The sequence below is a fragment of the Atopobiaceae bacterium genome, assembly GCA_022483015.1.
In the GTDB taxonomy this organism is placed as follows: Bacteria; Actinomycetota; Coriobacteriia; order Coriobacteriales; family Atopobiaceae; genus JALCUE01.
On sequence record JAKVOB010000001.1, the window covers coordinates 1,609,659 to 1,667,329 of the forward strand.

A 57,671-nucleotide genomic window follows, 5' to 3' on the forward strand; every position below is an offset into this window, starting at 1 on the left:
CGTCAAGGGCACCTCCTTCGACTCGTCCCTGCCCTGGCTCTCCGTCGCTGCCTGACCGACCCGCCCACGACAACCAGGAAGGTCCCCATGGACTACGACTTCACCACGGTCCCACGACGAGAGGGGTTGGGCTCCGAGAAGTGGGAGTCCATGCTGGAGGACCAGCCTGGACTCGACCCCGACGTCGTCCCCCTTTCGGTCGCCGACATGGAGTTCGTCGAGGCGCCTGAGATCCGCGATGCGCTCGTGCGCTACGCACAGGAGGCGGTGCTCGGGTACACGGTCCCCACCGACGGGTACTTCGAAGCCGTGCTCGGCTGGCAGGCGCGTCGGCATGGGTGGACGCCCGACCGAGATTGGGTCGTGACCTCACCGGGCGTGGTCCCCGCGCTGTTCGCTGCGGTCCATGCCCTCACGTCACCTGGCGACGGCATCATCATCCAGCCGCCGGTCTACTATCCGTTCAGGCTGGCCATCGAGGAGAACGACCGGGCCGTGGTGGAGAATCCCCTCAGGCTCGTCGACGGCATACGCTATGAGTTCGACCTCGACGACCTTGCAGCGAAGGCAGCCCTGCCATCGACCAGGATGCTGATCCTCTGCAGCCCCCATAACCCCGTGGGCCGTGTGTGGGGCGCAGACGAGCTGAGGGCAGTGTGTGACATCTGCCTGGAGAACGACGTCTTCATCGTCTGTGACGAGATCCATGACGACCTCATCATGCCTGGGCATGCCCATACGACCCTCATGAACGTCCTCGACGCGTCCGAGCGGAACCGCTGCATGGTCGCGACGGCCCCTTCCAAGACGTTCAACCTCGCGGGGCCTCCAATGCTCCAACACCTTCGTCCCAGACCCAGAGGTGCGCAAGGCCCTCGTCAGCGACTTCGAACGATCCGCCAGCATCGAGCTCAACACCTTCGCCTATCCTGGGGCCATCGCCGCCTACACGAGCTGCGAGGCCTGGCTCGACCAGCTCATCGGGGTCATCGAGGCCAACCATGCCCTCTGCGAGAGGTTCTTCTCGCGGAGGCTGCCCCAGTCCCATGCCTTCGAGCTCGAGGGGACCTACCTCCAGTGGGTGGACCTCAGGTGCCTCGGGATGGACCAGGCCGCGCTCGAGAGATTCATGAGGAACGAGGCGAGGCTCTACCTCGATGAGGGGTATGTTTTTGGTAGCCAGGGCGCCGGCTTCGAGCGCATCAACCTGGCGGCTCCGTCTTCGGTCATCCAGGCCTCGCTCGAGCGCCTCGCCGTGGCCTTGGACGGCGCCGGTCTGTAAGCGCCCTTTGAACGTGGAGGCGGTTCAAGATGAAGTATCCCATCACGGCAGATGATGCCCCCAAGGCACAGGGGCCCTTCTCGCAGGGGACCACGGCGGCACGCTATGCCTTCGTGAGCGGACAGTCGGGGGTCGACCCGGCAACCGGTAGCCTCGTCTCGGGAGGCATCGGTGCGCAGACCGCCCGTGCGCTCGCGAACGTCAGCATCATCCTCGAGGACGCCGACCTCACGCTCGAGGACGTCACCAAGGTCACGGTCTACCTCGCTGACATCACCTCATACGACGAGATGAACGAGGTCTATGCCGAGCGGTTCCCAGCACCATACCCTGCGCGCACCGTGGTCGGGGTGGCCGGGCTCGTCGGCGGGGGACTGGTCGAGATCGAATGCGTCGCATGCAGGTAAGACCATGCGCGCTTGGTGGCAGTGGGGTACAATCTGCGTAGTAATCGACGTATTTCAGCTGCAGAGCAATCTGGCAGGAGAGGGAACATGGCAAACGATTCAAAGAAGACCAGCGTGGACGAGGCGACGACCATCTTCAGGATGCCTCCGACCGACGCTACGACCCCTGACCTCCTCGGCCGGGAGTCCTTGGCTCACCCCACGCTCTCCGTCATCAAGGGCCCCCAGACCGGCGTGACCTTCACGCTCGAGACACCCCAGATCACCATCGGTCGCGACCCGCGCAACGACGTCTTCCTGAACGACATGACCGTCTCGCGCCATCACGCGCGCATCGACTTCGTCGACGGCACTGCCGAGGTCTCCGACCTAGGAAGCCTCAACGGTACCTGGGTGGACGGGGCCATCATCAATCGTGCTCCCCTCGCGGACGGCTCCACGCTCCAGGTCGGTTCGTTCCGCATGGTGTTCCACACCACCCGGGGCACCGAGAAGATCACGGTCGGCTAGCGACCATGGCCGAGGCAGGGTATCTCACCATCGGGAAGGTCGTTCGTAGGCTGCAGGCGCAGTACCCTGACCTCTCCGTGTCGAAGGTCCGCTACCTCGAGGACGAGGGCCTTCTCGACCCCTCGCGCACCTCGGGCGGCTACCGGCTCTACTCGCCAAAGGACATCAAGCGGCTCGAGACGATCCTCTATCTGCAGAAGCAGCGCTTCCTCCCTCTCTCGGTCATCAAGGACGAGCTCAAGGCCTCAGACGAGGGACGGGGTTCCTCCTCGTTCACGCCCGCGACACCCGATGCCCAGGTCGAGCAGGACGACGAGGAGACCTCCTCCAAGTTGCATGCCATCGAGCACATGCCCGAGATCGCGGGCGTCTCCGTGGCCTTCGTACGACAGCTCTCCGAGGTCGGCCTCATCACGCTCCAACGCTCCCCGCACGGTCGCGACCTCGTGGACGGACATGACCTCTCGCTGATTCGTGCCGCCGACGCACTGCGCCGGTTCGGCATCGAGCCTCGTAACCTCAGACAGTACGTGAGTGCGGCCAACCGTGAGTCTGCCATGTTCGAGCAGGCCCTCGTCCCGTACGTGAGAAGGGCAGGGGAGGACTTCTCCGAGGTACAGCGGGCCGAGCTCTCCCAGGCCTTCGACCAGATACTCTCGCTCACCGACTACGTCCGGGGGGCGCTCATCAAGCGCACCATCAAGGACTCCCTCAAGGGGCTCTCAGACTGACCCTAAGCCCAGCGGCATATCCAACGAAAGGAACCACCTGTGTCGAACTTCGAGTACGAGAACCTCATCGTGGACATCCCCGACTACCCCGAGCCTGGCGTCATCTTCAAGGACATCACGCCGCTCCTCTCTGACGAGCGCGGCCTCGCTGCCGCCGTCGACCAGATGAGCGACCACTTCCTCGCCAAGGGGATCACGAAGGTCGTCGGTGCCGAGGCACGTGGGTTCCTCATCGGCGCCCCTGTGGCCTATCGTCTCGGCGCCGGCTTCGTGCCGGCCCGCAAGCCCGGCAAGCTCCCCCGGGAGGTCTTCTCGCAGACCTATGCCCTCGAGTACGGTACCGACGAGCTGCAGATCCACAAGGACGCACTCACGCCTGACGACCATGTGCTCGTGGTCGACGACCTCGTGGCCACCGGAGGTACCTCCGTCGCGACGGCCAAGCTCGTCGAGCAGTCGGGGGCTACGGTCGAGGGATTCGCCTTCATCCTGGAGCTCTCGTACCTCAAGCCACGCGAGTGCGTCTCGGCCGAGTATCCTGGGCTCGACTTCTTCTCGCTCATCGACGTCAAGTAGCAGACGTCAAGCTCTTTCATAGTGTTCCATCGCAGTAGCATATGGGATGCCCATTCTGTGAAATGGGCATCCCTGATCTTCTGACTTCCTAAAATGGGAGGGCAACCAACGAAGGGATTCTCTCTATGAAGGTACGCCAGAAAGCAGTCGTAGCCGGACTGGCGTTCGCGTTGAGCATGGGCGTGGGTGCGCCAGCGGCCTTGGCCGAGCCCTCGACGGATGACCTGGCCTCGGCACAGTCCCAGCTCGAGAGCCTCGGCTCCGAGCTCTCGAGCCTCCAGGACCAGCTCTCGACTGCCACCGATGACGTGGAGCAGACCGACTACGAGATCAGCCAGGCGAACTCCCAGATCTCCGACACCCAGACGCAGCTCGACGCGGCCCGCTCGAAGCTCGGCGATCGCATCTCGTCCTCCTACAAGTCCGGCAGCACCAACATGCTCGACATCCTCCTCGGCTCCGATAGCATCTCTGACCTCATCTCGCGCGTGTATTACATGGACAAGGTCTCCGAGCAGGATGCCGACACGATAAGCCAGGTAGAGGACCTCCAGACCCAGCTCTCCCAGCAGAAGGCGTCGCTCGAGCAGAAGCAGGCCGACCAGCAGCAGGCCGTCTCGGACATGCAGTCGCAGGTCGACGACTACCAGTCGAAGGTCTCCTCGGCGCAGAGCTACTATGACTCCCTCGACTCGGACGTCCAGGCCCAGGTGACCGCAGAGGAGGGCACGAACGCCAACGTCGCCGCTGCCGTGAATGCCGTGACTGGTGGCACGACCGATGCCGACACCACCGCTGACCAAGGCGGGGATGCCACCGAGTCCGCGGGCGGCACGACCACCACGGGCGGCGGCACGTCATCGAGCTCCAACTCCGGCTCGTCCAGCTCGGGGTCTTCAAGCTCAGGCTCATCCAGCTCGGGGTCGAGCTCCTCCAGCTCAGGCTCGTCTAGCTCAGGCTCGAGCTCGTCTGGGTCGACCTACTCAGGCGGCGGTGTCTCGTCTGCCTACGGCTGCATCGGGAAGCCGTATGTCTATGGTGCGACGGGACCCAACAGCTTCGACTGCTCCGGGCTCGTCTGCTATTGCTTCGGCTATGGACGAGGCAGGACAACCTATGACATGATTGCGAGCCTCCAGGCCTCTGGTGACTGGAAGACGAGTAAGAGTGAGCTCTCGGTAGGTGATCTTGTCTTCCCGAGTTCGGGACATGTCGGCATATATATCGGCAATAACCAGATGATTCATGCTCCTTATCCGGGAAGAACGGTGTGTATTACCTCCGTCTACAGCTTCATCGGTGGCGGTACGTACTAGGGACCTTCGTGCGCTCGTACCAACGTATCAAGAGGGGAGTCGGGCCCGGTGCCTGGCTCCCTTTCTTCGTGCCGGCAATGCCTCTGCCGTGCGTGCGGTAGTACCCTAGAGCCAGACATAGGGAGGGCATATGGAGCAGGATCCGGTGAAGCGCCGCCTCTCGGGGCGCTTCCAGGTCAACATGGTATGGGAGGGAGCACTCGTCGGGCTCGTGGGCGGGGCTGCGGTGACCCTCTACCGCCTGAGCCTCTCGGGAGCCGAGTCGCTGCTCAGGCAGATCCTCTCGTTCTGCTCTGCCAACCCGCTCCTCATCGCAGGCTGGTTCGCCGTGCTCGCCCTCGTCCTCATGGGGGTCTCGCGCCTCATGGTCTGGGAGCCCTACACGCAGGGCTCAGGCATCCCACAGGTGGACGTCGAGGTCATGGGGCGTATCGACATGCCTTGGCATAGGGTCCTGGCGGCCAAGTTCGCCGAGGGGACGCTCTGCACCTTCGCCGGGCTCTCGCTCGGTAGGGAGGGCCCCGCCGTGCAGATCGGCGGCATGGCGGGCAAGGCGGTCTCGCGCGGGCTCCACCTCGGGAGGGGAGAGGAGCGCATCCTCGTGACCTGCGGGGCCTCGGCCGGCATGGCGACGGCGTTCCATGCCCCGCTCACCGGCGTCATGTTCGCGCTCGAGGAGATCCACAAGTCCTTCTCGGCTCCGTTGGTCGTGTCGGTGATGAGCTCATGCGTCGTCGCGGACTTCTTCGTGAGCCAGGTGCTGGGCATCAAGCCCGTGCTCACGTTCCACTTCGCGAGCGACCTCCCGCACGCCTCCTACTGGCTGGTCCTCCTCATGGGAATCATGATGGGTGCCTTGGGGGCGCTTCACAACGTCGGCATGTTCTGGACGAGCGACCGGTTCTCGCGCATCTCCAAGGGAGCACCCTATACGCGTCTTGTCCTCCCGTTCGCACTCGCCGGCCTCATCGGCTTTATGGCCCCTGACCTGCTCTGCGGTGGGGACGCGATTGTCGCCCAGCTCGAGAGCGGCACGATGATCCCGCTCGTCGGCCTCGTGGCGCTCCTGGTGGGGAAGTACCTCTACACCACTATATGCTTCGGGTCTGGGGCACCAGGAGGTACGCTCTTCCCTCTGGTAGTGATGGGCGCCCTCGCTGGGGCCATCTTTGGCACGGTCTGCGTCGACTCCCTAGGCATGAGCGTGGGATACATCACGAACTTCATGATGCTCGGGGTCGCGGCGCTCTTCGCTGGCGTCGTCAGGAGCCCTGTGACCGCCATCGTCCTGGTGTTCGAGCTCACGGGAAGCTTCGATGCGCTGTTGTCGCTCTCGATGGTCTCCATCGTTTCCTACGTGACGGCGAACCTGCTCAAGGTCGACCCGTTCTATGAGCATCTCGTCGCGCGACTCATGGGGATGAGCTCGGAGGAGGCCGAAAGCGTCCCAGGGCGAGGTGCCTATGGCAAGGTCCTCAGGACCTATGTCATCGAGGTCGGGAGCTTCCTTGTCGGCAAGCAGATACGCGAGGTCCCATGGCCGGCACGCGTCCTTGTCGTGGAAGTACAGCGCAGCGGAGAGACCATGTTGGCCACCGGAGGGGTCCGGCTCCAGGCCCTCGACAGGATTCTCGTGCTCATGGATGGCACCACCGAGGATGATTCGGACATCATCGTACGCGGACTTGCCAGGGGATTCCTCAAGTCGCAAGAGGCCGATTCCGGGGAGAGGGACGGATAGGCCATCCCTGGTCGTCCTTGTCGCCACTTAACATAACATATATTATCACGGTTATGACTATGCTTTGGACGAGCTAGCCGTGTGCAGTCGATTCATCAATGCCATAGCGTAGGACTATGAGGCACCAAGTACTTCTACTTGGAGAGACCCTCATGACACGCAACCTGGTGCTTGGCTGACGCCTTCGGGTCCAGTCTCAAGCTCACGGTGAGCGTCCGAGGCCGGGACTCCTTGAAGCCATATACGCGTGTTTGACACGTGAGCTGCCACGGCACGGTAACGCTCCGTTGATGGCCCTCTCAGAGGCGTTCTAAGCCCTTGGAATGAGAGGCCTGGAGCGTCGGCCCACGTAGTCTCTTGGCCCCTGCGGTCGATGGGTATCTGAATGCCACGTAGGACCCAGAGTCAGCTGGTTGCCCTGAGATACCCGAATACCTTCGATGAAGATCGCCGCTGACAGAGTTGATGTTCGGTGGTGGGACCGAGGAACCCTCAGCATGGGAACTCCTCTCACGCATTGCTCGCATCGCTCGGTTCGTATCTTAGCGAGGCGGCTACAATCGTGATGCCACGGCACCAGGTCGCTCGACCCGTCCCTGCCTGGTCTGATCTTTCAGGTTTACATAATCCATCTCAACAGACAACTCGTGAGTAAAGGCACCTCAGGACCTTCATCACGATATGGAATACTCTGTCGGACACATCGAGCCATGAGGGTCAGGACTCAGGAATGCCCGTCGTACGCCTCGGCGTCCTGGGGGAGGTGCCTCTCCCCTACTCGGCAGTCTGACCGAGGAACTGTGCCGCGCTCGTGGCAGCGATGACTCCGTCCGAGGCCGCGGTTATCACCTGGCGCAAGGGCTTCTCGCGGGCATCTCCTGCGCAGAAGAGACCCGGGAGCGATGTTTCCATGCGCTCGTCGGTGGTCACGGTTCCTGCGGGAGTGAGATGGACCAGGTCAGAGATGAGCTCCGTCGAAGGCACATGCCCCACGAAGACGAAGACGCCGAAGCCACCCTCCGAGAAGTCCTCGTTCGTGTCACGTCCGGAGGCGTTGTCATGCAAGGTGATAGAGCAGAGCCCGTCATTGCCATGCACAGCCGCAACGCTCGTGAGATAGCGAACGGTGATCTTGTCGTTTCCCCCGAGCTGCTCGGCGATGGCTGGCGTGGCTCGCACATGGTCCTTGCGTACGATCAGCGTCACATGGCTCGCGAAGCGCGTGAGGAAGAGTGCCTCCTCGCATGCCGTGTTGCCGCCTCCGATGACATAGACGGGCTTCCCGCGGTAGAACATGCCATCGCAGGTGGCGCAGTAGGACACGCCGTGACCTGCGTACTCCTCCTCGCCTGTGAACCCTGCATGACGAGGAGTACCGCCGGTCGCGAGGATGACCGACCTGGAGACGAGCTTCGGTTCGCTCTCGCAAGAGCATGTGAACAGGGACGAACCCTCGTCGTAGTCGATGCCCGTGACGGCATCATAGACGAACTCACCTCCGAGCGACTCGGCCTGGGCCTGCATGCGCATGCCGAGCTCCGCCCCATTGATGGTCTCGACTCCAGGGTAGTTCTCGATCTGGTCGGTGATGGCTGCCTGCCCGCCAAAGGCACCCTGCTCCACGGTCACGGCATCAAGCAGGGCACGACTGGCATAGATGGAGGCGGAGAGCCCCGCGGGTCCTCCGCCAACTATCACGAGGTCATGAACGGTCAGGTCCTCAGACATGTGAGCTGCCCTTCTCGAGAGTGACGGAAATCGTGTCTCACCATGTACGGTAGCATAAGCATCTGACGTCATAGGATATGCCCACATCACACGACGGGCCCCCACGTGGTGATGGTGGGGGCCCGTCGTGTGATGCATATGTCAGGGTGAGGCTATTCCTGAGTCTCCGCAGCCTCCTTGGCAAGGCGCTCGTCACGCTCTGCTGGGGTCTCGGAGTGGGTCTCCTGGGGAATCAGGAGGTTCATGATGACGCCCAGCAGCGCCGAGGTGGCCATGCCAGGAAGCGTGTAGTCGCCGATCGGGAGCGAGATGCCAGAGCACTCCATGCCGACGCCGACGATGATGACGACCGCCGCGATCATGAGGTTGCGGTTGATCGAGAAGTCTACCTTGTTGCTCACGAACATACGCAGGCCATTGACGGCGATGAGTCCGAAGAGCAGCAGGCTCACGCCACCCATGACCGGCGTGGGGATGCTCATGATGAGGGCCTCGAGCTTGGGGCAGAAGCCGCCTACGAGGAGGGCGAAACCGGCAGCATACCAGAAGACCTGGGTCGAATAGACGCGCGTCACGCTCATGACGCCGATGTTCTCGGCATACGTCGTTGTCGGGGCACCACCCAGGAAGCCGGCGATGACCGTCGCGATACCGTCACCGGCCAGCGACTGCGGCAGCATCGGCTTGTAGTCCCTGCCGACGATCTCGCCCACGACGAGCAGGTGACCGATGTGCTCGATGATCACCACGAAGGCCACCGGGGCTATGAGCAGGATGGCGCCCATGTCGAAGCGCGGGAACGTGAACGTGGGAAGGCCGACCCGCGCGGCATCGATGACCGGTTGGAAGTCGACGAGTCCCGCGAAGCAGGCGCTGAGATAGCCCACGACGATGGCCAGGAGCACTGGCACCGTACCGATGAGTCCGCTCATGCTCGAGAAGACAACCGCTGAGAGCAGTGTGATGCCAGCGACGATGGCACCAGTTGCCACGAAGGAGTCCGTGCTCGAGTTGAGTGCCATCTTCACGGCCGTGGCAGACAGGCCGACACCGATGACCACGATGACGGAACCGACCAGTACGGGAGGAAGGATCCTGTCCATCCATCCCGTGCCGACCAGCTTGATGACCCCTGCGACGATGAGGTAGACGAATCCGGCCACCACGATTCCCGAGAGCGCCGCATCAAGGCCCTTGGTTGCGCCGACGGCCACGATCGGGCTGATGAATGCGAACGAGCTACCGAGGTAGCTCGGGATCTTGTTGCGGGTCACGAGTAGGTAACAGATCGTACCGATGCCCGAGCACATGATCGCGATGGACGGATGAAGGCCCGTGAGCATCGGTACGAGGACGGTCGAGCCGAACATGCTCATCATGTGTTGGATTCCGAGCGGAATGGCGTGGCTAACCGGTACCCGGTCGTCGACTCCGATGATGTCTCGCTGCTTCTTCATTGCTTGCTCCTCAAGTGAATCTTCAAGTCATCGACATGCAGGGAGGACCCTGCTTCACGAAGCAGGGTCCTCCCTGGAACACGAATCGTCATTAGGCAAACAGGAACGAGACCAGGAAGGCCGCGGCAGCCACCCACATGAGCGGCTTGATCTGCTTGGCCTTGCCGCAGGCAAGCGCGATGATGCAGTAGCTGATGAAGCCAAGGCCGATGCCCGTCGCGATGGAATAGGTGAACGGAATCGCAACGACGGTGATGAAGGCCGGGAAGCCGTCGAGGACGTCGGACCAATCGATGGCCTTGACCTCGCCCATCATGAGGAAGCCGACCTCTACGAGGGCTCCGCAGGTTGCGGCGGAGGCGACGATGGAGATGAGCGGCGAGAAGAACGCCGCAAGGATGAAGAGGACGCCGGTCGTGACGGATGCGAGGCCAGTGCGGGCGCCGGAGGCCGCGCCGGCAGATGATTCGACGAAGGTCGTGATCGACGAGGCACCGGTAAGGCCACCGACTGCGGCGGCAGCAGAGTCGACGAGCAGGATCTCCTTGATGTTCTCGACCTTGCCGTCCTCGTCGAGGAAGTCGCCTTGCTTGGCCACGGCGACTGCCGTGCCCATGGTGTCGAAGAAGTCACTCATCATGAGCGAGAAGACGAACATGAGGAGCGCTGGCGTGGTGACGACCTTCGCGATGCCCATGATGCCGTTGGCGTCGGTCTGGAAGGGAGCACCGAAGGAGGAGAAGTCAAGCGCCGAGACGATGCCGGTGGGCATCTCCGTGATGCCCAGGGGAATGCCGACGATGACCGCGATGATGATGCCCCAGAGGACGTTGCCCTTCACCTTGAGGCAATACAGGACCATCGTGGCGACGATGGAGACGGCGGCGACGATGAACGTCGGGCTGGTGATGGACCCCATGGTGATGAAGGTCGACTCGTTCGAGACGATGATGCCACCATCCTTGAGGCCGATGAAGGCGATGAACAGGCCAAGACCAGCAGCGATGGCATGCCTCAGCGACTCGGGTATGGCGTCCATGACGGCCTCGCGGAGGCCGCAGATAACGAGGACCAGGATCACGAGGCCCTCGAGCAGGATGACGGCCATGGCGGCATGCCAGTCTCCGCCTGCGGCGGCCGTGAGCGAGAAGGCAACGACAGCGTTGATACCCATGCCCGACGCACAGGCCAGCGGCCGGTTGGCGATGAGGCCCATGAGGATGGTCATGACACCAGCACCGATGCAGGTGGACGTCACTGCGGCGTTCATGGGAACGCCAGCCTCGACGAGCAGCGACGGGTTGACGGCGATGATATAGGCCATCGCGAGGAACGTCACGAGGCCGGCGCGTAGCTCCTGATGCGTCGACGAGCCGCGCTCCTCGATCTTGAAGAACTTCTCCATGTACGAACCCTCTCCCTAGTACGAAACGACGTTACCTGGCCCGTGGTGCCACCCCTGGCTGTACAGGCCTTATCGGCGCCTGCGATCAGGCACCGCTAGAACCGAAACCGCCCGAGCCGCGTTTCGTGCCCTCGAGATGGTCCACCTCAACGAGCTCGACGACCGGAACCTTCTGGATGACGAGCTGGGCGATGCGCTCGCCACGCTCGATGATGATGTCACGGTGCGGGTCGAGGTTGATGGCGACCACCTTGAGCTCGCCCCGATACGCAGAGTCGATGAGGCCGGGTGTGTTGGCCATGGAAAGGCCCTGCTTGAGAGCCAGACCGCTCCTTGGTTGCACGAAGCCCGCATATCCCTTGGGAATGGCGACGGCAAGGCCGGTCGAGATGAGCCTTCGCTCGAAGGGAGCGAGGGTCACCTCCTCGCTCGACCTGAGGTCGAGGCCCGCATCCCCCTTGTAGGCATATGAGGGAAGCTCGACATCAGGGACCAGACGCTGAATCTGTACCTCAATCTTCTTGCTCATTGCTCAATCCTCCGAAGTTCCTCGGTGAACTCGTCAAGGTCATGGAAATCTCGATAGACGGAGGCGAAGCGCACATAGGCGACCTTGTCCAGCGTGAGGAGACGATGAAGCACCATCTCACCGAGCTTCTCCGAATGAACCTCGGTGACCGAACGGTCCCTGAGCTCGGAGACGATGTCGTCGATGAGCGAATCGAGGGAGCTCACGGGAATGTCACGCTTCACGGTGGCCGTCATGAGCCCACGCATGAGCTTCTGCCGGTCGAAGGTCTCATGAGAGCCATCGCGCTTCACGACGATAAGGGGCATCTCCTCGCGACGCTCATAGGTAGTGAACCTAAAGCCGCAGCTGATGCACTCTCGACGACGCCGGATGGCATCATTGTTCTCGGAGGGACGCGAATCCACGACCTTGGACTCTTCGCACCCGCATCTGGGACAGCGCATAATCTCCCCTCGGCATACCTATACTCCATAAGGAAGATAGCACACACGGACTCCACAATCACCCCTCACGGGCAATTCAGCGGGCCGCCACGGACAGCTCCTGACCGACCGTCAGGGAGCCAGAGGAAAGGCTGTTCTCGGACTCGAGCCAATGCACCGTCTCTTGGTCAGAGAGCCCGTCAATGGGATGCGACCGGGCAAGGGACCAGAGCGAATCTCCTTGTGAAACGACAATCTGGGTGGTCGAGAGTGAGCTGGTAGCCGTGGCCACGCCTTGCGACCGGAACGCATCGACGCCAAGGGTCACGGAAAGGCAGATTACCAGGGATGCGATAAGGAAACCAGCAGCAAGGCGATGGCTCAGGACCAACGCGGGACGCGCCGTCGGGGAAGCTGCGGCCGTAGCCAGCCGAACACGCATGCGAGGCGCAGCTGCGGAGGCAACGGCAGACGAGGCGGCACGGGTGCGGGTGCGGGCCATCGGGACATCCGGTGCCGAAGGGCGCGCGTGCGTTGGATGGGCGGTGACGGCCACGGACCTAGCGGGGCTGCTGGAGGCACCGCCTTCAAGGAGTGTCAGACGAGGACGTGAGACATCAAGAGCCGAGCTCCCCTCGTACACGTACTCACTGCTGCATGCCTGCTGAACCATGAGAGCTCCCCTCGCGTAGTTGACACACAAGGTATATCCGACGCTTAGGACACCAATGGGATGGAACGGATGTTCGCATCTATTGTGGAGCGTACGTATGTTCGTGTCAAGCGAGAATCGAACATCTGTTTGCATGGTGATCTGACAAGGCGTAAGATGCGGGTAACGAAGAAGGAGGGGCCATGTCTGAGAAGCGGTCCATGAGCAAGCGCCAGCGCCAGATCTATGACTTCATCTGCTCCTATACCAACGAGCACGCATACCCGCCGTCAGTGCGAGAGATTGGCGCCGCGGTAGGTCTCGCGTCTCCCTCAACGGTGCATGCGCACCTCAAGTTCCTCGAGGAGAACGGCTACATCCATAGGGACCCCAACAAACCGCGTACGATCGAGGTCACCGAAGGGTCGACGCCCTCCGATTCCAAGCCCGGCCTTGCCAGCGTCACGCAGGACCTCGATGCGAACACGGTGACGCTTCCCCTGGTCGGCCGTGTCGCCGCAGGCGTCCCCATCCTCGCAGAGCAGAACGTTGAGGAGACGCTCACCTTCCCGACCTCCATCGTGGGTGACTCGAGTTCGTTCATCCTCAAGGTCCACGGCGAGTCCATGATCAACGCGGGGATACTCGACGGCGACTACATCGTCGTCCGCGAGCAGTCCACGGCCCGAAACGGCGAGATCGTGGTGGCCCTCATCGGTGAGGAGGCCACCGTGAAGACCTTCTACCGTGAGAAGGACCGCATCCGACTTCAGCCCGAGAACGACCACATGGAGCCCATCTATGCCGACAACCCAACCATCCTCGGCCATGTCACGGCGCTCATCAGGTCGATGTCCTGAGACGGGTCATCCGGCTCGTCTTCGCGGGTTTGACGTCCTTAGAGGCATTGCCTGCCTCTCGATGGTGGGTTTTCACCTCTGCTATGACCTCACGGCACTCAAGGGCATGGTGCTCTGGTTCTTCGTGCCACCGTTCGAGGACATCTGGAGGGCCTCGATATCATGGACGTTCCTGCTCCTGGCCGGGTGCATGTGCGCGCTCTCGCGTAGCAACCTGAGGCGCTCGGTGGTCTACCTGGCCGTTGCCGCGCTCATCACGTTGGTCACGACCTTGGCCGGAGTCGACCTTCCCATCACCTTCGGCATAATATTCTGCATGGGGGCCTCGACGCTCGTCGCATGGGCCCTCGAGCGATTCGGAGTCGCTCCCCATGGCCCCGTGGCTGCGATGGTACTCGCCTCCCTCTTCGTGCTGTGTCTCGAGGTCCCTTCTGGCCGTGTGGGTCTGGGACCTCTCTCGATCGCACTCCCGCATTCGATGTACGGTACCGACTGGCTCAGTTGGCTCGGCCTTCCAGGTCCGACGTTCTCCTCGGGTGACTACTACCCACTTCTCCCCTACTGCCTGCTCTATCTCTGCGGTAGCGCCCTCGGCTCGTGGTGGTCCGCAAGAGGGTGGCCTCGCTTCTGCAGCAGCCTCCATGCGAGGCCGCTCGAGTTCGTGGGTCGTCACTCGCTTGCGCTCTATGTCCTGCACCAACCGCTGCTTCTGGTCCTTCTCGGCCTTCTCTAGAGGGTCATTCCTCCACGAGGTAGGCTTCCAGAGTCGAGGCCATTCGCTTCGAGACCTTCGCCGTCACGAGCAGGCCAAAACCCTCATAGCTCTCGTGTACCACCTGGCATCGCTCGTGCACCAGCTTCATGAGCATCCCCTTCTCATAGGGGATGAGGGCGGTCACCGTGACGTCCCCTGCAGAGGCCTCTCTGGCAATGGCATGGAGCAACGACGAGAGGCCATATCCCGTCGTTGCGGAGACCAGTTGCGCCTCAGGATGATGGGCGCCCAACACGGTGAGGCCCTCATCCTCGAGGCAGTCGCACTTGTTGAAGACGGTTATGGAGCGGATGGCAGAGGCGCCGACGAGCGCGAGCGTCTCATCGACCGCCTGGACCTGCTTGTCGAGGTTCACGTCGCTCGCGTCCACGACCTTCAGGATGAGGTCGGCACCAGAGACCTCAGCGAGGGTCGATTTGAATGCCTCGATGATGTCAGTCGGGAGCTTCTGGATGAACCCGACCGTATCGGTGATGGTGATTCGACGTCCCTCATCGAGGTCCAAGGCCCTTGTCGTGGGGTCAAGCGTGGCAAAGAGCTCGTCCTTGGCATAGACGCTGGAATCGGTGAGCGCGTTAAGCAGGGTCGACTTGCCGGCGTTGGTATACCCGGCAAGCGCCACACGGTAGATGCCGGACTCCCATCGCGCCTTGCTCTGGACACCGCGCTGGGTCTCGACCTTGGCGAGGTCGGCCTTGATGGAGACGATCCTGTCACGCACGAGCCTTCGGTCCACCTCCAGCTGGCTCTCTCCCTGGCCGAACCGGCTCCCGATGCCACCTCGAGTCTGCTGGCCCATGAGGTGACTCCACATGCCTCTCAGGCGAGGATAGAGGTACTGCAGCTGTGCGAGCTGGACCTGAAGGCGACCGGCTCGGGTGCTCGCATGCTGCCCGAAGATGTCGAGCACCAAGGCCGTTCGGTCGATGACCTTGACGGGCTCATGAAGGACCTTCTCGAGGTTGGCCTGTTGCGAGGGCGTCAGCTCGTCGTCGAATATGACGACATCGGCCTCGCACCTCTGCACGAGCGAGACGAGCTCTTCGACTTTGCCGCTTCCGATGAAGGTCTTGGGGATGGGTGCGTCGAGACGTTGCGTGAGGGTCGCGATGACATCGGCCCCGTCCGTCTCGGCAAGACGTGCAAGCTCTGCCATCGAGTCATCAAGCGGCCAGTCATGGCTCCCGATGTCTACACCCACGAGCACCGCGCGCTCGCGCGCCTGCTGGGTCACATAAGGCTTGAACCTACCCATCAACCGACCTTCCAGTCCGAGACGATCGTCTCCACCGCATGTCCGACATCGGTGACATCCATATCGATCCATCTGACACGGTCATCATGGCGAAGCCAGGTGAGCTGCCGCTTCGCATATCGCCTTGATCGCCGCTTCACCCTCGTGACCGCCTCGTCGAGCGTGCAGGCGCCCGCGAGATACTCCAGGAGCTCCTTGTAGCCTATGGCTTGGGAAGCGGTTGGTGCCCGATCGAGGCCATGCGCTCCTAGGGTGCGCACCTCGTCGAGAAGCCCCGAGGCCATCATCCCGTCGACCCGAGCGTCGATACGGTCGTAGAGGCGTTGGCGGTCTGTCGCCAGGCCCCAGATCCTCGCATCGTAATGCGGCTCATGGCTGCGAGAGGAGCCATAGGAAGCGGCATAGGACGTGCCATCGTCTAAGAGCTCGATCGCACGAATGGTCCTCCGAACGTTGTGAGGATGGATGAGGGCCGCGCTCCTGGGGTCTCGGGCCTCAAGCTCGTCATGGAGGACCTGGCCCCCTTCTACCTCTGCGCGTCTCTCGAGGGCCTTACGACGAGCGTCGCCGCCCGACCCCTCCGGCAACGAGAGCTCGTCGATGGTCGCATCGAGGTAGAGCCCCGTGCCTCCGCAGAGCACCGGTACGATGCCCCTGCACGTAAGGTCGTCTATGACCTGACGTGCATCATGCTGGAAGCGCTGGGCAGAGTACCCCTCTCCCGGGTCGCAGACATCGACCATGAGTAGAGGGGCTCGACGCGACGAGGGAGGCGTCTTGGCTGTTCCGATATCCATCCCCCGATAGACCTGCATCGCGTCGACCGAGATGACAGCCCCTCCGAGCCGTTCGGCGACGCGGTCGGCGACCTCGCTCTTCCCAGACCCGGTCGGCCCCACGACGCAGATCGTCCTGCCATGGGAAGCCTGCGCGTCCTGGCTCACCGAGGGTCACCGGCCGGTGTCCCCTTGAGGTACCACGGATGGGCTTCGTCTATGGTCATCGGCAGTATCGAGCCGACGAGGGCAGCAGAATCGAGGTCCTTGCCCGGAGAGAAGAGCACCGTCTGGTTCTTCTCGGAATGTCCTACCAGGACGTCCGTGTTGCGCTTCGAGGGACCTTCGACGAGCACCTGGTCGACCCCTCCTACGTCATTGCGGTTCGATGCGAGGGATTGGGCCTCGACCAGGCGCGCGAGCCTATCGAAACGGTCCTGTATCACCTCTTGCGGGGTGTCGTCCTCGATGCGTGCGGCCGGGGTACCGTCACGGCGCGAATAGATGAAGGTGAAGGCAGCGTCGAAGTCGGCCTCGCTCACAAGGCTCATCGTGTCATCGAAGTCGGTCTCGGTCTCACCGGGGAACCCGACGATGAGGTCGGTCGTGAGTGCTATGCCGGGCATGGCAGCACGGATCCTCCTGGCGAGGGCAAGGTAGTCCTCACGGGTGTAGTGGCGGTTCATGGCCTTGAGGACGCGGGTCGAACCGCTCTGCACGGCAAGGTGGAGCTGGGGCATCACGGACGGGGTCTCGGCCATGGCAGCGATCGTATCGTCCGTGAGGTCCTTGGGGTGAGACGAGGTGAACCTGATGCGCTCGATGCCCGTTGCACCCACGGCGCGGAGCAGCTCGGCGAAGCGAGGGTCACCATATCGGTCGCGGCCGTAGGAGTTCACGTTCTGTCCGAGCAGGCAGACCTCCCGGACGCCATCGGCCACGAGATGGTCGACCTCCTGCACGACCTCGTCGAAGTCGCGGCTGCGCTCACGACCACGGACATAGGGAACTATGCAGTAGCTGCAGAAGTTATTGCATCCGTACATGATGGGGACCCAAGCGTGGAAGGCGGTCGCACGCGAGGACGGCAGGTCAGTCGAGAAGGACGACGACTCGCTGACGTCGACCTCGAGCTCGTCGCCGACGTCACCACGAGACTCGGCAAGGAGATGCGGGAGGTTCTGGATGGCACCCGTGCCGAAGACCACGTCCACGTTAGGAAGATGTTCGCGGAGGTTCTCGCCGTCACGCTGGGCGATGCAGCCACCTATGGCGATGGTCCGCCTGCCACTCGGAGGCATGGGCGCACCAAACACGCCGGTGACGTTGCCATAGAGGCGCGTGTCCGCCTTCTCGCGCACGCAGCACGTCATGAAGACGACGATGTCAGCATCGTCAGCAGAGCCGACCTCGAGACAACCGCAGGCATCCAGAAGTCCCGAGACACGCTCTGAGTCGTGGAGGTTCATCTGGCAGCCGAAGGTACGGACGAAATAGGTGAGCCCAACGAGCACGGACGGATAGGTCATCTAACAAACCGTCCTCACACCATCATCGGTGAGGGCCTGCGAGTCCTGAGGCACCAGGCGATGCACGTAGACGGCGAACCTGATGGCCGTTCGCGGCTGGCCATTGATCTCGATATCCGAGAAGGTGGGGGCACAGGAGATGTCCACGCCCGTCGGTATGAGGAAGCCTCGGGCGATGGCCATTGCCTTGACAGCTTGGTTGACGGCACCAGCCCCGACGCACTGCATGTTGACGGGTACGCCATCCTTCACGAGCCCCGCGATGGCCCCGGCGACCGATGCCGGCGAGGATTTGCTTGATACCTTGAGGTAGTCCATGCATGTCTCCTGGTTCGAGGTCATACGATGCTGCTGCGATTCGAGGTACTTGGATATCTGGCACAAGAACTGCTATGCATATTCTACCGATTGGAGGGATTCCCGTACGCGGGAATGCAAGGAGGCGAACGGTCAATCCCGCTTGTCGACGTCGAAGGTGACGGTGACACGGCTTCCTGTCACCCGGATATGGGGTTCTCCAGAGAGCTGCAGGTAGTACCTATCAGCAAGGTAAGAGAAGTCTCGCTCGAGGAGCCTTGAGAATCCCTGCGCGTCCTGGTCGGATATGTGAAGGCCCCGGCAGTCCTTGGTGAGGTCGACCTCATGAGCTTGGCCTCCCGAGACATGTTGCAGACGTGCCAGGACCGAGCGGGTGGGCTTGATCTGACCGGAGAGTATCCGATGCGCCGTGCGTTCCGAGAGGTCAAGGCCTATTCCAGAGGCGATGCGCATGAGCTCGTCGGCATCGGCGGCAACCGACGGCCGCGAGACGACCGGAATCGTGGCGACGTCATCGACGAAGAGTAGGTCGCAGGAAGGTGTGGACCCATCGCCGTGCGCACGGAGCGTAGAGAGGATCTCGGAAGCGCTTCCCAGATACACCTCGCAGGCCGAACGCTCCTCGAGGGCGAACTCGCAGCAGGCGCGGATGATGTTGTGAGGCCCACGCGAGACGCCGGCGACCCCATCGTCGTCCACACCGACATGTGGCCAGGTGGACTGGTCGGCACGCTCGGACAGGCGCGAGCAGTCGACGTCGACGCGAAGAGAGCTACCCAACCCAGGAGCCGAGGTGACGACCCGTGCCGAAGAGACGTTCTCGCTGATGGAGAAGAGCGCCATGCCTCTGCCATGGACGCCCCAGCGATCCATATGGACTGACTCGAGCTTCGAGGTCACGCGTGCGTCGAAGATGCGGTCCTGCATGTCATCCGGGATGCCCACACCATCATCGATCATCGTGAGGTAACGGGCATCACCCTCACGTCCCGTCGCCACATAGATGTGGTGGGCCCCGGCATCACGGGCGTTGCGCAACATCTCGACGACAGCGTCCTCGACAGACTGGATGTCGTGCTTTGCCTGCCTGCGCTCGGCCTCCCCGACACGAAGTCGAACGAATCCCTCACCGAGGTTCTCCTCGACCTTGAGCTGCGAGCCCCCAGAGACCGAAGCGACGAACCCGACCAGGTCATCCTGGGCGGGTTCGTCATGTGAGGCATCGATATGGGACGTTTGCGTCATGCCGTCCTACTTGGCAACGTCGACAGCACGCGACTCGCGGATGACGACGACGCGCACCTGACCGGGATACTCCATGCCGTCCTCGATCTCGTGGGCGATGTCATGCGCGAGCACCGTGGCCTCGGCGTCCGAGATCTTCTCGGGCTGCACCATGACGTGAAGCTCGCGACCGGCCTGCATGGCATAGGTACGCTCGACACCAGCATGGGCGTTTGAGATCTCCTCGAGCTTCTCGAGGCGCTTGATATAGGTCTCGGCAGACTCGCGACGCGCACCAGGGCGTGAGGCAGAGATGGCATCCGCAGCCTGCACGAGGACGTCGAGCACGGTATTGGGGTCGACGTCGGCGTGATGGGCCTCGATAGCGTGGACGATCTCAGGCTTCTCGCCATAACGACGTGCCAGGTCGGCTCCGATGACCGCATGGGGGCCCTCGACCTCATGGTCGATTGCCTTGCCGAGGTCGTGAAGCAGGCCGGCCCTCTTGGCGATGACCTCGTCATAGCCAATCTCGGAAGCCATGACGCCACAGAGGATGGAGACCTCCTTGGAATGCTGTAGGACGTTCTGTCCGAAGGAGGTGCGGTACTTGAGGGCACCGAGGGTCTTGATGAGCTCAGGGTGCAGGTCATGGATTCCGGCATCATAGGCTGCCTGCTCGCCAGCCTCCTCGACGCGTTGGTTCACGAGCTCCTCTGCCTTCTTGTACATCTCCTCGATGCGGGCAGGATGGATACGTCCGTCTGCGATGAGGTTCTCGAGCGCCACCCGAGCGGTCTCGCGGCGGACAGGATTGAAGCTCGAAAGCACGACGGTCTCAGGCGTGTCATCAACCACGAGCGAGACACCGGAGACCTGCTCGAACGTACGGATGTTGCGGCCCTCGCGACCGATGATGCGACCCTTCAGGTCATCAGACGGGATATGCACGGAGGTGACCGTCACCTCGCCGGCTCGATCTGCCGCACAGCGCTGGATGGCCGTGGCAACGATCTCCTGGGCGGTCTTGTTGGCCTCGGCGCGGACGTGCTGCTCGGAGTCACGCAGTATCTGCGCCTCCTCGCGTACGGAGTCGGCCTTCACGCGATCGAGGAGCTCGGTATGGGCCTCTTCCTCGGTAAGCGACGAGATGCGCTCAAGCTCGGTCTTCTGGCTGGCAACCATGTCGTCGAGATCGGACTTCTGCTTGTCGAGCTGGCCCTGCTGGCTGGACAGCTGGTGCTCTCGCTTGTCGAGGGCGTCGTTACGGCGGTCGAGGGACTCCTCGCGCTGCATGACGCGCTTCTCGAGGTCATGGATCTCGGCCTTGCGCTGCTTGCCATCAGCCTCAGAGCTCTGCTTGATCTTGAGGGCTTCCTCCTTGGCCGCGATGAGCGCCTCCTTCTTGGAGGTCTCCGCATCGCGCTCGGCAGAGGAACGGATGGACTCCGCCTTCGACTTGGCGTCGTCCACCTCCTTGTTGGCGGCCTGCACCCGCGACGAGTTCTTTCCGTTGAACACGACCATTGCGACGGCTGCGCCGACGACAAGGCACACGATCCCTATGACGATACTGATGACATCCATGGCCACTCCTAGGTAAAGGTATGCAAGTGTGAGGAGACCACCGGCTAAGGTGGAGTCCGCCATACGAGTGGCTTCTCGAGTCTATGTGGAAACAAGAGCTAGACGGGCGTGCAGAAACAAGGGAAACGTCAAGCTGCCAAGACAGAAGACGAGAGGAAACTCGAATGACCCATCAATCATATGGGGGCGACTGAAACGTGTCAAACGGGTTTACAGTTGAAGTGACGACCGGGGCTGCGCCGACGGTATCTCCATAGAATCGGCGTCGCGTCGCCCTACGAGCGCCAGAGGCCACGGTCCTCGAGCACGCGACGTGCCGCATCCTTCGAGACGGACAGCGAGAAGCCTCGGGCGCTCAAGAATCGCACGAGCTTCTCATAGGGGTGAGCACCAGAGAGCGACCTGGATGCGATGAGGTCATAGGCGCGGTCGGCCTCGCCGTCGGGATCAAGGTAGTCATCAGGCCATCCGGGGACCGCTGAGGCCTCGATGCCCTTCCGTGCAAGTTCGCGCTCGATACGATAGGAACCCCAGCCGGCCTGGACCTTGGTCCGTATGAAGACATCGGCGAACCGGTCATCGTCGAGGACCCTACCCTTCTTCGCACGGTCGATGACCTCGTCTATGACCGACGGGAGATATCCGTCGTCGTGGAGCTTCGTACGGGCCTCGTGGACAGAGTAGTCACGCCGGTCCACGAGGCCCGAGAGCCGTGACACCGCACAACGTCCCTCGATGGAGCGCACGGCGTACAAGAGCTCGGCCCGAGACGAGTATCCGGGAGGGTCGCAACAAGCATCGGACGCCTTGGTCAATGCCTTCCCTACAGCCAAGGGTACCAACATCACCTCAGGAGACTGGGACGGTCCGATGAGGACCTTGGCGCGCGGCCTCCTCCCACCTAGAGACGAGCTGGTCTGCGATGGGAGCTCCACGTTCCACGCGAAGCCCTGCGAGGCCGACTGCTCGGTGTGGTGGTCCATGGAAGGCTATTCCTTCTTCGCTTCGGGAGCCTTGTTGGCGGCGGGGTCTTCAGCATCCGTGACTGGCGCCCCCACGCGATCGTCCTCAAGGTCCAGTCCGCAGGCCACGCGGACCTTATGCTCGATCTCAGAGGAGAGGTCTGGGTTGGACCGGAGGAAGTCCTTGGCAGCCTCGCGTCCCTGGCCAAGGCGTTCTCCCTCATAGGTATACCAGGCCCCAGACTTGTTGACGATATCCTCGTCAGCCGCCATGTCGAGGATGGACCCCTCCTTCGAGATGCCTGTGCCATACATGATGTCGAATTCGGCCTGCTTGAAGGGAGGAGCGACCTTGTTCTTGACGACCTTCACCCGGACGCGGTTGCCGACCACCTCGCCATTGACCTTGATGGAGTCGATCCGCCTGATGTCCATGCGGACGGAGGAGAAGAACTTCAGGGCACGGCCACCGGGCGTGGTCTCGGGGTTGCCGAACATGACGCCGATCTTCTCACGGAGCTGGTTGATGAAGATGCAGGTGGTGTTCGACTTGGCAAGCGAGCCAGCGAGCTTGCGGAGCGCCTGGCTCATGAGACGGGCCTGGAGTCCGACCGTGGTGTCACCGATCTCTCCCTCGATCTCCGCGCGCGGCACGAGGGCCGCCACGGAGTCGACGACAACGACGTCGATGGCTCCGGACCGGACGAGCATGTCACAGATCTCGAGGGCCTGCTCACCGGTGTCAGGCTGTGATATGAGGACCTCGTCGATGTCTACACCGAGCCGAGCGGCATACCCGGGGTCGAGGGCATGCTCGGCGTCTATGAACGCGACGACGCCGCCCATCGCCTGGGCCTCTGCCAGGATCTCGAGCGAGAGCGTGGTCTTGCCGGAGGACTCGGGACCGTAGATCTCGACGATACGCCCGCGCGGGACGCCGCCTATGCCGAGAGCCGCATCAAGGGCCACCGATCCTGTGGGAATGGCCTCGATCTCGAGGTCGGGACCATCGTCCCCATACTTCATGATGGCACCCTTGCCGAACCTCTTCTCGATCTCAGCGGTGGTCGATTCGATCATTCGATCGCGCTCTGCGCCGGTGCTCGGCCCATGGACCTCTTTGGTGACGTCCTTGCTCTTGGACATGGCATCCCCTCTCGTCGTATGCACTATAACCGAACATTCGTTCGTAGTCAACGGACACAGGTCGAGGGTACCAGCGAAAACTGACAAGGATTCGGTTCCGACTGTCAGAATTCTGACACGAACGGTCAACCACGAGGGTCTCGAGTCCTTACGCTCGGAGCTGTCACCGATGGACCCCCTCGACCGACCGAGACCTCAGGCGAGGGTGCCACCACACTCCATGAGACCCTCATGAAGCTCGGCCAACGCGACACGAACCGCCTGGGCACGTACCTCATCGCGATCCCCAGTGAACGTGTGCAGACGAGCTGAGGTGGACGCTGCAGTCGAGCGACCTATCCAAACCGTGCCGACCGGCTTGCCCTCCTCGGCACCACCAGGTCCAGCGATACCCGTGACGCTCACTGAGACGTCGCAGGCGAGCACGGCTCGGGCACCTTCGGCCATGGCACACGCACACTCGGACGAGACTGGCCCCACTCCATCGATCACCAGGGGCGGGACACCAAGGACCGACTCCTTGACGGAGCACGCATAGCTCGTGATGCCGCCCATCATGACCTCGGAGGACCCAGGTATGTCCGTGATGGTCGCAGAGACGAGGCCGCCCGTGCACGACTCGGCCGTCCCGAGCGTGCGACCGGCTGCTCGTGCCTCGTGGACGAGCGCCTCGGCATCTCTCATGACCTCGTCGTCAATCCTCATCACGAGCCCCCCCGAACAGGACGTCCTTGCCCTTCATGAAGTAGTCGATGCCAGAGACCACCGTCAGGACGACGGCAGCGGCCATCACGAAATTCGAGACGAGGAAGAGGGCATCCGCACATGCGCCCGCCGGACAGGCCCTGGCCACGAGCAAACCTGCGATGGCCCCCATGGTCGTGGCCGTCTTCCACTTGCCGAGGCCGCTTGCGGCCACGACGGTGCCGTCGGCCGAGAGGACCATCCTCAGACCGGAGACAAGGAACTCCCGCGTCACGATGATGAAAGGCACCCACACGCTCGTGAGGTCCCACTGTACGAGGACAAGCAGGGCGCAGATGACCACGAGCTTGTCAGCTATGGGGTCGAGGAACTTCCCGAACACCGTCACCTCTCCCCTACTGCGGGCAAGGTAGCCGTCAAGCTTGTCGGTAAGGGCGATGATGCCGAAGGCGAAGGCCACGGCAAGGCCCCATGCCGAGATGGAGGTGCCATCAGGAAGAGGCGCGGCCTCAGCCAAGGCAAGCCAACCGAAAGTTGCGACGACACGCACGCACGTGACGACGTTCGCAGGCGTCCAGATGGAGCGTCTGCTCATCGATGGTCCCCACCAACGAGCTCGCCCTCGAGCTCGTAGCAGAAGGAGTCCGTGAGCCTGCAGGTGACGACGTCACCGACCGAGACGCTCCCCTCGACGATATGGACCGCCCCGTCGGAGTCGGGAGCCTGGAACCAGGTGTGTCCTATGAGCTCATCGCCCGTATCGGTCGACTCGACACCGTCGATGATGACCTCGCAGGTCTCACCGACATGCCTCGCCGTAGCATCGAACCCGAGCTGCTCGGCCGTGTCGATGAGGCGCTGGGTACGCTCGAGCTTCACATCGTCTGGAATCTGGTCCTCCATCCTGCTGGCGACCGTACCCTCCTCGGGGGAGTACGAGAACACCGAGCAGTAGTCGACCCGCTCGTGCTCGAGGAACCCGACGAGCTCGTCGACCTCGTCGTCCGTCTCGCCGGGGAACCCGACGAGCGCCGTCGTTCTCAGGACCATGCCGGGGATCTCGCTCCTGAGACGCTCGAAGAGGCGTCCGTACTCCTCGGAGGAGCCCGAGCGGTTCATGCGAGTGAGGATCCTCTCGGAGCAATGCTGTATGGGGATGTCTATATAGGGCAGCACCTCGGGAACGTCACGTATGACCGAGACCAGCTCGTCCGTCATTCCCTCGGGCTGCAGGTAGAGCACGCGTAGCCAGCCGCCATAGGGCGCGACGAGCGTCGCGAGGCGCCTGAGCAGCGAGGCGAGCGAATCGCCTTCGGAAAGGTCACACCCCCACACACCGGTGTCCTGACCGATGAGCACGACCTCGCGCGTTCCACCCTCCATGAGCGAGGAGACCTCTTGGGCGATCTCGGCATAGGGACGCGAGTGATACCGCCCGCGAATGTAGGGAATTGCGCAGAAGGCGCAGAACCGGTCGCATCCATCGGAGATCTTCACGTAGGCACTCGTGCCGCATATGGTTCGGAGTGACTCACCGGCCAGGTCGTCAACGGAGGCAAGAGGCTTTGCCTCCTGCTCGGGCAGTCCGAGGACGCGCCTGCACACGGAGACGATATCGTCCTCCTCGTCGGTGCGGACGAAGGCTGAGACCTCCGGGAGCTCGTTCGGCAGGTCAGACCCATACCGGGAGGGAACGCACCCGCACATGACGATGGGGCACGAACGCACCCCTTCCCTGACGCCCTCGGCGAGCTCGAGGGTGCACTCGATGCTCTCTTCCGTGGCGCTGGCGAGGAATGAGCAGGTGTTGATTATGACGAGGGAGGCGTCCTCGACCTCCTCGACCTCCCTGAAGCCGCCCCTCAAGAGGAGCGCCCTCATTCGGTCGGTATCTACCTCGTTCTTTGCACAGCCGAGCGTGACGAACAGGACGCTCGGCATATCCTCAGCGATAGTTTGCATAGTTCAGCGGCTGCCCATAGTCGGCGGAACGGAGGAAGGTGATGACCTCTTGGAGGGCATCACGAGAGGCGGAGCTCACGCGGAGCTTGTCTCCTTCGATGGTGACCTTCACCTTGAGCTTCAGGTCACGGATGTCCTTGGATATGCGCTTGGCGACATCCGCATCGATGCCCTGGACCAAGTGGCCTGCACGCCTCAAGGACCCACCCGATGCTGCCTGGTCGACATCCCACCTCAGGGACTTGAGGTCGACCTTGCGCTTGGCGAGCCGCCCGTTGAGCACATCGACTACCTGGCCGGCGACGAACTCCGATGGGGCCTCGACCGTGAAGGTGCCGTCAGCCTTCGAGAAGTCCACCGTCGCTCCTGACCCCTTGAGGTCATAGCGCTGCGAGAGCTCTCTGAGGGTCTGCTGGTAAGCGTTGTCGACCTCCTGGAGGTCGACCTCCGAGACGATGTCGAAACTGGCGTCCTTGGCCATGATGCTCCTCTCGGCGGGCGTCGCCCGCATTGCGCTGCTTGCTATGAGGTTGCCTTCGTCTGCGAGGTCGTCTGGGCCGAGGTCTGTGCCGTCGTGGCATCAGAGGTGGTGGCCGCGGATGTCGTCGCAGGGGAAGTGCCTTGTATGGTGAGCTTGCCGAGCCCCGAGGTCTTGGAATCGAACTGGACAGCGGTCCCGTTGTTCGTGACGCTCACGGCCGTGGTGTCGGCAACTTGAATCGTGATGGAACTCGTGACCACGTATGAGGCGGACCAGGGTCCCGTGATGGTCTCCGCGACCTTGCTCTCACCGTCACATTGGACCTCGAGCCAGGTGACCTGACCATCGGCCACCGTCACCACGACATCGGTCTCGGTGGCAGCCTCGGTCGTCGCAGAGCGTGCGACCGCAGCCGAGAGTGCCGCCTGCTCGGCCGCCTGCTGGGTCGCGGAGACGGTGGATGCGGACGCGGTGGAGGCTGACGAGGTGGCGACACTCACCTGCTTGCCCGTGGATGTCGTGCTCGTGGTGCAGGAACGGACGGACACCACGATGATCACCATGAGGGCTATGGCAAGGACGGCGAACATCGTGAAGATCGTCCGCCGGGTGTCCGAGAAGTAGGCCTCGATAACACCAGCGACTCCCGAACGCGGTGCCTGGGAGGAGCTCGCTCCCCTGCTCTGCAGCTGACGCTGGTACGAGTCCGGCTGACGACGCCGGACGTTGGGACGTTCGGGCGTGACGATGTTGCGCGAGGACCTCCTGCCCGCCTGGGTGGAGGCCGCCTCATAGGGGTGTGCCGTGTCGTCGTAGCGAAGGTCATCACGATATTGGCTCGGCGTCACCCGGCGGGTGGTGATGTCGCCGTTCACGGCCCTCGTACGACCAGAGGCAGGCTGCGAGGGGACGGGGGCAGAGGACTCCTGTCGTGCGGCGCGCCTCGCCTGACGGGCGGCACGACGCGCCTCGACGCTCTCGTCATCGGTGGGCAGAGCAGAGGAGTCCCGAGGCATCCGCCCGGTATAGGGCCTGCCTTGGGGGTAGCCTTGCGTCGATGGCGTCTGAGATGACGATGGGCGACGAGTGCTCCCAGCCATCGTGTCCGATGAGGGACGCTGCCAGGACGACGATGGCGTGACACCATGGCCCTGGTCTCCCGAACCGCGCCAGCCAGCCCCCTGGCTCCCCCTGCCAGGGCGTGAGGTGACCGTCCGGTAACCGGCCGGGTCCGATGCGTTCACGGCCGGCTGATACCTGCTCGAAGCGGTACGCACGGACGAGGCGCCGGTATTGGGAAGCTCATAGATCGGCTCGTTGGCAGGGGTGTGTGTCGTCCGCCTCCGTGGGGATCCAGAACCGGGGGTCTCCGCATTGAACTCAAATAGGTCCTCAGAGAACTGGTCGATGACCTGTTGGGGGTTCAGCCCGAGGTAGCGAGCATATGACGAGAGCATCCCCTGTGCATAGCCGCTCTTGGGGAGGCTCTGGAAGTCACCCTCCTCGAAGGCCAGGAGGACCTGCTCCTTGATCCTGAGCACGTTCGAGGCCTGGGTAAGCGAGAGGCCAAGCTGCCGCCGCCTTGTGACCAGCAGCTGGCTAAAACGCGGACGAGACAACCTACACCTCCCGGAACTCGGTCTCGGCGGACCTCAGCTCCTCGAGTCCAGCCGCGTCGAGAAGCACCTCTCGTGGCTTGGATCCGTCGGGGGGACCGACGACGCCCTTCTGCTCGAGCATGTCCATGATTCTACCTGCCCTAGCGTACCCCACCTTCAGCCTACGCTGCAGTCCGGATGTCGAACCGAGTTGAGAGTCCACAACTATCTGCGCTGCCTCCCATACGAGCGGGTCGTCGTCCGAGGCGACCTCATCGGACGTATCCGCCCTCCCTGGGACCACCGCCGACAGGATCTCGTCATGATACTCCGGCGTGACCTGCTGCTTGATGAACTCGACCGTCTGCTCGATCTCGCTGTCGGAGACGAAGCACCCTTGGGCGCGGCGCGGGCGCTTGCCACGGAGCTTCACGAGCATGTCTCCGTTGCCCAGGAGGCGTTCGGCGCCGGTCTGGTCGAGGATGATGCGCGAGTTCATGCCATTGTCGACCGAAAGGGCCACACGATTGTCGATGTTGGCCTTGATGAGGCCCGTGACAACGTCAGCCGAGGGACGCTGCGTTGCGACGACGAGATGAATTCCAGCAGCCCGGCCGAGCTGGGCGATCCGCACGATCGAGGCCTCGACGTCCTTCCCAGCCACCATCATGAGGTCAGCGAGCTCGTCGATCACGATGACGAAGTAGGGCATGGCCTTCGGCGGGTTGTCCATGCTATCCCACTTGCCCCCGCTCACGTTCCGGTTGTACGTCTTTATGTCACGTACCCGATAGTGCTCGAAGACCTTGAGCCTGCGCTCCATCTCGGAGACACCCCACTGGAGCGCGCTCGCAGCCTGGCGAGGCTCGGTCACCACAGGCACATAGAGGTGAGGAAGCCCTGCATAGCCGGTGAACTCCACGCGCTTGGGATCGACCATGATGAGCCGCACCTGGTCAGGCGTGGCCCTCATGAGAATTGACATGATGATGGAGTTCAGCATGACCGACTTGCCCGATCCCGTGGTACCTGCCACCAGGAGGTGCGGAAGCGTCGCGAGGTCGACGACGATGGGCTTGCCCTCCGAGTCGCGCCCGAAGGCGACGTCGAGCGGTCCACCCTGCGCATAAGGAAGCACGTCGCCGAGGCAGACGCTCTGCGACTCCTTGTTCGGAATCTCGATGCCCACGAGCGAGGTCCCGGGAATGGGAGCGAATATGCGGACGCTCTTGGAGGCGAGCGATAGGGCGATGTCATCCTCGAGGTTCGTGATCTTGCTCACCCGCTCGCCCTCGCCCATGGAGATCTTGAACGTGGTGACACGAGGACCAGCGACCCAACCGACGACCTTGCTCGCGAGGCCGAACTCCTCGAGGGTGCCCTGGAGCCGGTTTGCGACCGCCTGGAGCTCAGACTGCGAGGATGCCGACGTTGCCGAGTTGGGGTTCGAGTCGAGAATCGACAAGGGTGGGAGCTCGAGGTCGGAGCTTGCGTCGCCGGGACGCTTGAGGTCCTTGGGCGAGCCCGCCTTGATGTCCTTCTCCCCCCTCTTCCCACGAGGATGTGCGCGTTTGGTCGTACGCTTGGCCCCTGACTCGAGGAACTCGGGAACCGATCCACGGGTGGCATCCTGGCCATCGTCCTCGGGGACGGCCACCTCCTGTACGACCGCGGGCACTGGCTTGGGCGCCTCGGTCGCCGCCTTGCGTGCCCTACCTGACTTGCCAGGCTTCCTTGAGGCGCCTCGTTTCAGCACGCTGGTCTGACGGGCCCCGATATAGGTGGTGACGGCGTTACCGTCACCGTCGAGCAGGGACGCCTGAGCCGGATTGGCGACGGGTGGGACCTGCTCCACCTCATCAATTCCATCCGTGGGACGCACACGAGAGCGCGAGCGCAGCGAGGGGAACCTCCTGCGGTCCCGCATCGTGTCGGACCCATCCTCGGCATCCCGTACCTGCTGGGCACGATGGGAGTTCAGAGACCTCCTTACCTTGAGGACGAGGTCGGAGATCGAGAATCCGCAGACGATGACGCCTGCGATGATGAGTCCTGCCAGTATCACGTCGCCCACGACCGTGCCCACGAGCCTCACGAGCACCCAGGCGATGCCTGCACCGACATAGCCGCCCGAGGCCGCAAGGACGGACTCCTGGAAGAGCGAGTCAGGCATGAGCTCCACACCTGGCACGTTGAGCGAGAGGAGTGCCAGGACGGCGAGCACGACCATGGAGAGCCCGACTGCCGCGCGGGCGGAGATGGGCTTCTCGGAACGCACGAAGAACGTGAGCGAGAAGAGGAACAACGCGATAGGCACGAGCAAGGCACCTGATCCGAAGCCCATGGTGAGTCCGACCGAGCAGGCATGCGTCACCAAGGCCGAGCTCGGAGAGACAAGCGAGAGGACCATGGCCACCGACAGGACGGCACATGTGACCCCGGCAATGTCATTGCGGGCGGTGCCCCCTACGACACGGTCGTCAGACTTCGGCTTTGACGCCGTTCTCGACTGGCGCGCGCCGTTCTTCTTCTTTGCTGCGTTTTGGGTGCGACTCTTGGGCATCTAGACCTCCATCACCACCGGGATGACCATGGGCCTCGTCTGGGTCTTGTTCCAAAGGAAGTTGGAGAGGCTGTTGCGGACGGCCTTGCGAACCGCATCGGTGCCGCCAGCGGACGAGAAGCTACCAGACTCGACGGTCTTCCTGATGGCGGCCTCGGCCTCGTCGATGAGGGACTGGTCGTCGGCGAACGAGACGCCTCGGCTCGTGAAGTCGACCTCGTCCACCTTGTGCTTACGCGTGGAGACCGTGACGACGCAGGTCACGATGCCGTCAGTCGCGAGCTTCTGGCGGTCGCGAAGCACCACGGGGTCGGTGTCGCCGATTCTAAGGCCGTCGACATAGACGATGCCGGAGTCGACGGGCTGCCCGAGGGTCACCTTGCCACCGCGCATCTCGAGCGTGTCGCCGTTGTCGCAGATGAAGACATGGTCCTTGGGGATGCCCATGCTATAGGCGAGCTTCGCATGCGCGCGAAGGTGGACGGCCTCGCCGTGTACCGGCATGAAGTAGGAGGGTCTCGTCATGGCGAGCATGAGCTTGAGCTCCTCCTGGGAGCCATGGCCCGAGACGTGGACGACGGCGTTGGACTTGTCGTAGATGTCGCAGCCGATCTTGGAGAGCGAGTTGATGATGCCCTGGACGCTCTTCTCGTTACCAGGCACCGGCGTGGCAGAGATGATGACCGTGTCACTTGCCGTGATGGTGAGCGAGCGATGCTCGCCGTTGGCCATGCGGGCAAGAGCAGAGAGAGGCTCGCCCTGGCTACCGGTGCAGAGCACGACGATCTTGTTATCGGGAAGGTCATGGACGTCATAGGCGTCGACGATGTCGTTCTCGGAGATGTTGAGGTACCCGAGCTCACGGGCGATCTTGGTGTTGGTGAGCATGGAACGTCCCGTCACCACGACCTTGCGGCCCACGGCCGTGCTCGCGTCACAGACTTGCTGAAGGCGGTGGATATGGCTCGAGAAGGATGCCACGAAGACGCGACCTGGTGCGTTCTTGATGATATGGCGCAGGGCCGCGCCCACGGTCGCCTCGCTCGGCGTGAAGCCGGGCTTCGTCGCATTGGTGGAGTCCGACATGAGCAGGTCGATGCCTTGCTTGCCGTACTTGTTGATGGCGGCATAGTCGGACCGGACCCCGTCGATGGGGGTCTGGTCAAGCTTGAAGTCACCCGTGTGGAGCACCGTCCCCTCAGGGGTCTTGATGAGGACGCCCAGCGCCGCAGGGATGGAGTGCGTCATCGAGAAGAAGTCGATGGAGAAGGCGCCGAGGTTGACATGGCTGCCATCAGACACCGGACGGAACTTAGGCTGCTTGATGTTGTGCTCGGCAAGCTTGCCCTCGATGAGTCCGAGGGTGAGCTTGCTCGAGAAGATGGGGACCTTATGCTGCAGGTCCATGAGCAGGTATGGGAGGGCCCCGGTGTGGTCCTCGTGGCCGTGGGTGATGATGATGCCCCTCAGCTTCTCCTCGTGCTCGAGCACGTAGGTATAGTCAGGGAGCACCAGGTCGATGCCTGGTTGGTCATCGTCAGGGAACATGAGCCCGGCATCCACGAGTACCATGTCGTTGCCGTACTCGAAGGCCGTCATGTTCTTGCCGATGCCGTCAAGTCCTCCCAGCGGGATGATCTTGAGTGCTGGTGTCTTCTTTGCCATAAGGGCTGATATCCTTTCGATCAGAACACCTGACGCGCAGCGCGCCTCAGGTCGTATACGGTGAAGCTACAGTTGAAATCATTGTACTCGATGGGAGGCCCAGCCATGTCCTGCACGAAGGCCGAGTATCGCAGATATGCGTCACTTGCGGACGACGTCCTCACGAGTCAGTGTGCCCTCTCGGCGTTCCACGCGTCCGGCCCCGGGGGGCAGGGGGTCAACACGAGCGACTCCGCCGTCCGCCTCGTCCACAGGCCCACGGGAATCGTGGTCACCTCTCGCGAGGAGAGGAGTCAGCTGCTCAACAGGAAGAGAGCGCTTGCGAAGCTCCGAGCACGACTCAGGGTCTTGGGCACGCCCGCCAAGCATCGCACGAAGACCAAGCCGAGCAAGGCCTCGCGCCAACGACGTCTCGACGCAAAGCATCGAGACGGCCGCATCAAGCAGATGAGGCGCAAGCCGCACGACGAGGGCTAGAGAGCGGCCCCGGCAACCGCATGGTCACCGGGGCCGCTGCGGACACGTTCGTCCCTACGACCTAGCTCTCGTGATGACGGCGGGGTGTGCGCTCGGAGCGTCCGCCGTTGTCGCCGGGCCTACGGTCATGGCTGTGACCATTGCCGTTCGAGTGGTTGCGGTCATTCCCACGGTGGTCACCACCGCGGTGGTCGTGGCTGCCGCCATTCGAATGACCGGAGCCGGCAGGTGCCTCGGGCTTGTCGATACGGTCCAGGCTGATCTTGCCCTTCTCGTCGACCTCGAGCACGCGCACGTGGACCTCGTCGCCGATGTTGAGGACGTCCTCGACCTTCTCGACGCGGCCCTTGGCCACGCGCGAGATGTGAAGAAGGCCGTCCTTGCCCGGGAGCAGCTCGATGAAGGCTCCGAAGGGCTGGATGCCGACCACGCGACCGGTGTACTCCTCGCCGACCTCGGGGACCTTGACGATTGCCTTGATGCGCGCCGCGGCCTCGTCGCCCGCACCATTGGTGCCTGCGATGAAGACGGTACCGTCCTCCTGGATGTCGATCGTGGCACCCGTGTCGTCCTGGATGCCGCGGATGACCTTGCCACCGCTGCCGATGACGTCGCGGATCTTGTCGGTCGGGATGTTGAGCGTGATGATCTGGGGCGCGTTGGCCTTGGGGGCCTTGCGCGGCTCTGGAATCTTCTCGAGCATCTTGCCGAGGATGTAGGCACGGCCCTCGTGGGACTGGTTCATGGCCTGCGTGAGAATCTCGGGCGTGAGGCCCGTGGCCTTGTTGTCCATCTGCATTGCGGTGATGCCACGCTCGGTACCGGTGACCTTGAAGTCCATGTCACCGAGGAAGTCCTCGAGGCCCTGGATGTCGGACAGGACGACGGTCTTGCCCTCCTCCTGGATGAGGCCCATGGCGATGCCGGAGACCGGACGCTTGATGGGCACGCCGGCGTCCATGAGGGCAAGGGTGCTACCGCAGGTGGAAGCCATCGAGCTCGAGCCGTTGGAGCTCATGACCTCGGAGACGACGCGGATGGTGTAGGGGAACTCGTCCTCCGACGGGATCACCGGGAGCAGTGCGCGCTCGGCAAGGTTGCCGTGCCCGATCTCGCGGCGCTTGGGGCTTCCCATGCGACCGGTCTGACCGGTGCAATAGGGCGGGAAGTTGTAATGGTGGATGTAGCGCTTGCCGTCGACGGGCTCGATGGTGTCAAGGCGCTGCCACTCGTTCAGCATGCCGAGCGTTGCGACGGAGAGGACCTGGGTCTGGCCGCGCTGGAAGAGGCCGGAACCATGGACCAGGGGCAGGTAGTCGGGGGTCACCGTGATCGGACGGATCTCGTCAGCCACGCGGCCGTCGACGCGCTCGCCGGTCTCGACGACCATGCGGCGCATCGCGTGCTTCTCGAGGCCCTTGAGCTCGACGGGGATGGCACGCGAGTACTGGAGCTGCTCCTCGGGCGTGAACTCGTCCTTGATCGAGGCCTTGAGAGCCTCAACCTTGCCGATGCGGCTGAGCTTGTCTGCGTCCTTGAGAGCGGCGCTCATCTCGTCCATGTGAGCGATGACCTTGTCGTGGACATAGGGAATCGGCTCGTCGAGGACGTAGCTACGCTGCTCGATCTGGCCGTTGGCCTCGACCCACTTGGCGAAGAACTTCTTCTCCTCCTCACAGAAGGCGCCGATGGCCTCCTGGCCGAAGGCCATGGCAGCGAGCATGTCCTCCTCGGAGATCTCCTGAGCCGAGGCCTCGAGCATCGAGATGAACGTTGAGGTGCCGGCAAGCTCGAGGTCGAGGTCGGAGGCATCGCGCTCCTCGTACGTCGGGTTCACGATGTACTCGCCGGTCTCGGGGTTACGGCCGATGCGCACGCCAGCGAGAGGACCTTCGTAGGGGACTCCACCGACGGTCAGTGCCGAGCTGGCACCCATGATGCACATCATGTCGACGGGGTTCACCTGGTCGGCGACGAGCGAGGTCGCGACGACCTGGACCTCGTTACGGAACCCATCGGGGAAGCTCGGGCGCAGCGGACGGTCGATCATCCGTGCCGTGAGGGTGGCCTTCTCCGAGGGACGTGCCTCGCGCTTAAGGTAGCCTCCCGGGATACGGCCGACGGCGTACATCTTCTCGATGAAGTCGACCGTGAGCGGGAAGAAGTCGTAGTCCTTGCGCTCATCGGAGACGACGACGGTGACGAGCACCGTGGAGTCGCCCTGCTTGACGAGCACGGCGCCCGTGGCCTGCTCGGCGAGCTCGCCGGCCTCGAGGACATAGTGCTTGCCGTAGAGGTCGAACTCGTGGGTAACCTTGGTCATGTTGTTCCTCTTATCTCCGCCTGCCACATTGCAGACGGGCCTCGTGGGGCCTCCCCTGTGCACGGGGACGTATCTGTTCGGCGCGACGCGTCGCGCTGCCCCGACGTGCATCCCACCGTGGGCGCACGTCTATCTGAAGAGGGCGCCCGCAGGCGCCCTCACCGGTCCTACCTACTGGATGTTGTCGCGAATCTTGAGTTCCGCGATGAGGCTGCGGTACTCCTCGATGTCGTTCTTCTTGATGTAGCCCAGAAGACGGCGACGCTTGCCGACGAGCATGAGGAGTCCACGACGGGTGTGGTAGTCCTTCTTGTGGCTCTTCATGTGCTCGGTGAGCTCGCGAATGCGCTCGGTGAGAAGGGCGACCTGCACGGATGCAGAGCCGGAGTCCTGCTCGTTCTTGCCGAACTGCTTGATGAGCTCGGCCTTGCGCTCCTTGGTAACGGTCATGCTATGACACCTTTCCTCATGGATTCGCCCCGGACTGGGTGCGCCGTCGGTGTGTGACGTGCGACCAGGTACGGGGTACGGACGAACGAACGAAATCTTAGCACATATTAACTTGGCTCCCGTCAAGATGGTTTCGTTCCTGTCACAACGCCGGCAACCATCAACGTCGCCCGTGCCTCATCGCGTCACTCATACAAAGCGAGAATCTGAGGAATCAATGCGTGCCAATCACGATTTCGAGCAGTTTCAAGACCGCCCGAGACGAGAACCTGCCTTAGCGCCTCGTCGTTTGCCAGCCTCTCCACTTTCTCAACGCCCCCCTCTATATCCCCAAGTTGATAGAGAAGGCAATTGCTTCCATCAATAAGATACTCTGAGTTCCCGTTGTTTAGAGCGGCAACGACAAGTCCGCCGGTGGACATCATCTCCAAGGGAGGGTAAGAAAAGCTCTCTAGCGAGCTCGTCTTGAGAAGGATGTGGCATTGCGAGTAGACCTCGGGGACTCTCTGATGTGGCACATCATGGAAATACTTATCGACCTTCCACTCATCCTTTGGACCAGAGCCATATGACATGTACCAAATCTCGAATCGTTCCGGATCGAGTCTAGAGGCGATTTGAAAAGCTTCCTCGACGTTCTTATGTGGAGACTCTGAGTCGCCCTCTATGAGGACCCTGATCTTGCCTCCCCATGATCGTTCTGATGAAGAGAACAATCCTATGTCAATTCCATTTGGTGCAAACAGTGGCTCTCTGTGATAGACCCGTTCAAGCCAGTCCGAGCACCACTTTGAGATGGTGACGTAACCCACGTCATCGCAAGCATAGGTGGCGTTTGCCCCAAGACGAAAGTCAGACGTATTCGGATAGAACCCGGGTTCCCAATTTTGAACCAAATAAAGCAGTTTCGTAACGTTAGGACAACCCCTAAGAGGGAGAAGCGTATTCCAAAGCGTCGCTACGGCAATATCGACCTTGCCGCCGAGGAGGGAAGCCGTTGTAACTGAATGGGATGGCCTCATGCGAATTACTGGGAACTCATGCCCTTCGAACTCATAGAGGTATGGAATGGGATTTGCATTCTGATAATCGTCGACAACCGTTACATCATATCCGGCATCCTGCAGCATGCAGCAGTGTTTTAGTGCAACGAGAGAGCCACCGCTCGTCCAGAGCGACGGCAAAGCCATGAGGACGTTCGTACTCTGGTCAGCCCGAAGAGCAGAAGCACGTGCAAGAGCCTTATCGGAACAGACTGGGTCGGTCTCCGGAAGCAGAGTACCTAGTTGAGCAGTGCTGAGAGTTGGGCTCTTCCCAGAATCGAGAATGCCTATCAACTCGTTGATACCTCGATAGACTCTCTTCTTGAGATTTGAGGCCTTCGAACAAAACGACTCGCAAACATCGTTCATGGGGCCACAGAACAAGAATGAACGGGCGAGAGCAAGGCACGTTAGGTCGCATTGGGCCTTCGGAACCCTTTGTACGGATACACCTGAAGCGGAAAGCTGGTCGCAGATAAAGCCAAGGATTTCTTCGTCCTCTTTGCACATGTCGATCTCCTCGAACACAAGAAGATCAAAAAAGGTCGCGTGCGCAGTGAGAGCTGAATAGGTCGAACGGATGTTGGAACAGGATTGTATCGGGGCGTCAATCCCATCCGAACAGACGAAAGCCCTGTCAATAGTGCCCCGTAGATTCCCGCACGGAGCGTCGCCATGGTAGCGCGTATATATGATTGCAGCAGATGAGTGGGCTAAGTCTGCGCATCCAGAATCTTCAGCAGGCACGCTAGAACCACAAACGACGAAAGCGTCAATTCCACTGTTGATGAGATTCTCACAATACTTCGAATACTTCCCGAGCGTTGCGCCATCAACATCATTTCCAAGGAAGTATGCTGCGTTGATATGCCGATGCGAAACAATGTACTTGGCAATACTTGAGCCAGTCCCAAGGGTCGTGCAATGCGCCCTACAGAAGTCGCGAGCCCTCTCGCCAATCTCAGTCCGAACACTCTCATTGGTCACCAGTAAGTTCAGGGCCTCTCGCCAATCAAGTTCAGTCCGACAGAGTAGGCCGGTCTGCCCGTCATGAATCATCTGCGCAAACGCCCCGATATCGCTGGCAACTGTAGGCACACCTACAAGTCCTGCCTCGACCCACTTGTTCTCGGACTTAGCCTCGTTGAAGACATTATTCGTCAAGGGAGCGATATTGATATCGCAACTTGCGATGAGCCCTGGTAAGTCTCTCCAATCGCAAAAGTCGCGGGTATGGACGCGGCCCGTAAAACCGTCAAGTTCGGATGGAAGATCAAGGTCTCCGACAAGAAGAAGCTCGACATTCTCGTGCCTCTCAAGAATGGAAACCAGTGCAGGTAACACCATATTGAAATCATCGTTATGCGTGATGCTACCGCTAAAATAGCCTATCGTTACATGGTCCCGATGGGCTTGCCTCAGGCTATATGCGGCATCAGACAGGGCTACCATCTCAGCTGAAGCGACATTACGATTGACAAACACATTAGGCACGAGGCGCCTTAGCCCGTCTGCCATCCCATCGGTAGTGGTGATTGCAGAGCCACACAATTTCAGCAGTCGAGCATAGGACTCGACACCAGCATCATAGCTAGCCTTATCTGCCGGTGCCATAGATGCAACATATGGAATCTGATCCGTATAGAACGTATCTATGACGAGATCATCGATATCGAAGTAGACGTCCTTGTTCAGCTCCTTTGCTCTCCGGACGAAGAGCTCCATATCGGAGGACCATGGACATCGAAAGATGACAAAGGAACGCGCAAGTCCGACGTCTTCCAGATGAAGGTCACAAGCATCCAAGGAACAGACGGCAAGCCCAGCGGAACGGAGTTGCTCCACTTGATGATCAACCCTGTACCTTATGGGATGTGGAAGCGTCCTATCGCATCCGTTGATAAAGAGCACGTCGTAGAAGTTTGGAATGCTGGCCGACTCATGACCAGAGGACAACAGAGGAATGAAGTGCCTTGCTCTCGCCGTAATGCCAGACCAAGCGATTGACCAAGGGCTCTCATTCTCAAGGCGCTTGCCAAAGCGACTGACTTTTGTGCTGATATAGCCCATATGCATCCTCGCATCTATATGTTGAACTAATCGCTTATCTGCGGTCGGAAACGGACCTGCCCGCAGGCGTTGCAAACAACGGATTGACCGTAAACGGGTTTCCCCAATCCACATCTTTGCTAATCAATTCCTCAATTGCGCGCTCTTCCGATAGAGGAACATGATGGATGGGACACTCGCATGCACCTGCAAGAACTTGCTCAATATTTCTCATGGGCACCGCACCGTAGCGTTCGGAGAGCGCCTTATTCCTAGCAGCCTTACCAATCGAACCGGAGTCCTCTCGATCGGCGAGGCATGACTGAAGGCCTGCAATCCAGTCTTGTTCAGACCTGCAGACGAAACCGGACCTTCCATCGTCTATCGCCTCACAGTACGAAGAGACGCTGCTAGCGCAGGTAGGAGTTCCCACAGCCCCAGCCTCAAAGACCTTAAGCGCGCTCTTGCAGTTTGTAAAATCATCGATTACCAGCGGCGCAAGAGCCACGTCGACGGTCGCCTGCAGCGCTTGAAGGCACGCCATGTCGACGATAGGCAATCGGATGAGCCTGCCGGCATGTGTGATTTCGTCATAGCTGCTATCTAGTAAGAGGTCGCCAACAATTAAGAGCTGGGCATTCTCAGCAAGCAAAAATGAGGACAGAGCGCCTGAGAGAATTGAAAAATCACGATCGTGGCTCGCAGTCCCGCTGAAGTACCCGATGGTGAAAGGTTCGCCCCTACGCTCCCGCCTCGATTCATATAGCTCATTCGATAAGCGAGCCTGTCCTTCGCTCAGAAAGGACCTCAACGTATACGAGGGCTTGTTGTAACGAGCGCTAAGCAATTCCGTAAGGTATGTAGTGGATCCAATAAAGCAGTCAGAGACCGATGACATGAGCTCGAAACGGTTACAGCACCCGTACCAGAAGGCTAGCTCCTCGGTGTTCCGCTTATCCCTAACCATGGCATCAATTACCCGCGGGGCAGCAAGCAGTCCGAGGACATCATCATCAACAAGATATGCAATTCGAATCAACCGGCCCTTTGCTGCTAACGAAAAAGCCCACACGTCCGGCCGGATGCGCATTCGTATGAGAACAATAAGGTCGACAAGTCCTAGCAGCTCATCTTTTACGAGATCAAGCTCTTCGACATAGATGCAAACGGCGTATGAATTCGTAGACAGGCTGAGACACTCAGACACATTCCGTCCAAAGTACCGGAACGTCGCATCATCACCAGATTCCCGCTCGTATAACAAGAGCGCGCAGCGCTTACCCTGTCGATGCGCGGCGCGTAGCGCCTCCATCCGATTTGAAATGGAGGGCCAAGATAATCCTTCTTCACAATCAAATGGAGCGTGATACCCATACCGAGCAAGCCATCCGTCGACAGATGGCGTGGTATTAATATCGGACGAGGACGCCTCACGCGTTCTGTGGGCAGTATGTGAGCCGAGAGACGAGATGCAGTTCTTCAGACGGTGATATGGAGAACTATCTGCGGGACGAACTCCTCCCATAAGCTGTAACTCCTTAGCCTCAGTTAGTATAAATCGTGCCTTTAAGGGCTAAATTTCTTTGAGCTCATTCCAATCGGTAACCCATTCATTGCTCAGTATGGCCTAAGCAAGCTATCACCATTAAGAGAACTATATCTGGCTCGACCCAGATAGCGAGACGAGACCGCGCGAACCTTTCAACATCACACGCCCTCATATGGAATACGAGCATATTCAACCGGACACCTGATCTTCTATCCGGGTGTATTACCATAGCTTGGATGGCATCATGCGAACGACTTGCTAACGCTCTGGAGGAACATGTCAGCAAACGATAACGTCAAGCTAGATAATACTTCATACCTAAAGTTCGGTAGCCTCATTCGCGGTGATGGAAAGATATTTCAACAGGTTATAGCTAATCTACCGCAGGGTAGCCGCCTTATTAGCAATGCGAAGACAGCTGGCGAGAGTCCCACGCCCCTGCCTTCGCTCATCATAGAACGCGACGCAGCCAAAACCAGCTACGTTCTCATTCTGGCCATTCTATCTGTTCCCCAGGATGTAACGATCACTGTCGTTGATGAGAGCAATGAGACGATTTCGAGTTATCAGGAAACTCTAAGTCCAAGGACGACGAAGCTCGTGGGTCGTCTCAATACGATCAACAAGAGCAGAGTGGTCGAACTTAGAAATTGCGACAGAGAGGCTCTCCCGCATTCAGCACGGCTATCTGTCAACAACATTATCAATGATGCTAATGACCAGGATATTGTATGGGGAGAGGCCACCTTTGACGTCTTTACCGATGCTGAGCGGCAGGCTCGGGTGCACATGCACATCCTTGGATCAGACGGTCAAGAGATTTCAAGCGAGCCATGCATCATTCTTCGCGACAGCTGTGATTGCATGCATGAGTTTCCAAACGTCTATCTAAGGACAATCCAATACTCCATCAGGATCCCCTCCAAGACGGAGTCTTTCATAGTCTGGGCTGAATCTGATTCACCGCTTCCCGATGGTATGGTGTGCGTGCAGCCTGATTGGGCAGCAAACCTCCGGAAAGACTGGCATGCCATGACGGATGGAGCGATGCTCGACCCCGACTATAATGATTGGTTCATACATAATCACCGATCGAATCCTCGCTCAATCAGCCTCCAGCGCACCGTATCGTTTGATATTCAGCCGACCTTTTCGATTGTTGTTCCTCTCTATCACACGCCCCTAACGTTCCTTGACGAAATGATTCAGTCCGTACTCTCGCAGACCTATTCAAGATTTGAACTTATCCTTGTGAATTCGACCACAGAAGATCTTGATCTCACATTGGCGGTGGACAAATATGCCAAATCAGACAAACGTATAAAGGTAATATCGCTCAATACCAATCTCGGGATAACCGAGAACACCAACGCGGGCATCAGATCGGCAACTGGTGACTTCATAGCGTTTCTCGACCATGATGACATATTGGAGCCGGACATACTCTATCAATATGTTGTAGGAATTAACGAATACCCCACGACGGATCTTTTATATTGTGATGAGGACAAGGTCCAGGACGGCGTGTATAGCGCACCGAACCTTAAGCCTGACTTTGATTGGGACCGACTATATAGCTTCAATTATGTTTGTCATATGCTTACCGTACGCAGCAGCGTGCTAAATACCCTTGAACTTCCAGGTAGCGAGTTCGACGGAGCACAGGACTATCACATGACGCTCCGAGTCGCCGAGAAGGCAAGGAACATCTTTCATGCTAGAAAAGTCCTCTACCACTGGCGAATCCACGATGGCTCGGTCGCATCAAACGCCGACGCTAAGAGCTGGACTTCTGATGCAGGCACTCTAGCTATCCAGACGCATTTTGACCGCATCGGTGTTCATGCGCATGTGACCGCTCGAGACATTTCTCCTAACACATACAAAGTGAATTACGAGCTCTTTGACAAGCCCCTCATTTCCATAGTCATCCCGAACAAAGATGCTTCAGCGTATCTAAAGCGTTGTCTCGACTCGATATTGCATGGAACGTCCTACGACAATCTCGAGATCATCGTGGTAGAGAACAACAGCTCAGAGCCAGAGACGTTTGAGTATTATGACCAGGTGGTTAAGGATGATCCTCGGGTAAAGGTCCTGCGTTACCAGGGGGAGTTCAACTATTCGGCAATCAATAACTGGGCTGTCGACCAATCGACGGGTGAATACGTCATTCTCCTGAATAACGACATTAAGGTAATTTCACCCGATTGGATAGAGCAGATGCTCGGTCACTTTCTTGAGAAGCGGGTAGGCATCGTAGGCGCAAAACTATTGTTTCCCGACAACACGGTCCAGCATGCAGGAGTGAGGATGCGTCCTGCCGGTCCGAATCACATCTTCCTTCGATATCCGTCCGATATGCCAGGATATCTCTCATATAACCTCGTATGCCGTCAGTGCTCTGCCGTTACGGGCGCGTGTCTCATGGTAAGTAGAGAAGCATTCGATGACGTCGGAGGTCTTGACGTAGGGTTTAGAGTCGCTTTCAATGACGTTGATTTTTGCCTGCGCGTCGGAGCTACGGGAAGATCTGTGGTTTGGGAACCAGATGCTCTTCTCTACCACTATGAATCGGTTTCGCGCGGGCTTGACGATCTAGACAACACTAAGCTACTGCGCCTCAAGAAAGAATCTGGGACGCTTCAATCTAGATGGCCTGAAGGTTTCACCGGTGAAGACCCCTTCTCAAGCGTCTCGTTTGACTACGAAACGCTCTATTGTGCACTAAGAAAATGAACTGGTCAGAGTACCCACACGTCGACATCAGGTTCCTCGGCCTCGTCCCTTCTTCACCGACGTCCGTCATCCTCGACTTCAGGGTCACGGCAAGGGGGCTTGCTCGAGACCTGGTCTGCCTCAGAGCTGGAACCGGCAAGGACTGTCGCATCGACCTCCCCGTGACCACGCTCAGCGATGAAGAGTCCTCTCGCGGCGTCCGTACCATGGAAGTTACCGTCGAACTCACAGATGGGTTGCTGAACTGCGTGCTGTCGGCTCATCTGATAGCCCCACATCGAGCCACACGGATCGCCTATCGACTGCTCGAGCCAGATGAGACCAAGGGGCTCGTGGATGATTGGTACCTTGGCCATGAGGACGCGCTCTCCTCGCCGATGTACCCCGACTGGCTCGAACGGCACAGGACGCCCCAGGAAGATCTCGACCGCGAGCGCGTGGACACGAGCGAGCTACCATCGCGTCCGCTTATAAGTATCGTGACCCCTGTGTATCGGACCCCTCCTGCATACCTCAGGGCCATGATCGACTCGGTCTTGGGCCAGACCTACGACAACTTCGAGCTCATCCTCGCCAATGCCAGCGGTGAGTGCCGAGAGGTCGACTCCGTTCTCGCCTCGTATCATGATGCGAGGCTCCGTATCCTCACCATCGAGAACCGGTCGATCTCGGAGAACACGAACGCGGCAATAGCCGAGTCCGAGGGCGACTATGTGGGCTTCGTCGACCACGATGACCTCCTGGAGCCCGACTGCCTCTATCGTTACGTCGAGGAGATCGACGCTCGTCCACAGGCGGACCTGCTCTTCTGTGACGAGGACCTCGTGAGGGAGCCTGCCCCCGCCGGGGGCGAGACGTCCCACGTCGACTCCCTCGACGGTCTGGTGCACTTCTGCGCCAAGTTCAAGCCAGGCTGGAACCCCGACCTCATCATGACCCACAACTATGCCTGCCACCTCCTTATGGTGAGCAGAAGGGCCCTCGAGCTCACGGAACGTTCCGGAGCGGACGTCACAGGCGCACAGGACTACGATCTCGCATTCAAGGCAGCTGAGGTCGCACGGGAGGTCGTCTGCATACCTCGCGTGCTCTACCACTGGCGTGACCACCCAGCGTCCATCGCGACGAACCGGGACAGCAAACCGTACGCATTCGAAGCGGGTCGACTTGCCATCCAACGACATCTCGGGAGGGAAGGCATCGAGGCAACGGTCGGAGAGGGGAGCTTCCCCCTCTCGTATAGGGTGCACTACAAGCAATCGGAGCAGGCCATCGGAGTCATCTGCTACGGCGAGCGCTCGTCTGAGACCGCCGATGCACTTCGTTCGGGGAAGCTCGCAGACGAGTCGACGGTCATCCATGTGCCAGACCTTGACCATGCGCATGATGCCATGGCGCGCATGGAATCCGACATAGTCGTGCTGGTCTCAGACCGATGCCACGGGTTCGCCGATGGGTGGCTTGACGAGTTGACCGCTCCCCTCGCACGAAGGGATGACATAGCGATGGTCGCACCTGAGCTCCTCGCCGAGGATGGGACCGTGGCCTCCCACGGTCTCACCGTGTGCCCAGACGGGTCGCTCACCAGTGCCGAGCAGGGACTTCCGAGAGGACTTTCCGGTTACATGACCTACCTCTGTCATGCACGCGACGTCAATGCCGTAGCAGGTGCCGTCGTGGCACTGAGGAGGGATGACTACGTTGCGGGCGACGGATTCACAGGTGACCTGCCAGACGAGCTGCGCATCCCCGACCTCAGCCTCACCTTGGCCGATGCCGGGTCGCTCGTCATGGTCGAGCCCTATGGCCCCGTGACCGTATGCCAGGAAGCGAATGGCCCATCGCCATACGCCTGCCCGCAGGTCTCGGGGAGCTCACGCCATCTGCTCCTTTCGCGGCATCCGGGAATGCGGCAAGGAGACCGTTGGCTCGACCCTGCCATTGACCCCACGAGCCCATCCTTCGACCTGTCACGTTAGCACCCCTGTCCCGAGGCATGCGTCCATGAGTATCGCCCACACGAGGGCCTACAGTCCCCGCATGAACTCCCAGGAGCGAAGTCGGCAGTCAAGGTGCGTGGCGCACCAGCCATGCGCCACGTGGACGAGCCATGAGGCCGTGCCGGGGTCGACATCTGCAGCGAGCAACTCGTCGAACGTGAGGCCTATGAGCGCTTCGAGCCAAGCCCGCCGCTCGGCCGTTATATGCTCGGCACCCTCCACCTTACCTGCGCACTCACCACACAGCACGCCGCCTGCTGCGACCGAGAACCACCGGGGATTTGCCGACCCGCAGGCCACACATGCCGCAAGCTGCGGGCGAAGGCCCTGATGCGCCGCCGCCTTCATGGCATACCCAGCGCAGACCAGGTCGAGATGCGGGCGGTCGACCGCTTCCTCGACTGCGGCAAGCGACCGCATCAGGAGGGGGAACAGGAATGGGTCTGGTGCGTCCTCGTATGAGGTCACCTTTGCCACCTCGCACAGGGCCGATGCGGCACTCAACCGTTCGAGGTCGCCACGTATCCGGGCATGAGGTTCCAGAAGCTGCGCCTCGGCTACCACGTCAAGCGAACGTCCTGCAGCCACGAGCAGGTCGCACTCGCAGAAGAGCTCGCAGCGGCTTGCGAGCCGTCCCCCAGGCTTGCGTCCACCCTTGGCAACCGCGCGAAGCTGGCACCCATCAGACCCGAGCAGGGAGAGGATGAGGTCCTGCTCGCCCAGCTTGGTGTGGTCGAGCACGATGGCCTTCACATGGCGGGTGCGAGCACGCGCCATGGCCGCTACTCCCCTGCCTCGTAGCCCAGGCGCCGTATCTCACTCTGGTCGCGTCGCCACTCGGGCACCACCCGTACCTGGAGGTCGAGAAACACCTTATGTCCCAGGAGACGCTCGACATCGTGCCTCGCCTGCGTCCCGATGCGCTTGATCATGGACCCACCATGACCGATGATGATGGCCTTCTGCCCCTCGCGCTCCACCATGATCGTGGCCCTCACCGAGGCATGGCCGTCCTTGGCCCAGTCGATGTCCTCACACCGCACGGCCACGGAATGCGGCACCTCGTCTCGACAGTTGAGCAAGACCTTCTCGCGTACGAACTCTGAGACCAGGTCCTCGTCGGTAGCGTCACAGTCCATGTCCTCCGGGAACCAGCGCGGGCCTTCGGGAAGCTGTGCCTCCACCAGGTCCACGAAGGCATCCACGTTGAAACCCTCCTTGGCAGAGAGCACGATAACGTCATCGAAGCGGGCGAGCTTGGAGGCCGCCTCCACCTGAGCGGCAGCCTTCTCAGGGCTCGCCAGGTCAGCCTTGGTGACCACAAGGAGCCTGTAGCAGTCGCAGGCATCGACATGCTTCGCGACCCAGGCATCCCCCGTCCCCACCGGACGGGTCGCGTCCACGAGCATCGCGGCCACGTCGACATCGGCAAGGGAGGTGAGTGCCGCCTTGTTGAGCTCCCTGCCCAAGGCGTCCTTGGGCTTATGGAGTCCCGGCGTGTCCACGATCACGAGCTGCGACCCAGGCCGGTTGATGACGCACCGCAGACGCCTGCGAGTGGTCTGGGCGACGGGGCTTGTGATGGCGATACGCATGCCGAAGCAGGCGTTCAACAGAGTCGACTTGCCCGCGTTAGGACGACCTACCAAGGCGACGAAACCGCTCCTGAAGGGGGCTTCGTCCCCTGGAGCCGACTGACCATCGTCTACGGTCATGCGCTACCACCACCCAAACCGGGCACCTATCACCCGTGCGAAGAGAATGACACCCACCAGTCCCACAAGGACGCAGAGCACATACACCGCCGCAGCTGCGATGTCCTTGGCACGTCCCGCGAGGGGATGGTACTCGGGACTCACCAGGTCGACGACCGTCTCGATAGCGGTGTTGACGAGCTCCGCCTGAAGGACGAGCCCTATGCAGAGGCCCACGATCACCCAGCTCACGAAATCGAGCTCCAAGATGATGCCGGCGATGATGACAGCAATCGCACCCACGAGCATGACCTTGATGTTCCGCTCGGAGTGCAACGCGAACCGGAAGCCCTGGATCGCATAGCCGAAGCTGTGACGGAAGGTGGGATGGTCCCTGTCTGATCCGGGAATCATCCCTCGTCACCGCCATGCCGCGTGAGCTCGACGTGGATGGGGGCACCTGCGTGGGCAAGCTGCGAGACGAGCTCGTCCTCGCGGGCCTCCATGAGCCTTGCGTCGCCCTCGTCCACATGGTCATACCCCAGGAGATGGAGCGTGGCATGCACGAGGAGCAGGGTCGTCTCCTCGGCGGGGGTCGTCTTCATATGGCACGCCTGACGAGAGATGTACCCGGGAGCGAGGATGACATCACCAAGCTCGCATGGCTCGTCCTCGCCCAATGAACGGTCATCAGGACGCTCGCATTCGAGCGAGAGCACGTCGGTGCAGCGATCGACGTGACGCCACTCGAGGTTGAGCTCTCGCATCTGGTCGTCAGACACGACCGAGAGCGAGAGATAGCAGGGGCGTGTCACGCCCTCATGCGCAAGCACGAAAGCTACGGCACGTTGAGCCTCATGGTCCGTGAGAGCACAGGTGATGCCGTCCCCGTTGGAGATGTCGACCGTGCAGGCTAGCATATGCCATCGCCTCCGTCAGGCCGACCGGACGACCTCGAGCCTGCCTTCTCGTAGGCATCGACGATCGCGGCGACCAACGTGTGGCGAACGATGTCCGAGCGGCTCATATCCACGAACTCGATGTCGTCGACCCCCTCGAGGACGGAGCGAGCTGACTCGAGGCCATTCTCGCCGAGCAGGTCCCGTTGGGTGTTGTCTCCCGTGATCACGAACTTGGACGAGAAGCCCAGGCGGGTCAGGAACATCTTCATCTGCTCTGGTGTGGTGTTCTGCGCCTCGTCGAGAATGACGAAGGCATCGTTCAGCGTACGTCCACGCATGAAGGCGAGGGGCGCGATCTCTATGACGCCCTGCTCGATGAGGGCATTGCCCTTCTCCATGTCCGTCATGTCGAACAGCGCATCGTACAGGGGCCTCACATAGGGGTCGAGCTTCTCCTGCAGGGTCCCTGGCAGGAATCCCAACGACTCACCTGCCTCAACGACCGGCCGCGCGAGGACGATGCGCCCGATCTCGCGTCGCTTCAGGGCTGCCACGGCCATGGCCATCGCCAGGTAGGTCTTGCCAGTCCCAGCAGGGCCGATGCCGAACGTGATAGTGCTGTGTCGAATGGCATCGACATAGTGACGCTGCCCGTCAGTCTTAGGACGGATGGCACGGCCACGATAGGTGAGCAGGATATCGTCAGAGAGCTCGACCGCCGGGAGCGTCTTGTGCTCGATCTGGTCGACCACGAGATCCACGTCGGCAGTGGTCGGGACGTCACCACGCTCGACGATACGGATGAGCCTGGAGAACAGGGATGTCACCATGTCCACGTCGTCTGGGCTGCCACAGACGGACACCTGGTTGCCACGGACGGTGAGGTCAGCCGGCGTCAGGGACTCGACATGTCGAAGCAGCCCGTCGGCAGGGCCCATGAGCCGGGTCATATCGACCGAATCCGGGATGGTGAGACGTACCTGCGTTGGCTCCATGCTCCTCCGAAGACGTGGCTTCCAAGAACGTGACCTTGAAGCTCATAGTACCCAATGCACGCCGCGACGGCCGCGGCCAAGCCGCCCAGGCGCTGCCAGCGGCCGGCTATCGGCCGCCCTTTCGAGCAGGCTTACGAGGGGCGGCGCGGCCAGGCCTGCGATGCGGGGCAGGATGGGCGTCCTGCGACGAGCGTGAGTCCGCCAGCTGCTCGACCATGGCACGTTCGTCATCAGTGAGATCGCGGGGAACGAGCACCTCGATCGTCACGATGAGGTGGCCTCGGGCCCCCGAACCCATACGAGGCATGCCACGACCCTCGACCGAGACGGTCTGGCCGGGTTGACATCCGGACGGCACCTCGACCTCGACGACCTCTCCGTCGAGGATGCCCTCGACCTCGACCGTGCACCCGAGGATCGCATCGAAGGCCGAGACCTTCCGCGAGCAGAACAGGTCATCCCCCTGACGCGAGAAGCGCTCGTCATCAGCGACCTCGACCTGGACCACGAGGTCACCCGAGCGGTCGCCACGCATGCCGGCCTCGCCATATCCGTCGACCTTGAGGCTCTGCCCGGAGTGGATGCCGGCGGGCACCTTGATGTCGACCTTCTCGCGAGAGGGCGCACGGCCTTGGCCCTCGCAGGTCTCACACGGATGATCGACGACATGGCCTGTGCCGTGGCAATCGGGGCAGGCAGACTGCGTCTGCATCTGACCGAGGATGGTACGTTGGACGGTGACCACGCGCCCGGTCCCATGGCAGCGTGGGCAGGTCTTGACCGAACCGCCCTCTGCCACGCCCGTGCCGTTGCAGTCGTCGCAAGGAGCGAGTCGGTCATAGGCGATGGTCTTCGTGCAGCCTGCGGCAGCCTCGGCCAGCGACACCTTGAGCGAGATCCCCATGTCACGACCGCGGGACTGCTGGGCACGACCGCCGCCTCCGCCGCCGCCTCCGAAGAAGGAGTCGAAGATGTCGTTCATCCCGAAGCCACCGCCGAAGATGTCGCTCATGTCGACGTAGTCGCCACCGCCGCCGAAGCCAGCCGGACCGTTCGGGTCGCCGTACTGGTCATAGTTAGCACGCTTACGGTCGTCGGAGAGGACCGAGTAGGCCTCGTTGACCTCCTTGAAGCGTTCCTCGGCATCGGGCGCGTCGGAGACGTCGGGGTGGAGCTTGCGCGCCTTCTTGAGGAAGGCACGCTTGATCGTACGTGCATCGGCATCGTGCTCGACACCGAGCACGTCATAGTAGTCCGTCTTGCTATCCAAGCTGCTTCAGTCCCATCGATTCCTCGTACCTTATCCTTCGATACCAGCGTACACGCTCTTCGCCTCTGCGGCGGCAGCGCCGACCGCGGCAATGCTTGCCCGGTAGTCCATCCGGCGAGGCCCGACGCACGCCACAAAGCCCATACCCGTTCCCGACCAGAACTCCTGCGCCACGAACGATAATCTTCCAAGCCGTGTGTCGGGGTTCTCCCGCCCGATGCGGACCACCAGCCCCTCGCGTGCGGACGAGAGCTGGCGGGCGAAGTCGACATCGCCGGATTCGAGCGCATCGACCGCCGAGCGGGACCCCTCGTCATCGACCAGCTCCGGTTGGCCGAGCAGGAACGAGACGCCGGCACAGGCGCTCGGCGCCCCAGCCGGACGGAACACGAGGGAATGGACCTGCCTCATGAGACTCCCCATGAGGACGTCCGCCTCGTCGGTGAGATGCACGGCCCGAGAGCGAGTGACGTTCACGTCCTTCCCCACGAAGGCATCCTGGAGCTCGCCTTCGATGCCCGAGAGCTCGTCCTCCGAGAGGGACGAGCACGACACGATACGGTTCTCGACGCGGCCATCATCGAGGATCACCACGAGGACGGCACTGCCCGCCTGCGTCCTCGTGAGCGTGATGCGTGCCACGGCAGCGGACTGCGAGACCGGAGCGCTCACGATGGCGAGGCATCTCGTCATGTCGGCCAACGCGACGGCTATGCCACGAAGCGCCTCGGCGAGAGAACCGGCCCTCAGGTGGGGCCTCATGGCAGCAGGCGTACGCCTCGTCGTGAGCTCCTCGTCGACGACGGCACGATACCCGAGGTCGGTGGGGACCCTTCCGGCGGATACGTGTGGCTGAACGAGGTGACCCGTGCCCTCGAGCCGCGAGAGGTCACCGCGCACCGTGGCGCTCGAGACACCCAGGCCGTAGTTGTCCACGATGACCTTGCTCCCCACCGGAGCACAAGTCTCGACGTACTCGTCTATCACCGCCCGAAGTACCGCCATCGACCTTGACATGGCTAGACACCCATGCCGGTCACGTTGCGGGTATAGGTCGCCGCGCTCCCCATCCGGGCACTGCACGAGAACATGAAGCCGAGGAAGAGCGCGAACATGAAGCCGGTGGAGAAGCCGTTCACGAACGCCTTGCCAGCGTTCTTCCACCAGACGGAGTTGCGCTTCGCGATGCCGTCGGAGAGCACGAACACGACCCCGAGCACGAGCGGTACGCAGATCACGAAGGCCATGGACGAGAGGATGCTCATGATGATGCCCATGAGCAGGAACGGTGCCGCAAAGCCGATGAGCTGGAACCCCATGGCGCTCTTTCGGCCGAGCCGCTCCGTCGGGACACCGACACGACAGACGAAGTCACCCGTGGAGCTGCCGTTGGTACCTGCGTTGCCCTTGCCTGAGATGCGTATCTCGTCGCCGTCATGGCTGTTGGCAGGGACGTCGACCACGACCTCGCTCGCCTCGAGCACACGGCCGGAACCACCGCAGGTGGGGCAGGGATCCGCCACGACCCGTCCAGTCCCCTCGCACTCGGGGCAGACCATCTCCATGACACCGAAGAGGCCCGTGTCGACGGTCAGCCGCCCAGTGCCCCCGCAGGTGGGGCAGGCCTTGGAATGCTCGGTATGGACCGAGCCCGAACCGCCGCAGTTGGTGCAGCTGGCATAGCGCTGGTAGGTCACACCACGACGGCAGCCCTCGCGGGCCTTGTCGGCATCGATGTCGAGCTGGTAGACCACGTCGGCACCGGCCTTGGGATTGAAGGCACGGGACTTGCCGCTGCGACGCTGCTGGGTCCCCATGCCGCCGAAGGGGAAGCCGCCGAACCCTCCGAAGGGGTCATAGCCGCCGTACCCACCACCGGTGTATCCACCTCCTTGTGAGGCAGAGGTATCACCACCATACGAGAAGACGTTCCCCGAGCGCATGGCATCATAACGGGCACGCTTGTCCTTGTCGGAGAGCACCGCGTAGGCCTCTGAGACCTCCTTGAACTGCTCCTCGGCATCCGGCGCCTTGTTCACGTCGGGGTGGAGCTTGCGAGCCTTTGTCTGGAAGGCCTTGCGGATCTCCTCGATGGAAGCCTTCTCGTCGACGCCGAGAATCGCGTAGTAGTCCTTGTCGTTCATTGAGGCCATGCGGTTTGGCTCCTGTCGTTTCCTCGTCCCTGTGTGCCGATGCACACACTTCGCGACATTGTACCCGTGGTCGGCCAATGGAGACAGGCGAGACAGGCGCCCACATGGAGCCTAGACACCTGCACTCGGCTACGATGGCTCCAGACGACACACCCCGACGAAGGGATTCCCGTGGCAGAGTTCATTTATCAGATGCATGAGGCACGCAAGGCCCATGGCGACAAGGTCATCCTCGATGACGTCACCCTCTCGTTCTTCCCCGGCGCCAAGATCGGCGTCGTAGGACCCAACGGCATGGGCAAGTCGACCCTGCTCAAGGTCATGGCTGGCGTCGAGGAGGTCTCGAACGGGGAGGCCAGGCTCACGCCTGGCTACACGGTGGGCCTGCTTGAGCAGGAGCCTCGTCTCGATGACGACAAGACCGTGCTCGAGAACATCGAGCAGGCCTTCGGCGACGTCATCGCAAAGGTCGCTCGCTTCAACGCAATCGGCGAGGAGATGGCTGACCCCGACGCGGACTATGACGCCCTCATGGCCGAAATGGGAACCCTGCAGGATGACATCGACGCCGCAGACGGTTGGGACCTCGACAGTCAGCTCTCCCAGGCCATGGATGCCCTCCAGTGCCCCGAACCAGATGCCCCCGTCTCACAGCTCTCAGGAGGCGAGCGCAGGCGCGTGGCCCTCTGCCGTCTCCTGCTCGAGGCACCGGACCTGCTGCTCCTAGACGAGCCCACCAACCACCTCGACGCCGAGTCCGTGCTGTGGCTCGAGCAGTTCCTGCACACCTACGAGGGAGCGGTGCTGGCCGTCACGCATGACCGCTACTTCCTCGACGACGTCGCGGAATGGATCTGCGAGGTCGACAGCGGCCACCTCTACCCCTACAAGGGCAACTACTCCACCTACCTCGAGACCAAGGCCGCCCGCATCGCCGCCCAAGGCGAGCGTCAGGAGCGCCTCGCCAAGCGCCTCGCCTCCGAGCTGGAGTGGGTGCGGAGCTCACCCAAGGCACGGCAGGCCAAGAGCCGGGCACGTCTGGAGCGCTACGAGCAGATGGAAGCCGAGGCAGCCTCCATGCAGAAGACGTCCATCTCAGACATCCGCATCCCGACCGGTCCCCGCCTGGGCGCCAAGGTCCTCGAGGCCAAGGGCCTCTGCAAGTCCTATGGCGACCGCGTCCTCATCGAGGACCTCTCGTTCATGCTGCCGCGAAATGGCATCGTGGGCATCATCGGCCCCAACGGCGTGGGCAAGACCACCCTGCTCAAGACCATCGTGGGCCTGGAGCCGCTCACGTCCGGCACACTCGACGTTGGTGAGACCGTACAGATCTCCTACGTCGACCAGGGACGGGAGAGGCTCGACGATTCCAAGACGCTCTGGGAGCTGGTCTCTGGCGGCAACGACTACATCGAGGTGGGCGGCGACAAGATATCGAGCCGCGGGTACGTGGCGAGCTTTGGCTTCAAGGGCCAGGACCAGCAGAAGCCCGTGGGTGTGCTCTCCGGAGGCGAGCGCAACCGTCTCAACCTTGCCCTCACGCTGCGACAGGGAGGTAACCTGCTCCTTCTCGACGAGCCGACGAACGACCTCGACGTCGAGACCCTCGAGAGCCTCGAGGAGGCACTGCTCGCCTTTGCTGGCTGCTCGGTCGTCGTGAGCCATGACCGCTGGTTCCTGGACCGCGTCGCCACCCACATGCTCGCCTGGGAGGGGACCGACGAGGAACCCGGACGCTGGCATTGGTTCGAGGGGAACTTCCAGGCCTACCAGGCCGACCGCGTGGCACGCCTCGGCGAGGAGGCGTCAAGGCCTCACCGCATGCACCGCAAGCTTACGAGGGACTAACAGGGCCAACCATCATCCAACCGAGAGCTCAAGCGTCTTCGGGTCTGCCAGCCCCCAGAGGGGGCCGTAGACATCGTTGCCCATGAGCCAGCCACGCTCGGTGGGCGCATATGATCCGTCGAGCTTGAGCTCGAGGAGGCACTCGTCGACCAGCGTCGCGAAGCAGGCATCGACCCTCTCGCCGAGAATGGCGCGAGCACGAGCAACAAGCGCTGCTGGGATTCCCCGACTCATACGGGCCGCGAGCATGAGATCCTCGGCAAGGGCCTGCTGTGCCGTGAGGCCCTCGACCTCCCAGGAGACGTCTGCCAGCCTCGCGGCAGAGGCGATCTCTCGCGTGGAAGACGCCATCCGTAGACGCACCCGGACGATGTCCTCGGGTAACCCTGGGAGACGCGACGCAAGCCCACGCAGCCGCTCGTAGCCCTCACGGTCGACCATGCTCGCAGCCTGGGTTCCCAGCCCCAGATATCCCACGCCTGTCCAGTAGGCGATGTTGTGCTCGCAGGCATGGCCCTCACGGGCGTAGCTTGCGACCTCGTAGCGAGTGAGCCCATGCCCGGCACAGGCCCTCTCGGCAGCCTCCATGAAGGTGGCCTCAGTGTCATCGTCGGGCCACGGCAGCTCACCGGCATCGCAGGAGGCCATGAGCGGCGTGCCATCCTCTACCATGAGGGGATAGCAGCTGAGATGGCTCACACCCGCATCGAGCACACCGGCGAGCGACGCCTGCCAGCTCATGCTGGTCTGGTATGGGATGCCACACATGAGGTCGGCCGAGACGTCAAGGCCAGATTCCACGGCTGCGGCAAGACGGTCACGTGCGAGTGCGGCGTCATGGATGCGGCCCAGGGCAACGAGCTCACGGTCATCAAGCGATTGCACGCCGATCGAGACCCGCGTGGCATCTGCCCTGCTCACGGACTCGAGCACCTCATCCGTGAGCGACTCGGGGTTCGCCTCGATGGAGAGCTCACGGGGAGCCATCGCGTCATGCGCACAGGAGACGAGCCTACCGAGCTGCTCAGACCCCAGCATGGTAGGCGTACCGCCACCGATGTAGGCCGTCCCAGCAGGGGCAAGAAGCCCTACCGCTGACACCTCTCGCAGCATGCGCTCCAGCGACTCACCGTAGGCAGCCATGAGCGGATTATCATGGGCCGTTGCCGAACTCGCGAAGTCGCAATAGGCACAGCGTCTCAGGCAGAAGGGGACATGCAGGTAGAGTGCTTGGACGGAAGGCCCTTCTCCCCCGCTCATGGGAGACGCTCCCCCGCCGCGACAGCACGTTCGTCCTCCGCCACCTCGTCAGAGAGCGCCAGATAGTCATCGAGCGTCACGCAGCGCATGGCGGCGTCGCGCCATGCGCTCGCGTGAGGAAGGCCCCTGAGGTACCAGCCAGCGAGGCTCCTCGCGCGGGCGAGGTGCGCATGCGTCGCTGCGAGCAGCCGCACATGGAGCTTGAATGCGGCAAGTCGCAGCTCGGGCGTGGGCTGGGCGGGGCCCCCTCCAAGGAGACGTTCGTTGGCACGTCCGAAGACCCAGGGGTCCCCATAGGTCCCCCTGGCCACGAAGACGCCCGCGGCACCAGTCGCGCGCAACAGGTCCACGCAGGCGGCATCACCCAAGGCGTCCCCCGAGGCGATCACCGGGATTCCCACGGCACGCACCACGTCCGCTATCGCTGCAGGGTCCGAATGCCCGTGATAGAGCTGGGAGGCACAGCGCCCGTGCACGGCCACGGCCGACACGCCTGCAGCCTCGAGCGTCCGCGCGAACTCAGGCCCCACGACGGCATCGGGCCTCCGTCCGATACGGATCTTTGCGGTGACCGGCACATCTGCCTCGGCCAGGCAGGCCCGCACGATGTCCGCCGCCCTCTCGGGCTCATCGAGGAGGGCCGACCCCTCGCCCTTCCGGGTCACCTTGGGGACGGGGCATGCCATGTTGACGTCGATGAGGGCAAGCTTGGGACCGAGACGCTCCACGACACCTGCGACAGCCTCGCGGAACTGCTCGGGCTCGCTGCCGAAGAGCTGCACGGCGATGTCAGGCTCGGCCGCACCTGGCTCCACGAGCTCCCAGGTCTTCTGCGACCCATAGTGGATGCCCGCCACCGAGACCATCTCGGTGTAGGCGAGGGCGGCACCACCCGCGCGCGCCATGAGGCGATAGGCCGCATCCGAGACCCCTGCCATGGGAGCCATGAGGAAGGGGTTCGCGGCCAACCGCTCGGAGAACGTGGCTCCCATGGGAAAGGGCTCGACCATCCTGGCAAGGCCGGCGCGGTCGGCACCGTCCGCAAGGATCCGGCCAGCGCCAGCCAAGGGAAGACCCATGCGACCGGTCAGTTCCTCTCGCCCTGCCGTGACATGCGTCACGCGTGGCACCTCTCGACGAGGTCTGCGATTGCCTCCGTGCAGAACGGCGGGTTGTCAGATGGGGCATTGTGGGCAGCATCAGGCACGATCTCGAGCCCGCAGCCATAGGCGGCAGACCACTCATGCATCGCCTCGGCAACAAGGCCCGTGGTGTCACCGTCACCCAACGCGAAGGAGAGGGACATTCCTTCGGGGAAGGTGAGCTTGTCACGGTTGATGACGTCACGATAGCAGAGCTTGCTGGCCTGGAGCAGGCCGCCCTTGCCAAGGGCCCTGAGGTCGGCGGCGAACCCCTCACGGGCGGCCTCCGTGGCACACGCGGCCTTGGTCGCCTGCGAGACGTAGGCATCGAGCGGATACACCCACGCGAAGTCGGCGTAGTAATAGACGGACCAGTGCTCGAGGCCCGTGAGCGGATAGCTCAACGGCATGCCATCGAAGAGGGCCGCGCCGTCCACCATCTCGGGATGGGCCTCCACGAGCTGCTGGGCCACGTAGCAGCCGAAGGAGTGCGCGGCCACGACGCAGGACTCGACCTCGCAGGAATCGAGGATGCCCACGAGGTCATCGACACATCCCTCGAGGGTGAAGTCGCCGTCGTGACGGCTCTCGCCGTGGAGGGGCATGTCCCAGGCGATGACATGGAGGCCACGCTCGGCCAGGAGCCTCGCGACGGGCGACCAGGAGCGATGGGATGACGTGATGCCGTGGAGCAACAGGACGCTCGGCTTGGCTGGGTCGCCCCACTCCCACCAGGCGATGTCCCGACGCTTGAGCTCGTGCCTGGTCGCATCGGCATCATCTGCACAGGGAGGCATCACGAACATGTTCTTCTCGTCCGCATGGGACCGGATCTTCATCAGCTAATCATCCACCTTGAGAATCGCCATGAAGGCCTCCTGCGGGACCTCGACGCTACCGATGGCCTTCATCCGCTTCTTGCCCTCCTTCTGCTTCTCGAGCAGTTTGCGCTTGCGAGAGATGTCGCCACCGTAGCACTTGGCGAGCACGTCCTTTCGCCGGGCCCGTACCGTCGAGCGCGCGATGATGCGGCCGCCCTGCGCAGCCTGGATCGGCACCTCGAAGAGCTGCTGCGGGATGATCTCCTTGAGCTTGTCGCAGAGCGCACGCCCACGTGCATAGGCCTTGTCGCGGTGGATGATGAACGAGAGTGCGTCCACCGCCTCGCCGGCCAGGAGGATGTCGAGCTTCACGAGGTCTGAGGCCTCATAGCCGCTGAAGTCATAGTCCAAGCTGGCATACCCCTTGGTGCGGCTCTTGAGCTGGTCGAAGTAGTCCATGATGAGCTCGGAGAGCGGCATGTGGTAGTGGAGCTCGACCGTGCCGGCGCTGAGATAGACCATGTCGTCGAAGGTGCCATGGTGGTCCTGCGTGAGGTCCATGACGGCACCCACGAAGTCCTTGGGCACGATGACCTTGACCTTCAGGAATGGCTCCTCGATACGGTCGATCCGCGAGGGGTCGGGCATGTCCTGCGGGCTCGTGACCTCCTCCATGGAACCGTCGGTGAGGAAGACATGGAAGTCCACGGAGGGGCTCGTGGCGATGAGGTCGAGGTCGAACTCTCGCTCGAGACGCTCCTTCACGACCTCCATGTGCAGGAGCCCCA

50 protein-coding genes and 1 pseudogene (2 of these 51 cut by a window edge) are annotated in these 57,671 nt (G+C 61.8%); 14 read left to right on the plus strand and 37 right to left on the minus strand.

Features of this window, described 5'->3' with window-relative positions; all coding sequences use genetic code 11:
• Window positions 1-55, plus strand: the 3' end of a protein-coding gene (locus LKE50_06925) for a serine hydrolase (protein ID MCH3968330.1). It extends 1,109 nt beyond the left edge of the window; the window shows 55 of its 1,164 coding nt (coding positions 1,110-1,164); the start codon falls outside the window, past its left edge; the stop codon is at window positions 53-55.
• A gap of 362 nt (window positions 56-417) precedes the next feature.
• Here the strand turns inward: LKE50_06925 and LKE50_06930 are convergent, their stop codons facing one another.
• The gene (locus LKE50_06930; protein ID MCH3968331.1) at window positions 418-708 is read right to left on the minus strand and encodes a hypothetical protein; all 291 of its coding nucleotides are present in this window, start codon (window positions 706-708) and stop codon (window positions 418-420) included.
• Window positions 709-862: 154 nt separating this feature from the next.
• Here LKE50_06930 and LKE50_06935 point away from each other — a divergent pair, with 154 nt between their 5' ends.
• From LKE50_06935 to LKE50_06965, 7 genes are all read left to right on the plus strand, one after another.
• On the plus strand, window positions 863-1,282 hold the full coding sequence (locus LKE50_06935; protein ID MCH3968332.1) for a hypothetical protein: 420 nt from the start codon (window positions 863-865) through the stop codon (window positions 1,280-1,282).
• Between the two features lie 29 nt (window positions 1,283-1,311).
• On the plus strand, window positions 1,312-1,689 hold the full coding sequence (locus tag LKE50_06940) for a Rid family detoxifying hydrolase (protein MCH3968333.1): 378 nt from the start codon (window positions 1,312-1,314) through the stop codon (window positions 1,687-1,689).
• An 87-nt stretch (window positions 1,690-1,776) separates the two neighbouring features.
• Window positions 1,777-2,199 carry an FHA domain-containing protein gene (locus LKE50_06945; GenBank protein MCH3968334.1) on the plus strand — a complete coding sequence of 141 codons (423 nt, stop codon included), beginning with the start codon at window positions 1,777-1,779 and terminating at the stop codon, window positions 2,197-2,199.
• Window positions 2,200-2,204: 5 nt separating this feature from the next.
• Window positions 2,205-2,930, plus strand: a complete 726-nt coding sequence (locus LKE50_06950; GenBank protein MCH3968335.1) for a MerR family transcriptional regulator — start codon at window positions 2,205-2,207, stop codon at window positions 2,928-2,930.
• Window positions 2,931-2,969: 39 nt separating this feature from the next.
• Window positions 2,970-3,506: an adenine phosphoribosyltransferase gene (locus LKE50_06955; protein ID MCH3968336.1), complete on the plus strand. Its 537-nt coding sequence runs from the start codon at window positions 2,970-2,972 to the stop codon at window positions 3,504-3,506.
• A gap of 125 nt (window positions 3,507-3,631) precedes the next feature.
• Window positions 3,632-4,822 carry an NlpC/P60 family protein gene (locus LKE50_06960; protein ID MCH3968337.1) on the plus strand — a complete coding sequence of 397 codons (1,191 nt, stop codon included), beginning with the start codon at window positions 3,632-3,634 and terminating at the stop codon, window positions 4,820-4,822.
• A 130-nt stretch (window positions 4,823-4,952) separates the two neighbouring features.
• Window positions 4,953-6,563 carry a ClC family H(+)/Cl(-) exchange transporter gene (locus LKE50_06965; GenBank protein MCH3968338.1) on the plus strand — a complete coding sequence of 537 codons (1,611 nt, stop codon included), beginning with the start codon at window positions 4,953-4,955 and terminating at the stop codon, window positions 6,561-6,563.
• A 774-nt stretch (window positions 6,564-7,337) separates the two neighbouring features.
• Here the strand turns inward: LKE50_06965 and LKE50_06970 are convergent.
• The 5 genes from LKE50_06970 to nrdR form a co-directional block, all read right to left on the minus strand.
• Window positions 7,338-8,291: an FAD-dependent oxidoreductase gene (locus LKE50_06970; protein MCH3968339.1), complete on the minus strand. Its 954-nt coding sequence runs from the start codon at window positions 8,289-8,291 to the stop codon at window positions 7,338-7,340.
• A gap of 152 nt (window positions 8,292-8,443) precedes the next feature.
• A complete protein-coding gene (locus LKE50_06975; GenBank protein ID MCH3968340.1) occupies window positions 8,444-9,748 on the minus strand; it encodes an NCS2 family nucleobase:cation symporter in 1,305 nt (434 codons plus the stop codon).
• Between the two features lie 91 nt (window positions 9,749-9,839).
• Window positions 9,840-11,153: an NCS2 family permease gene (locus tag LKE50_06980; GenBank protein MCH3968341.1), complete on the minus strand. Its 1,314-nt coding sequence runs from the start codon at window positions 11,151-11,153 to the stop codon at window positions 9,840-9,842.
• Between the two features lie 85 nt (window positions 11,154-11,238).
• Window positions 11,239-11,682, minus strand: a complete 444-nt coding sequence (gene dut / locus LKE50_06985) for a dUTP diphosphatase (GenBank protein ID MCH3968342.1) — start codon at window positions 11,680-11,682, stop codon at window positions 11,239-11,241.
• Window positions 11,679-12,128, minus strand: coding sequence for a transcriptional regulator NrdR (gene nrdR / locus LKE50_06990; GenBank protein ID MCH3968343.1), 450 nt, complete (start codon window positions 12,126-12,128; stop codon window positions 11,679-11,681). Before nrdR ends, dut begins: the two co-directional genes overlap by 4 nt.
• An 834-nt stretch (window positions 12,129-12,962) precedes the next feature.
• On the opposite strand from nrdR, the gene lexA reads away from it, so the two are divergent.
• The gene (gene lexA / locus LKE50_06995) at window positions 12,963-13,619 is read left to right on the plus strand and encodes a transcriptional repressor LexA (protein ID MCH3968344.1); all 657 of its coding nucleotides are present in this window, start codon (window positions 12,963-12,965) and stop codon (window positions 13,617-13,619) included.
• 61 nt (window positions 13,620-13,680) lie between these two features.
• A complete protein-coding gene (locus LKE50_07000; GenBank protein MCH3968345.1) occupies window positions 13,681-14,352 on the plus strand; it encodes a DUF1624 domain-containing protein in 672 nt (223 codons plus the stop codon).
• A gap of 4 nt (window positions 14,353-14,356) precedes the next feature.
• On the opposite strand, the gene hflX is transcribed toward LKE50_07000, so the two are convergent.
• The 15 genes from hflX to LKE50_07075 all read right to left on the minus strand — a co-directional run bounded on the left by hflX (window position 14,357) and on the right by LKE50_07075 (window position 32,165).
• On the minus strand, window positions 14,357-15,649 hold the full coding sequence (gene hflX / locus LKE50_07005) for a GTPase HflX (protein ID MCH3968346.1): 1,293 nt from the start codon (window positions 15,647-15,649) through the stop codon (window positions 14,357-14,359).
• Window positions 15,649-16,593 carry a tRNA (adenosine(37)-N6)-dimethylallyltransferase MiaA gene (gene miaA, locus LKE50_07010; GenBank protein ID MCH3968347.1) on the minus strand — a complete coding sequence of 315 codons (945 nt, stop codon included), beginning with the start codon at window positions 16,591-16,593 and terminating at the stop codon, window positions 15,649-15,651. Before miaA ends, hflX begins: the two co-directional genes overlap by 1 nt.
• On the minus strand, window positions 16,590-17,954 hold the full coding sequence (gene miaB / locus LKE50_07015; GenBank protein MCH3968348.1) for a tRNA (N6-isopentenyl adenosine(37)-C2)-methylthiotransferase MiaB: 1,365 nt from the start codon (window positions 17,952-17,954) through the stop codon (window positions 16,590-16,592). Before miaB ends, miaA begins: the two co-directional genes overlap by 4 nt.
• Window positions 17,955-18,272 carry a stage V sporulation protein S gene (locus LKE50_07020; GenBank protein ID MCH3968349.1) on the minus strand — a complete coding sequence of 106 codons (318 nt, stop codon included), beginning with the start codon at window positions 18,270-18,272 and terminating at the stop codon, window positions 17,955-17,957.
• Window positions 18,273-18,404: 132 nt separating this feature from the next.
• On the minus strand, window positions 18,405-19,517 hold the full coding sequence (locus tag LKE50_07025) for an ATP-binding protein (protein ID MCH3968350.1): 1,113 nt from the start codon (window positions 19,515-19,517) through the stop codon (window positions 18,405-18,407).
• A gap of 6 nt (window positions 19,518-19,523) precedes the next feature.
• On the minus strand, window positions 19,524-21,083 hold the full coding sequence (gene rny / locus LKE50_07030) for a ribonuclease Y (GenBank protein ID MCH3968351.1): 1,560 nt from the start codon (window positions 21,081-21,083) through the stop codon (window positions 19,524-19,526).
• 275 nt (window positions 21,084-21,358) lie between these two features.
• Window positions 21,359-22,066: a recombination regulator RecX gene (locus LKE50_07035; protein ID MCH3968352.1), complete on the minus strand. Its 708-nt coding sequence runs from the start codon at window positions 22,064-22,066 to the stop codon at window positions 21,359-21,361.
• 6 nt (window positions 22,067-22,072) lie between these two features.
• Entirely contained in the window at window positions 22,073-23,191 is a 1,119-nt protein-coding gene (gene recA / locus LKE50_07040) for a recombinase RecA (protein MCH3968353.1), read from the minus strand.
• Between the two features lie 195 nt (window positions 23,192-23,386).
• On the minus strand, window positions 23,387-23,896 hold the full coding sequence (locus tag LKE50_07045) for a CinA family protein (protein ID MCH3968354.1): 510 nt from the start codon (window positions 23,894-23,896) through the stop codon (window positions 23,387-23,389).
• On the minus strand, window positions 23,886-24,491 hold the full coding sequence (gene pgsA / locus LKE50_07050) for a CDP-diacylglycerol--glycerol-3-phosphate 3-phosphatidyltransferase (protein ID MCH3968355.1): 606 nt from the start codon (window positions 24,489-24,491) through the stop codon (window positions 23,886-23,888). Before pgsA ends, LKE50_07045 begins: the two co-directional genes overlap by 11 nt.
• On the minus strand, window positions 24,488-25,837 hold the full coding sequence (gene rimO / locus LKE50_07055; protein ID MCH3968356.1) for a 30S ribosomal protein S12 methylthiotransferase RimO: 1,350 nt from the start codon (window positions 25,835-25,837) through the stop codon (window positions 24,488-24,490). The genes pgsA and rimO overlap by 4 nt, the downstream gene beginning before the upstream one ends.
• A 4-nt stretch (window positions 25,838-25,841) precedes the next feature.
• Entirely contained in the window at window positions 25,842-26,339 is a 498-nt protein-coding gene (locus tag LKE50_07060) for a YajQ family cyclic di-GMP-binding protein (protein ID MCH3968357.1), read from the minus strand.
• A 41-nt stretch (window positions 26,340-26,380) separates the two neighbouring features.
• On the minus strand, window positions 26,381-27,880 hold the full coding sequence (locus tag LKE50_07065) for a helix-turn-helix domain-containing protein (protein MCH3968358.1): 1,500 nt from the start codon (window positions 27,878-27,880) through the stop codon (window positions 26,381-26,383).
• A gap of 79 nt (window positions 27,881-27,959) precedes the next feature.
• Entirely contained in the window at window positions 27,960-30,500 is a 2,541-nt protein-coding gene (locus tag LKE50_07070) for a DNA translocase FtsK (protein ID MCH3968359.1), read from the minus strand.
• Window positions 30,501-32,165, minus strand: a complete 1,665-nt coding sequence (locus LKE50_07075; protein ID MCH3968360.1) for a ribonuclease J — start codon at window positions 32,163-32,165, stop codon at window positions 30,501-30,503.
• Window positions 32,166-32,351: 186 nt separating this feature from the next.
• Between LKE50_07075 and LKE50_07080 the strand changes: the two are divergent.
• Window positions 32,352-32,642 (plus strand): annotated as a pseudogene (locus tag LKE50_07080) (peptide chain release factor-like protein).
• 61 nt (window positions 32,643-32,703) lie between these two features.
• Here the strand turns inward: LKE50_07080 and LKE50_07085 are convergent.
• From LKE50_07085 to LKE50_07100, 4 genes are all read right to left on the minus strand, one after another.
• A complete protein-coding gene (locus LKE50_07085) occupies window positions 32,704-34,965 on the minus strand; it encodes a polyribonucleotide nucleotidyltransferase (protein ID MCH3968361.1) in 2,262 nt (753 codons plus the stop codon).
• Between the two features lie 171 nt (window positions 34,966-35,136).
• Window positions 35,137-35,415 (minus strand): 30S ribosomal protein S15, encoded by a 279-nt coding sequence (gene rpsO, locus LKE50_07090; GenBank protein MCH3968362.1) that lies wholly within the window; start codon window positions 35,413-35,415, stop codon window positions 35,137-35,139.
• Between the two features lie 185 nt (window positions 35,416-35,600).
• Complete coding sequence (locus LKE50_07095) at window positions 35,601-38,528, minus strand: glycosyltransferase (GenBank protein MCH3968363.1); 2,928 nt, start codon at window positions 38,526-38,528, stop codon at window positions 35,601-35,603.
• A gap of 34 nt (window positions 38,529-38,562) precedes the next feature.
• The gene (locus LKE50_07100; GenBank protein ID MCH3968364.1) at window positions 38,563-39,714 is read right to left on the minus strand and encodes a glycosyltransferase; all 1,152 of its coding nucleotides are present in this window, start codon (window positions 39,712-39,714) and stop codon (window positions 38,563-38,565) included.
• 618 nt (window positions 39,715-40,332) lie between these two features.
• Between LKE50_07100 and LKE50_07105 the strand changes: the two genes are divergently transcribed.
• Both LKE50_07105 and LKE50_07110 read left to right on the plus strand, forming a co-directional pair.
• The gene (locus LKE50_07105) at window positions 40,333-42,795 is read left to right on the plus strand and encodes a glycosyltransferase family 2 protein (GenBank protein ID MCH3968365.1); all 2,463 of its coding nucleotides are present in this window, start codon (window positions 40,333-40,335) and stop codon (window positions 42,793-42,795) included.
• Between the two features lie 332 nt (window positions 42,796-43,127).
• Entirely contained in the window at window positions 43,128-44,774 is a 1,647-nt protein-coding gene (locus LKE50_07110; GenBank protein MCH3968366.1) for a glycosyltransferase, read from the plus strand.
• A gap of 48 nt (window positions 44,775-44,822) precedes the next feature.
• Here LKE50_07110 and recO read toward each other — a convergent pair whose 3' ends face one another.
• The 8 genes from recO to LKE50_07150 form a co-directional block, all read right to left on the minus strand.
• Window positions 44,823-45,572, minus strand: a complete 750-nt coding sequence (recO, locus tag LKE50_07115) for a DNA repair protein RecO (GenBank protein MCH3968367.1) — start codon at window positions 45,570-45,572, stop codon at window positions 44,823-44,825.
• 5 nt (window positions 45,573-45,577) lie between these two features.
• Window positions 45,578-46,510, minus strand: coding sequence for a GTPase Era (gene era, locus LKE50_07120; protein MCH3968368.1), 933 nt, complete (start codon window positions 46,508-46,510; stop codon window positions 45,578-45,580).
• A gap of 3 nt (window positions 46,511-46,513) precedes the next feature.
• Window positions 46,514-46,903 carry a diacylglycerol kinase family protein gene (locus LKE50_07125; GenBank protein MCH3968369.1) on the minus strand — a complete coding sequence of 130 codons (390 nt, stop codon included), beginning with the start codon at window positions 46,901-46,903 and terminating at the stop codon, window positions 46,514-46,516.
• Window positions 46,900-47,409 carry an rRNA maturation RNase YbeY gene (gene ybeY / locus LKE50_07130; protein ID MCH3968370.1) on the minus strand — a complete coding sequence of 170 codons (510 nt, stop codon included), beginning with the start codon at window positions 47,407-47,409 and terminating at the stop codon, window positions 46,900-46,902. Before ybeY ends, LKE50_07125 begins: the two co-directional genes overlap by 4 nt.
• The gene (locus tag LKE50_07135; protein MCH3968371.1) at window positions 47,403-48,386 is read right to left on the minus strand and encodes a PhoH family protein; all 984 of its coding nucleotides are present in this window, start codon (window positions 48,384-48,386) and stop codon (window positions 47,403-47,405) included. The genes ybeY and LKE50_07135 overlap by 7 nt, the downstream gene beginning before the upstream one ends.
• A 106-nt stretch (window positions 48,387-48,492) precedes the next feature.
• Window positions 48,493-49,656, minus strand: a complete 1,164-nt coding sequence (gene dnaJ / locus LKE50_07140; protein MCH3968372.1) for a molecular chaperone DnaJ — start codon at window positions 49,654-49,656, stop codon at window positions 48,493-48,495.
• 30 nt (window positions 49,657-49,686) lie between these two features.
• A complete protein-coding gene (locus tag LKE50_07145) occupies window positions 49,687-50,673 on the minus strand; it encodes a hypothetical protein (GenBank protein ID MCH3968373.1) in 987 nt (328 codons plus the stop codon).
• A 2-nt stretch (window positions 50,674-50,675) separates the two neighbouring features.
• Complete coding sequence (locus LKE50_07150) at window positions 50,676-51,809, minus strand: DnaJ domain-containing protein (protein ID MCH3968374.1); 1,134 nt, start codon at window positions 51,807-51,809, stop codon at window positions 50,676-50,678.
• Between the two features lie 171 nt (window positions 51,810-51,980).
• On the opposite strand from LKE50_07150, the gene ettA reads away from it, so the two are divergent.
• Complete coding sequence (gene ettA / locus LKE50_07155; protein ID MCH3968375.1) at window positions 51,981-53,660, plus strand: energy-dependent translational throttle protein EttA; 1,680 nt, start codon at window positions 51,981-51,983, stop codon at window positions 53,658-53,660.
• 12 nt (window positions 53,661-53,672) lie between these two features.
• Here the strand turns inward: ettA and LKE50_07160 are convergent, their stop codons facing one another.
• The 4 genes from LKE50_07160 to lepA form a co-directional block, all read right to left on the minus strand.
• Window positions 53,673-54,920, minus strand: coding sequence for a coproporphyrinogen III oxidase family protein (locus LKE50_07160; GenBank protein MCH3968376.1), 1,248 nt, complete (start codon window positions 54,918-54,920; stop codon window positions 53,673-53,675).
• Window positions 54,917-55,930, minus strand: coding sequence for a tRNA-dihydrouridine synthase (locus tag LKE50_07165; GenBank protein ID MCH3968377.1), 1,014 nt, complete (start codon window positions 55,928-55,930; stop codon window positions 54,917-54,919). Before LKE50_07165 ends, LKE50_07160 begins: the two co-directional genes overlap by 4 nt.
• Window positions 55,931-56,037: 107 nt before the next feature.
• Complete coding sequence (locus LKE50_07170; GenBank protein ID MCH3968378.1) at window positions 56,038-56,901, minus strand: alpha/beta hydrolase; 864 nt, start codon at window positions 56,899-56,901, stop codon at window positions 56,038-56,040.
• A gap of 3 nt (window positions 56,902-56,904) precedes the next feature.
• Window positions 56,905-57,671: the final stretch of a translation elongation factor 4 gene (gene lepA / locus LKE50_07175; protein ID MCH3968379.1), read on the minus strand. The gene runs 1,042 nt beyond the window's last position; the window shows 767 of its 1,809 coding nt (coding positions 1,043-1,809); its start codon lies beyond the right edge, outside the window — the gene reads right to left on this strand; the stop codon is at window positions 56,905-56,907.

What these genes read in the sequence shown, in the direction of transcription:
- LKE50_06930 (MCH3968331.1), bottom strand. Translation starts at nt 708, where the DNA reads ATGGATCTCGTCACAGACGATGAAGACGTCGTTCTCCAGGCAGATGTC.
- LKE50_06940 (MCH3968333.1), top strand. Translation starts at nt 1,312, where the DNA reads ATGAAGTATCCCATCACGGCAGATGATGCCCCCAAGGCACAGGGGCCC.
- LKE50_06945 (MCH3968334.1), top strand. Translation starts at nt 1,777, where the DNA reads ATGGCAAACGATTCAAAGAAGACCAGCGTGGACGAGGCGACGACCATC.
- LKE50_06950 (MCH3968335.1), top strand. Translation starts at nt 2,205, where the DNA reads ATGGCCGAGGCAGGGTATCTCACCATCGGGAAGGTCGTTCGTAGGCTG.
- LKE50_06960 (MCH3968337.1), top strand. Translation starts at nt 3,632, where the DNA reads ATGAAGGTACGCCAGAAAGCAGTCGTAGCCGGACTGGCGTTCGCGTTG.
- LKE50_06965 (MCH3968338.1), top strand. Translation starts at nt 4,953, where the DNA reads ATGGAGCAGGATCCGGTGAAGCGCCGCCTCTCGGGGCGCTTCCAGGTC.
- LKE50_06970 (MCH3968339.1), bottom strand. Translation starts at nt 8,291, where the DNA reads ATGTCTGAGGACCTGACCGTTCATGACCTCGTGATAGTTGGCGGAGGA.
- LKE50_06975 (MCH3968340.1), bottom strand. Translation starts at nt 9,748, where the DNA reads ATGAAGAAGCAGCGAGACATCATCGGAGTCGACGACCGGGTACCGGTT.
- LKE50_06980 (MCH3968341.1), bottom strand. Translation starts at nt 11,153, where the DNA reads ATGGAGAAGTTCTTCAAGATCGAGGAGCGCGGCTCGTCGACGCATCAG.
- dut (MCH3968342.1), bottom strand. Translation starts at nt 11,682, where the DNA reads ATGAGCAAGAAGATTGAGGTACAGATTCAGCGTCTGGTCCCTGATGTC.
- nrdR (MCH3968343.1), bottom strand. Translation starts at nt 12,128, where the DNA reads ATGCGCTGTCCCAGATGCGGGTGCGAAGAGTCCAAGGTCGTGGATTCG.
- lexA (MCH3968344.1), top strand. Translation starts at nt 12,963, where the DNA reads ATGTCTGAGAAGCGGTCCATGAGCAAGCGCCAGCGCCAGATCTATGAC.
- LKE50_07000 (MCH3968345.1), top strand. Translation starts at nt 13,681, where the DNA reads ATGGTGGGTTTTCACCTCTGCTATGACCTCACGGCACTCAAGGGCATG.
- hflX (MCH3968346.1), bottom strand. Translation starts at nt 15,649, where the DNA reads ATGGGTAGGTTCAAGCCTTATGTGACCCAGCAGGCGCGCGAGCGCGCG.
- miaB (MCH3968348.1), bottom strand. Translation starts at nt 17,954, where the DNA reads ATGACCTATCCGTCCGTGCTCGTTGGGCTCACCTATTTCGTCCGTACC.
- LKE50_07020 (MCH3968349.1), bottom strand. Translation starts at nt 18,272, where the DNA reads ATGGACTACCTCAAGGTATCAAGCAAATCCTCGCCGGCATCGGTCGCC.
- LKE50_07025 (MCH3968350.1), bottom strand. Translation starts at nt 19,517, where the DNA reads ATGACGCAAACGTCCCATATCGATGCCTCACATGACGAACCCGCCCAG.
- rny (MCH3968351.1), bottom strand. Translation starts at nt 21,083, where the DNA reads ATGGATGTCATCAGTATCGTCATAGGGATCGTGTGCCTTGTCGTCGGC.
- LKE50_07035 (MCH3968352.1), bottom strand. Translation starts at nt 22,066, where the DNA reads ATGGACCACCACACCGAGCAGTCGGCCTCGCAGGGCTTCGCGTGGAAC.
- recA (MCH3968353.1), bottom strand. Translation starts at nt 23,191, where the DNA reads ATGTCCAAGAGCAAGGACGTCACCAAAGAGGTCCATGGGCCGAGCACC.
- LKE50_07045 (MCH3968354.1), bottom strand. Translation starts at nt 23,896, where the DNA reads ATGAGGATTGACGACGAGGTCATGAGAGATGCCGAGGCGCTCGTCCAC.
- pgsA (MCH3968355.1), bottom strand. Translation starts at nt 24,491, where the DNA reads ATGAGCAGACGCTCCATCTGGACGCCTGCGAACGTCGTCACGTGCGTG.
- rimO (MCH3968356.1), bottom strand. Translation starts at nt 25,837, where the DNA reads ATGCCGAGCGTCCTGTTCGTCACGCTCGGCTGTGCAAAGAACGAGGTA.
- LKE50_07060 (MCH3968357.1), bottom strand. Translation starts at nt 26,339, where the DNA reads ATGGCCAAGGACGCCAGTTTCGACATCGTCTCGGAGGTCGACCTCCAG.
- LKE50_07070 (MCH3968359.1), bottom strand. Translation starts at nt 30,500, where the DNA reads ATGCCCAAGAGTCGCACCCAAAACGCAGCAAAGAAGAAGAACGGCGCG.
- LKE50_07075 (MCH3968360.1), bottom strand. Translation starts at nt 32,165, where the DNA reads ATGGCAAAGAAGACACCAGCACTCAAGATCATCCCGCTGGGAGGACTT.
- LKE50_07085 (MCH3968361.1), bottom strand. Translation starts at nt 34,965, where the DNA reads ATGACCAAGGTTACCCACGAGTTCGACCTCTACGGCAAGCACTATGTC.
- rpsO (MCH3968362.1), bottom strand. Translation starts at nt 35,415, where the DNA reads ATGACCGTTACCAAGGAGCGCAAGGCCGAGCTCATCAAGCAGTTCGGC.
- LKE50_07095 (MCH3968363.1), bottom strand. Translation starts at nt 38,528, where the DNA reads ATGGGCTATATCAGCACAAAAGTCAGTCGCTTTGGCAAGCGCCTTGAG.
- LKE50_07105 (MCH3968365.1), top strand. Translation starts at nt 40,333, where the DNA reads ATGTCAGCAAACGATAACGTCAAGCTAGATAATACTTCATACCTAAAG.
- recO (MCH3968367.1), bottom strand. Translation starts at nt 45,572, where the DNA reads ATGGCGCGTGCTCGCACCCGCCATGTGAAGGCCATCGTGCTCGACCAC.
- era (MCH3968368.1), bottom strand. Translation starts at nt 46,510, where the DNA reads ATGACCGTAGACGATGGTCAGTCGGCTCCAGGGGACGAAGCCCCCTTC.
- LKE50_07125 (MCH3968369.1), bottom strand. Translation starts at nt 46,903, where the DNA reads ATGATTCCCGGATCAGACAGGGACCATCCCACCTTCCGTCACAGCTTC.
- ybeY (MCH3968370.1), bottom strand. Translation starts at nt 47,409, where the DNA reads ATGCTAGCCTGCACGGTCGACATCTCCAACGGGGACGGCATCACCTGT.
- LKE50_07135 (MCH3968371.1), bottom strand. Translation starts at nt 48,386, where the DNA reads ATGGAGCCAACGCAGGTACGTCTCACCATCCCGGATTCGGTCGATATG.
- LKE50_07145 (MCH3968373.1), bottom strand. Translation starts at nt 50,673, where the DNA reads ATGTCAAGGTCGATGGCGGTACTTCGGGCGGTGATAGACGAGTACGTC.
- LKE50_07150 (MCH3968374.1), bottom strand. Translation starts at nt 51,809, where the DNA reads ATGGCCTCAATGAACGACAAGGACTACTACGCGATTCTCGGCGTCGAC.
- LKE50_07160 (MCH3968376.1), bottom strand. Translation starts at nt 54,920, where the DNA reads ATGAGCGGGGGAGAAGGGCCTTCCGTCCAAGCACTCTACCTGCATGTC.
- LKE50_07165 (MCH3968377.1), bottom strand. Translation starts at nt 55,930, where the DNA reads ATGGTCGAGCCCTTTCCCATGGGAGCCACGTTCTCCGAGCGGTTGGCC.
- LKE50_07170 (MCH3968378.1), bottom strand. Translation starts at nt 56,901, where the DNA reads ATGAAGATCCGGTCCCATGCGGACGAGAAGAACATGTTCGTGATGCCT.